The organism is Nocardia sp. NPDC058480 (assembly GCF_042720495.1).
In the GTDB taxonomy this organism is placed as follows: Bacteria; Actinomycetota; Actinomycetes; order Mycobacteriales; family Mycobacteriaceae; genus Nocardia.
This window is the reverse complement of record NZ_JBHXMN010000023.1, coordinates 1-55,738: the sequence shown is the minus strand read 5'-3', so window position 1 is coordinate 55,738 and position 55,738 is coordinate 1. Positions and strand designations below refer to the sequence as shown.

The window sequence follows — 55,738 nt, the reverse complement described above, 5'->3', positions numbered from 1 at the left end:
ACACACTTCCACCGAACCCGAGACGGGCGCAGGAGCTGCTGCCGTGGCGGTACCGGCGCCGATCGCACCGGCGGACAATACGATGGCGGCGACGGCGAGCGGACGGGAAATTCTGGAGTTCATACGGTCATCCTCATTTGTACTGTGTGAAACATCCCAGCTTCGGGACATCTCGATCAGATCACGAACACCGCACTGATCGCTATCACCGCACACAGTTTTTGACGTTCTTATTCCGTATCCGCGGAATTGTCATGGATTCCCACAAGAATTTCCACCGCGAACTACTCGCGTTTCGTGGCGCCTTCAGGTATCGCGTGGCCTTCTACCGCGGGCAGGATTCGGGATCGATTGCGGGACTTGGCGCATGAGCCATCTGCGCGGGCCGCCGCCGGGCAGGTCGATCACCGCGGTCGTGTCGAATCCGAGGCGTTCGTAGTAGGAGAGGTTGTTCGGGTTCGTTGTTTCCAGGTGCACGGGAACGGCGTCGGCGGCCGCTCGATACATTCCCGCCGCGATCAGGTCCCGGCCATGCCCGCGTCCGCGTGCCGCCGCGGAGACCCCGACCGCCAGCAGGTGCCAATGCTGTTCCTGCACGCCTGCCGCGTAGGTCGCGCGTGCGCCCGTCCGCGCGCGGGCGGCATGCGAACCGTAGGTGTGCCAGGCTTTCAGCTGTCGACCTACCGTCGCTCGGGGCAGGATGTGAAAGGTGGCCAGCCATACCGCCACGCCGACGATCGCGCCGCTGCTGTCGAGTGCGAGGTCCACTCCGTCGCTGCAATCGCGTGAATCGTCGAGCGACGCTCGAAACGACCGGGCGAGCCGGGTCCTGCGGCTGGATTCCTTGGGGTGCAGCCACAGCGTCGCCGGGTCCTCCGCCAAGGATGCCGCCAACAATTCGGCGGCGACGCCGAAGTCTTTCCTGTTGCCGGGGCGAATCCGCCGAGCATGTTCCTGTACCGCATCTCCCACGGTCGAAATGATAATGGCGGGTTGTCCGTACGGCTGCTCGAGCAGGACAGTCAGACCGGAACTGCCCGGCCGCGCAAGTAGGCGATGACGTTCTCGGCGCCTGACTCGTCCGGATCAGCGGCCGATAATCGGAACTGGGTCAGCGCATCATCGAGTCGTGGCCCCGGGCCGTGTTCGGCGAGCAGAACGATGATCGCCTCCATGGCGGCAGGTGGTGGATTCGGGTCCGCCAGCAGTTCGTTCAGGTAGGCGTCCGGTTCGAGCAGGCGCAGCGCCCGGCGCGCGTAGGCGTGGACGCGCACCGGCAGGTCGGCACGAACGGCATCGACATCGGCCTGTAGTGCGGGGCGTCCCCGATGGGCCGGATCGACCCGCAGCGACCACAGCTCGGTCAACTCCTTGCCCATCCCCCGCTCATCGATCAATGCGGGCCCGGTTGCTTGTTCGAGCGCGGCCGGTGGGAGACCTCGCCCGGTATCGCGCCAGTTGCAGAATTCCCACCAGGCCATCGGCGTCACGCGCAGTTCCAGGCCGAATCCGATCGCCTGCTGACCGTCTGTCCAGGTCCGCTGGGTGCGGGTGCGGCGGATCGATGCCGTACCGCCGGCGGTGACCTGCGTCCAGGAAGCTTCCGTTCCGTGAAAGCCATATGGCCGCAACAACTTTCCCGCCTCGCGTGTCAGGCGGCGTAGCGCAGAGTCCGGTCCGTCCATGTGAGCCAGACTAAAGGGGCGCACCGACAAGTTCGGTTCACCGATGAACAGCGCCCGCTGTGGCCGCATGTCGCGATGGGCGGGAACCACGCTCGACCGGCGGTTCGTGCGGACTAGGAATCGACGACCCGCGTGCCCGTCGTCGCGGCGAGCACCGCTGCGGTGACCTGATCGGGCGCCTCGACCATCACCAGGTGACCCGCGCCGTCGACGACGATCGCCCGCGACGGTTTCAACGTGCGGTTCAGCGCGGCACCGGCTTGCGCGCTCAACACGCGATTGCGGCTGCCCCAGACCGTGGTAATCGGGGGAAAGTCCGCGGGCGGCACGAAGTTGTCCAGCTCACCGAGGAGCGGAATCTCGCGGGAGATCGCGGCAGTGACCATCAGCCGACGGGGTTCGGTCCAGCTCTTGCGCAAATGCGCCACGATCTCCCCGGGCGCGTCCTCGGAACCGAGCTGTTCTGCCACGATCAGCCCGGCCACCGGGCCGGGAATGCGGACCCGCGCGAGCAGCGAGTCGATGTGTAGTCGCCGGCCGAGCCGGGCCGCCCATGCGGTTCGGGTCGGCCGCAAGGTGGCCGGCGTGAGCGGGCTACTGATCACCAGCGATCGCACCCGGCCGGGATGACGCTGGGTGTACAGCAGTGACAGCGCGCTGCCGAAACAGTGGCCGACCAGCGTCACATCGCGCAGATCCCGCTCCTCGAAGAACGCGGTGACCATGGCCAGATAGTTCTCGACCGTGTACCCGTCGTCGGGGGCGTCGGAGTCGCCATATCCGATGAGATCGATCGCGAAGACCCGATGGGTCTGCTGCAGTGCGTCGAATTGCGCTCGCCAGATGTGACGGTCACCGCCGAGGTTGTGCAGGAAAACGATCGGCGGCCCCGCACCCGCCTCGTCATAGGCGATCGAGGTTCCGCGAAAGTCGAAATGCCGCATCCCGGGGCTTCCTTCCAGTGGCAGCCACGTGACCACGTCGTCGTGGTCAATCCACGGTAACGCCGACACTCTCGCTCACACGGCGAAACTTCAATCCAGGCAGAACTCGTTGCCCTCGGGATCGGTCATCACGATCCATCCGGCACTCATCGGCGGCTCGGGCTCGAAGCGCTCGACCCGCTTGCCACCCAACGCGACCAGCCGCGCGCACTCCGCCTCCAACGCCGCCATCCGCCCGTCTCCCTGCAACCCGGGCGCCGCCCGGACATCGAGATGAACCCGATTCTTGGCGACCTTGCCCTCTGGCACCTGCTGGAAGAACACCCGCGGGCCATGCCCCTCCGGATCCTCGATCGCCGACTTCGTATTCCGCTCCTCCGCCGGCACACCGATCCGCGCGAGAAACTGATCCCACACAACAAGCGGGTCGACCCCGGCGGGCACCTCGACTCCTGGCGGGCCCGGATGCACATATCCCAGCGCATCACGCCAGAAGGTCGACAGCGCGGCCGGGTCGTGCGCGTCGAAGGTGATCTGAATATGGCGGCTCATCATTACTCCGTTCATGGCAACTGAACATGGCGTGGCAGACCTTTCCGTCACCGTAGGCCAGGGGTCCGACAATCTGCCGCTGTGGTTGCCGGGGCCGGTGATTCGCCCAGGCCGAATCTGGCGTGGACGGTCTTCATCCAGGCCGGGGCCCACCAGCAGTCGTCGCCGAGGAGTTTCATCGTCGCGGGGACGAGCAGCATGCGCAGGACGGTGGCGTCGATGATGAGGGCGGCGATCATGCCGTAGGCGACGTATTGCATCAGGACCAGGTCCGAGAAGGCGAAGGCGCCGGTGACCACGAGCAAGATCAGCGCCGCCGCGGTGATGATGCGGCCGGTGTGCGCGGTGCCGATCCGGACCGCCTCGGTGGTGGTCGCACCCCGGGCCCGCGCTTCGACCATGCGCGAGAGCAGGAAGACCTCGTAGTCGGTGGACAAGCCGTAGATGATCGCGATGATCATCACCAGCATGTTGGCCTGGATGGGTTGCGGGGTGAAGTTCAGCAGGCTCGCGCCGTGACCGTCGATGAAGATCCAGGTGAGGATGCCCAGCGTCGAGCCGAGGCCGAGAGCGCTCATGAGGGCGGCCTTGATCGGCAGGATCAGTGAACCGAAGGTCAGGAACATCAGCAGCGTGGTGACGAGCAGGACGAGGGCGATCATCCACGGCATGCGCTCGAGCAGCGCGTCGAGCGAGTCCTTCTGGATGGCGGGGACACCGCCGACGAGCATCCGCACGCCGTCGGGAAGTTCGATGCCGCGCAGGTAGTCGATGGTGGCATCGGCGGAATCGGAGTCCGCGAGTGTCGTTTTGGTGCGGTATACGTCCGACTGCACCGGCGACCGCGACGGCAGTTCGAACGTCGCCGCCAGTCCGGGTGCTCGGTTGGCCAGTTTCAGGGCAGCGCCGATCGCGACGCTGTCGCCGGAGACGAAGATCAGGTCGATCGGATCGGAGCGACGGCCGGGGAAGGTCGCGTCGATCTGCTCCTGCGCGACGCGAGTGCTGTTGTCCGGCGGCAGATACCGTTCACTGAAGCCGCCGAACGCGAGATTTCGAGCCGGCAGAATCAACAACACCAGGATCACGCCCAGCACGCCCGCGACCTTCACCGGATGCTTCATCACCCACTGGGTGCTGCGGCCCCAGAATCCGTTCTCCACTTCGTCCGCGGACTTCGTTCTCCTGAGCCGCCTGCTTCCCCACATATCCACGCGCGCACCGAGAATCGCGAGCATCGCGGGCAGCAACGTGATCGCAGTGAGCGCGGCCAGCGACACGGTCGCGATGGCGCCGTAGGCGATGGATTTCAGGAACCCCTGCGGGAACAGGAGCATGCCGCCCGCGCTGGCGATGATCATCGTCGCGGAGAACACCACGGTGCGTCCCGCCGTCGCCATCGTGCGCCGCACCGCCGCCGCGGTGTCGTGGCCCTCGGCGAGTTCTTCCCGGAAGCGACTCACGATGAACAGCCCGTAGTCGATGGCCAATCCGGCACCGATCATCGAAACAACCGGCGCGACAAAGGCATTCACCTCGGTGACGTAGGTGAAGGTACGCACGATCCCGCTCGCGCCCAGCATCGTCAGCCCGCCGACGATCAACGGCAGCGCAGCGGCGACCACACCGCCGAAGATGAAGAACAGCAGCAGCGCCACCACCGGGAATGCGAGAACCTCCATCCGTCGGATGTCGTCGGACAGGGTGTCGTTGAGTGTTCCCGCTACCGATTGCAGCCCGCCGACCTGCACATCGATACCGGGAATCGCGAAGGCGTCCTTCACCTTCCTGGTGTTGCGCAGCATCTCGGTGTCGTTGTCACCAACGATGGCAACGGCGGCGACAGCGCGGGTGCGGTCCGATGTGGCGAACAGCGAACCACTCGCCCGGCCCGTTTCCGTCGGCCAGTAGGCCCCGTTGACGCCGGCTATCGCGCCGGAATACGCACGCGGCAGGCTGTTGAGGTTGTCGACGATCTGGCGACTGAACTCGGGATCGTCGACAGTCTTGCCGGGCGGCGCCGTGTAGAGCACGACCACGTCGAGGTCATGGTTGCGACCGAACGCACTGTCCGCCAAGCGCCCCGCCAGCGCGGATTCCGAGCCGGGATCGTCCATGCCGCCGGAACTCAGCTCATCGTGCAGCCCGAGCCCATACCCGCCGAGCGCGAGCAGTGCGGCCACCACGACGCCGAGCACGGCGAACCGGAATCGATAGACCAGATCGCCCCAGCGCGTGAACACTAGCTCGCCGCCCGTTCGTCGACTCCGAGTGCAATGTTCAAGAGGCCGCATCCTTTCACGTGGTCCGCCTGATGTGCCTCCCACCTAAAGTACCGCCACTTCGCGAGACGGGCCCTGATCTAGGACCGCGCGCGCTGATCGACGCCGATCTCCTGCAATGCGGCGATCAGGAAGTTGTTGACCGCGTCGGTTCGTTCGAGATGGACCAGATGGCCCGCGCCCGGAAGTTCCACTACCGCGCGCAGATCCGTGACGTTCGCACGGAGCGTGGCAAGCGGGTCGCGGCCACTGAAGCCCTCCATGTCGGGGTCGTTCTCGCCGTAGAGGAAGTAGGTCGGGACCTCGATCTTCGCGTCGGCGAACGACTCGGCGAGTTCCCAGTTGCGGTCCAGGTTGCGGTACCAGTTCAGGCCACCGGTGAAGCCGGTCCGTTCGAATTCTGTCGCGATGGTGTCGAATTCATTCTCGCTGAGCCATGTCCACGGCAGTGCGGGCGCCTGCGGCAGCACATCCAGGTAACCGAGTCCTGGCGGATTCTTCCAAGTGTCGAGATAGTGGTAGTCGCCGGAGAGCGAGAAATAGACGCGGGACAGGAATTCCCTCGGTCGCGCGGCGAGTTCGACGTCGGCAACGCCGGGCTCCTGGAAGTAGGACAGGTGCAGGAAGTGGCGTTGGGCGGCCTTGGTCCAGAAGGCCGAGGGCGCGCGGGGCGGACGCGGCGAGTACGGATTGTTCAGCACCACGAGGGCTTCGACGCGTTCGGGAGCGCGCAGCGACAGCTCCCACACCAGTTGGGCACCGAAATCGAGGCCGACGAACACGGCTTTCTCGGCGCCGATGTCGTCGAGCAGGCTGAGGAGGTCACCGATCACCGCCTCGTTGGTGTAGGCGGCGACATCGGCGGGCGCCTCCGTTCGGCCGTAACCGCGGAGGTCGGGCGCGATGGCCCGGAATCCCGCCTCGGCGACGGCTTCGACCTGCCGGTGCCAGATGAACCCGGTGTGCGGAAAGCCGTGACAGAACACGACCGGGTAACCCTGCCCCTGCTCGGTGACATGCATCCTGATCCCGCCCGTGTCGAGGAATCTCTGCTCCACTACCGCCTCCAATTTCTAGAACGTGTTCTGATTTGACGGTAGTGTCCGGAGGTCATGAGCGGAACACCCAAGATTCTGACCGGGCGCGTCGCGGTCGTCACCGGGGCCAGTCGCGGCATCGGCAAAGGCATCGCCCTGGAACTGGGCGCGGCCGGAGCGACCGTGTACGTCACCGGACGCACCACCGAGCCCGGGAAGCTACCCGGCACCGTGCAAGACACCGCCGCGATGGTGACCGAACTCGGCGGGCACGGCGTCGCGGCAGTCTGCGACCACCGCGACGACGACGCGGTCGAGAAACTCTTCGCCCGGATCCGCGAGGAGCAGGGCCGCCTCGACGTGCTGGTCAACAACGTCTACAACTCCCCCGCCGCCGCCCGCTGGCTGGGCCGCAAGTTCTGGGATGTGCCACCCAAGGCTTGGGACGAGACCTTCGACATCGGCGTGCGATCACATTATGTGGCAAGCGTTTTCGCGGCCCCGCTGCTGATCGAGTCGGCAGGGCTCATCGTCAACGTCTCCTCCCCCGGCGCTCGGCGGTATATGCACAATGCCGTCTACGGCGTCGGCAAGACCGCACTGGATCGGCTCACCGCCGACCTCGCCCACGACCTGAGCGGCACCGGCGCGACCGCGGTCTCGATCTGGCCCGGGATCGTGGATACCGAACTGCTGCAACTGGTTCCCGCAGACGAACACGGCCACCGGCGGGTCACCCTGCCCGGCGAAGGCACCTTCGACCTCGATACCGCTGAGACGCCCCGCTTCCCCGGGCGCGCGGTGGTGGCCCTGGCCGCCGACCCCGGCCGGTCGACGCGCACCGGGAAGTCATGGAAAGTCGCCGACCTCGCCGAGGATTACGGGTTCACCGACGTCGATGGACGCATCCCCCGCGCGGACTGAATACACCCGCTATCGCGATGAGAGCCACAACGCCGCGCGAGTTGATCGCGACTGATGCCGGGCGAATAACCCGTGCCACGGTCAACTAAGATCAGCGACGGTAATTCTCGGCACCCGAACGAACAGGACTCCCATGGCGCGCAAAGTCGTTGTCACACTTGTCGATGATTTCGATGGCACGTCCGCTGCCGATGCGACTGTCACATTCGGAATCGATGGGGCGGCCTACGAAATCGACCTGTCCGATGCCAACGCGGCAGAACTGCGTGAGGTATTCGAGCAGTGGGTTCCGTACGCGCGTCGCACCGGCCGGGCGAAGGCGGGCGCCGCACGCCGTCTCGGCTCGGCACCGGCGGCCGAATCCACCCGCCGCAACGATCTGACCGAGATCCGGGCGTGGGCTTCGCAGAACGGGCACACAGTGTCCAGCCGCGGCAGGATCTCAGCGGATGTCATCTCGGCCTATGAACAGGCATCTGCGTAAAGCAGCAGTTCGGCAACAGCACGGCGCGCATTCCCTCCGCGCGCCGTGCTGTTTTCGTCTGGTCGGGCAGCAGAATATCGGCTTGATCGGGGGAATTCCCGCGACAACGCCGAGTTCTTCATGGCACGCAGACTGTCGAGCACCATTTTGCCCTCGCCCTAGGTGTTGAAGGTATTGAACTTGCCGTCGAAGCCGACGACGTTGATCGCGAACCCTTGCGCGAGCCAGTAGACCGCCAGCGCAGCCTCTTTCATCGTGCCCGTCTGCACGAATAGGGCGGGTTACACGACGAATCGGTCGACGTCCTTGCTCCACAACAGCAGTTGGTCGGCGACTACCCGCCGTTGACAAGGGGTCGGTCGAGCCAATAGTCTCTTCTTACGCGCAGATACATCTTCTACGCAGAATCAATCGAGAGGCTCGCGCGATGACCACCATCGACACCACCCGCCCCACCAAGTCCCGACGGCGCACCATCGTGCGGGCGCTCGGTGCCACCACGCTCGTGCTCGGCCTTGCCGGAGCGTCCGGCTACCTATGGCTGGGTTACACCTCCGACGTGCACAACACCGGCGTCGCCGAGTGCACGAGCATCGTCCCCGCCGGCGGCACCGAGGCCGATCTGCGTGCGGTGTGCGCCACGCTGAGCGCGATGACCGCCGCCTGGGACCGCAACGACGCCGATGCCTACGGTGCCACCTTTACCGAAAATGCCACCTACACCACGTTTGTCGGCACCCACTATCAGGGCCGTGCGGATCTGACCGAGGCGCACCGCGCATTGTTCAGCGGCTTCCTGAAAGGCTCCAAGCTCGCGGACTCCTTCCTCGACGTCCGCTTCTACGGTGCCGACGTCGCCATCGTCACCAGCCGCGGCGACCGGTACGACGGCGACAAGCCCGCCGAGCTGTCCAAAACCCAGACCTACACTCTGGTCCGCGAACCCGACGACCAGTGGCGGATCGCGGCCTTCCACAACACCCAGCGCCAACCGAGGATGGAGCGGATCTCTTTCCTCTTCGACCCGGCAACCAAGCCATCGGCCGAACGATGACCACGAATCACCTTGCGCGAGTGGGCAACAGGCAAGCGCAGCGCGACTCGCGCTAGAGTGCGCGGGGACGTTCGCAGGGGTGTAGCGCTTGATTCGGGGGAATATCGTGAACGAAGTCTTGGCCTTGATCGGGGTGGGTGGGCTGATCCCGACGGTGATCGCCGCGGTGTCAGCGTGGTTCTCGGCGACGTTCAGTCGCCGAATCAGCAAGCGGGCCATCGAAGGCACCATGACCGGGGACGCCGTCGCCGTTGTCTCGACACCGACCGAACCGGTGGATCCGGACACCGACCATACCCAGCCGCCGCGTCATCGAACGGAGGAATACCTTCGGCAGGTGCGCAGTGCGATGGCACAGAGCACGGCGTTCTTCTGGGCGTACATGGTCAGCGGTTGCTGCGGAGTCGTGGTGGTACTCGCCGCGGCGTCGATGGTGGCGTTCGGCAATCGGGATGCCGCCGCCGCGACCTCGATCATGGGTGCGGTGCCGGTCGGGATCACCGCGTTGTTCTACAAGCGTTCCACCGACCTCGACAAGATCGTGGGCGAGAATCTCGCACGCCTCGGCAAAGCCGACGAGATCGCGGAAGCCAACCGCGCCGCGCACGACGTGGTATCGCGGATGGGGGTGGGCGCCGATCAGGATCGGCTACTGGCCATGATCGGTGTGCGGCAGCTCTTTCCGTCTGCCACGCCCGCGGAAGTCGCTGAACTACTTCGCACCGTGCCCGTCGAATCCGGACAGTGAGCTGTCGGGCACAACCGCGAGCCTGCCCCGTTCGGCAACGGAGTTCAGCTGCCGTATTGCGCTGTCTCCGGTCGCTCGATCAAGAGCACATGCGCGACCGTGTCGGCGACCGGGCGGTGCCGAATTCCCTTGGGCACCACGAACAATTCGCCCGGGTGCAGGGTTACCGGGGCGCGGTCTTCCAGTTCGATGACGAAGGTGCCGTCCCAGCAGAGGAAGAGTTCGTCTTCGTCGTGGTGGTGCCAGGGGAATTCGCCCGCCAGCTGGGCGACGCGGACGACAGTGTCGTTGACCATTGCCAGCTCGTGTTGCTGAAAGGGGCCGGGCAGGGCGGCGATGGCCGCGGGGATCGATATGGAACCGGTGGCGCGCGAGGCTGTCATGGTGATCATCGTCGGGCCGCTCGGGGCGACGATCCAGCGCCAATCGGCCATAATTGGTTTGGTGATGGATCCAATCACTGTGACAGATCGACTCGGCCGCTGGTCGGCGGGACGTGGGCCGCTCTATGCCCTGCTCGCGGCGGGGTTGCGCGGGCTGATCGACGACGGCGAACTCCCGCCGGGCGCACCGCTGCCGCCGGACCGCAAGCTGGCCGTCGCGCTGTCGGTCGGACGCAGCACCGTCGTCGCGGCCTATGACCTGCTCCACGACGAAGGGCGAATCGTTCGACGGCAGGGCAGTGGTACACGCGTCGCGGGGACACCGCAGGTCGATCCGCCGGAAACCACCAGTGAGCCGATGTTTCTCGACCTGCTCGAACCGCGATCCGACGTGATCTCGCTGGCTTGCGCGGCGCCGGACCGGCCTCCGGTCGAATTGGCCGAGTCCTATGCCGCGATGCTGCCCGCATTGGCCGCGACAACCGACGACATCGGCTACTACCCCTCCGGCCACCCAGCGCTTCGGGAGGCCGTCGCCGAGCACTACCGAGGGCGCGGTCTGCCCACCGAGGCCGGGCAGATTCTCGTCACCACCGGTGGGCAACAAGCGCTTTCGCTCCTCGCGCGGGCTCACCTGCGGCCTGGCGATCGAGTGCTCGTGGAAGCTCCGACCTACCCCGGCGCGCTGGAAGCCTTTCGCGGGGAAGCTGCGGTCGTGTCCGGATTGCCGCCCGGGCTGGACGGTTTCGCGGAGGCGATCCGCGAGCAGCGACCGACTCTCGCCTACGTGATCCCCACCTTCCACAACCCGACAGGCTCGGTGCTGTCCACGCTCACCCGGCGCAGACTCGCGGAAACCTCGGCAGCAGCGGGGATAGCGCTCATCGACGACGAGGTACTCGCCGAAGTCGGCTTCCCCGGCCACGAAATCCCGCGACCATTGGCCGCGTTCGCGGACACCGTGATCACCATCGGCTCGCTGAGCAAAAGCGTGTGGGGCGGACTGCGAGTCGGCTGGATCCGCGCGGCACCCCCGGCCATCGCCACGCTGGCCAGACTTCGCGCGGTGCACGACCTGGGCGGCAATCTGCCCGCCCAGCTGGCCGCGGCCGAGCTACTCCCCCGCCTCGACGGCTTGCTGCGCGCACAAGCCACCGAACGCGAGCGTCGCCACGACCACCTGCGCGCCGAACTCGCCCGCCGAATCCCCGCATGGGACGTGCCGCCGGTCGAGGGCGGACAGACCCTCTGGATCCGGCTGCCACACGGCGACGGCGCCTCCTTCACCCAAGCCGCACTGCGCCATCATGTTTCGATCCTCGCGGGCGGCGGCCTGGATCCGACCGGCGGCAGCGAACGCTACGTGCGGATCCATTTCCTGCATCCGCTGGAAACCCTCACGGCCGCGGTCGACCGTCTCGCCGAAGCCTGGCGCACCTACCGCCCACCGAACAGACCCGCTGTCGCGATACCACCTTTGGCGATGTGACGTCCGCCGCCGGGTTGACCTTGACGCTGCGTCAGGGTTGCAACCTTGTCGCATGACGAACGACAACTCATCCTCGACCCGGCTCGCCCCGCCGGTCGGCGGATTCGCCGAGATCGACGGCAAGCGCATTTTCGTGCACCGGTCGGGCAGCGGCGGACCGGCCGTGGTGTTCCTACCTGGCGCGAGCGCGGTCGGACTCGACTACTTCGGTGTACAGCAGCAGGTTTCGCGGTTCGGTACCGCCGTCGTGTACGACCGCGCCGGCACCGGCTACAGCGATCCGGTGCCCTTGCCGCGCACCGCCGAGGCGGTCGCCACGGAACTGCGCGAGCTGCTGCGCGCCGAGAACATCCCCGCCCCCTATGTGCTCGCGGCCCACTCTCTCGGCTGCCTCTACGCGCATCGGTTCGCTCAGCTGTACCCGCAGGACGTGGCCGGACTGGTCTGGCTGGACGGCTTGCACCGCGATTGGGACGAGTTCATGCCGCAGGCGATGCGGCTGGCAGCGGCCGCGGCGCCCGCTCCTGATCTCGAACAGGTCGAACAGATGCGCATCGCCCTTCGTGAGCTGCGCGGCGACTTGCTCGCGGACTACCCCGAGCACCTGCGGCAGCCCTTGATCGATGCCAGGTCGAGTGCCGAATGGATCCGTGCGGGCTTCGCCGAGCGCAACGGATTGACCGACGTGGCGGCCGAACTGCGCGGTGGGCCGAACCTTCCTGATGTTCCGCTGGTGGCGCTCAGTGTGCTGGGTGCCGACCCCAGCCAGTCCGCCGCGGCGCTGACCGAGATCCACGACGGCAGGCGGCGAATGGATGCGGCCGTGGTGCACGGGGTTTCGCGTGGGCAGCAGCGCATCATCACCGACACCGTGCACCACCGACTCTGCTTCGACCGTCCCGATGCCGTGGTCGCGGCGATCCGCGATGTCGTCGACCAGGTGGCAGGCCCCTAGAATCGGCGCGGTGCTCACCATCGGCCAGCTCGCGGCGACTGCCGGCGTGACCGTGCGCACCGTGCGCCACTACCACCAGGTCGGGCTGTTGCCCGAACCCGAGCGCGACGCCTCCGGCTACCGTCGCTATCCGGCGCAGGCGGCGGTGGATCTCATCCGGATCAGGACCCTCGCCGACGCCGGTGTTCCGCTGTCCAGGATCGACGCGCTTCTCCACGCGCAACCGACCGAATTCGCCGCGGCGATCGACGATATCGACGCGCATTTGCAGCGCAAGATCGATCAGCTCGCCGAGTACCGCCACCGGATCGCCGCACTGGCGAGCGGCGAAAGCCTTTTCCTTCCCACCGAAGTGGTCGTCCTCCTTGACCGGATGCGCGGTCTCGGCGTCAGCGAACATCGGGTGCGCCTGGAGCGCGACTCCTGGATCCTGTTGCGAGCGTTGGACGCCGACGCTCTCCCGGAACGGGTCCGCGAGAAGAACGCCGAATTCGACGACTCCGAAACCACACGCCTGTACCTGGCGGTGGACGAATCAGTCGACTGGGACCCGCACGATCCCCGCCTCGACCGACTCATCGACGACCTGGACAGCTGGGAAATCCAGCACAGGCGAAGCACCACCCAGTCGACCGAACTAGTAGCCGCCCGAATCTCCGAGTCCTCCCCCGCCTGGCAGCGCATCGTCGATGCCCTAACCCACCGCGCCGAACAGCGCGCCACCGAGCAGGACGGCTGAGGTCCCTCAGGTGCGCTGCCGGGCAGTAGTGTCACTCGCGGTCTGGACGAAGGCCTGTACCCGTGCGGTGAGTCCCGTGTTGAGCCAGCCGAGGCCGAATTGCAGTGGTGGGGCGTCGGTTACGGGGATGAAGGTGACGTCGGGGCGGACGTAGAACAGCGGGGCCTGTTCAGTTGTCAGGTACACGCCCTTGCCCGCGCCGACAAGGGCGAGGATCTCCGGGAAGGTGGCGGCGGTCGGTCCCGGCTCGATGGGCCGGCCGGACGGCGTCTGTCCTGGATGGTGGAACTCGACGAAGTACGCGGGTAGTTCCGGCGGATTCTGGATCATCGCGACCTCGGCGAGGTCTTCCAGCGATAGCGAGGGCCTACGTGCGAAATCGTGGCCGGACGGGACCGCGAGCATTTTGGCCTCGGAGATCAGCGGCGGGCCGATGGTCATGTCGGGCTCGCACATCGGAAAGCAGCACAGCATGATGTCGACAGCACCGCTGCGCAACCGATTCGCGCCGTCGCTGAGCTGCAATTCCGTGATCCGCACCGCGCATTCGGGATGCCGGGCCTCGAAGACCTCGCCTACCTCCAGCAGATACCGCCCACCGGCCGACCCGAAATATCCGACCCGCAAGGTGCCATGGAGTCCGCGTCCGGCCAGTTCGGCATTGCGGACGCTGCGCCGAACCTGCTCGTAGGCGGGACGAAGTTCCTCGCACAACCGACGCCCGACCGGCGTCAGGACGACCTTGCGGCTGGTCCGCTCGAACAGCGCCACCCCGACCTGACGCTCCAGCCCCTTGATCGTCTTGCTGACATGCGCCGTGGAAACCCGCAATCGCTCGGCGGTCCGGCCGAAATGCAGTTCCTCCGACAGCGTCAGGAACGCCTCGATCTCGTTTCGCTCCACGGCCGCCTTCGATCATTGCTCACCGGTTAACGACCCTTGGGTGATTTGTCGTTGAACATCCCCGGCGAACACTTGATCATAGATCCGTCTACACAACGTTCAGAGAGGTCGGTTCGACATGGCGGTAGCGACTGTCCCGCACATCAGGCACAGGGTCGTCGAAGTGGACGGGGTACGGGTCTTCTACCGGGAGACCGGGCCGGCGGACGCACCGACACTGCTTCTCCTGCACGGCTTTCCCTCGGCATCGCATCAGTTCCGGCGGCTCATGGACGCACTCGGTGGGCGATTCCGGATGATCGCCCCTGACTACCCCGGTTTCGGGCACACCGAAGTCCCCGACGGTTTCGTCTACTCCTTCGACCGTCTCGCCGACATCGTCGATGGCTTTGTCGACGCCGTGGGTCTGCGACGATTCGTGCTGTACACCTTCGACTTCGGCGGACCGGTCGGCTTGCGCCTTGCCGCCCGTCGGCCCGCACAGCTCGCGGGTCTGATCGTGCAGAACGCGAACGCCTACGACGAAGGCCTGTCCGACATCGCGCGCGCGATGACCGCGAACAAGCCGGGACAGCCGGGCGCCGAGGACAACGTTCGGCAGATCCTCGAACTGCCCGTCACCCGCGGCCAGTACGAGGGCGGCACCACCGATGTCGAGCTCATCGCACCCGACGGCTGGACTCTGGACCAGCATTTCCTCGACCTCCCGGGCCGCAAGGACGCGCAGGTGCTCCTGGCACTCGATTACCACACCAATGTGGCGCTTTACCCGGTCTGGCAGCAGTGGCTGCGCGAGCACCGGCCGCCGACGCTGGTGCTGTGGGGTCGCAACGACGCCTTCTTCCCCGAGGCAGGTGCGCATGCCTACCTCCGCGACCTCCCCGATGCCGCGGTTCACATTTTCGACACCGGCCATTTCGCGCTCGAAGAGAACCTGCCCGAAATCGCGCCGGTCATCAGCGATTTCGTCGATCGTCTGTAGCAGGGTCCCCGCGGTGTCTAGCGCAGGACCAGGTCGCGAATGGCGGCCGTGACCGCTTCGGGATCCTCTTCGGCCATGAAGTGGCCCGCGTCGACGGTGCGGTGGTCGAGGTTCGGTGCCCAACTCGACCACAGTGCTCGCGCTTCGAATCCGAGCGCGGCGCCCCAGTCCTGCTGCATGACCGTCACAGGCATGGACAGCCGGGTGCCTGCCGCGCGGTCGGCGCCGTCGTGATCGATATCGATGGTCGCCGACGCGCGGTAGTCGGCCACGATCGACGGGACGGCTGCGCGGCAGGCGTCCAGATACGCGGCGCGCACGGGCGCGGGGATAGCGGCGGGGTCCTTCGTCCACTGGTCGAGGAAATAGGCGAAGAACGCGTCGCCGCAGGCCGCGATCATCTGTTCGGGCAGACCCGGCGGCTGCGCCATCAGGTACAGGTGGAATCCGACGGCGGCGGTCACACCGTGCAGCACGTCCCACATGTCGAGGGTGGGTAGCACGTCCAGGCATGCGAGGTGGGTGATCGCCGCGGGGTGGTCGAGTCCGGCACGGAAGGCGACCAGTGCGCCGCGGTCGTGTCCGGCGAGCGCGAAGCGTTCATGACCGAAAGCCGCTGCCACGGTGACGATATCGGCGGCCATTCGACGCTTGGAGTAGGTATCGGAACCCGCTTCGGCGGGTTTGTCGCTGTCGCCGTATCCGCGTAGATCCGGGACTATCACCGTGTGGTCGGCAGCCAGCTCGGTGGCGACGTGCCGCCACATCAAATGGGTCTGCGGGAAGCCGTGCAGCAGCACGATCGGGGTTCCCTGGCCCGCGACGGCGACATTGAGGGCGACATCGTCGTCGGCGGCGGGGACGCGGTGGTAGTCGAATCCGGGAATGGTGCGGGTCATCGCATCGGCTCTCTTCGTTCGAAGGCTGGTAAGCGGGGTGTGTGCGGATCGCGTTCGAGCGTGCGGTGTCGCGATGAGCAGGCGATGAACGCGCACTACATTGGCCTGATGCGGTTTCAGGTGCTCGGTCCCGTCACCGTGCACGACGACCTGGGTGGACCGGTCGCGCTGCGCGGCCCGCGCTACCGCGAGGTACTCGCACGGCTGATCCTCGCCCACCGGCACGTGGTCCCGGTCAGTCGGCTGGTCGACGATCTGTGGGACGAGCCGCCCGCGAACGCGGTGGGCGCGGTGCGCACGTTCGTCGCCGGACTGCGCCGCGCGCTGGAGCCCGACCGCCCACCTCGCACCCCGGCACGCCTGCTGGTCACCGAGGGGCTCGGCTACGCGCTGCGGGCCGAACCCGATGCTGTCGATGCGTGGCGCTTCGACGACGCGGTTCGTGTCGCATCGACTCTCCCCGCGGAACAAGCCTTCTCGCTGCTCACGGCGGCACTGGGCTGGTGGCAGGGACCGGCCTATACCGACTTCGCCGAGGAGGGGTGGGCTCGGGCCGAACGATCGCGGCTCACCGAGCAGCGACTGTTGGCGGTCGAACGCCGTGCCGCGGCGCAATTGGCACTGGGTGCCGCCGCGGCGGCGGTTCCCGATCTCGACGCACACGTCACCGAGCACCCATGGCGCGAAGACGCGTGGGGACTGCTGGCCACCGCCCTGTACCGCTCGGGCCGGCAAGCCGACGCACTCGCCGTCCTCGCCAGGGCACGGCGGATGTTGGCGCAGGATCTCGGAATAGACCCCGGCCCGACATTGCGCCGCCTCGAACACGACCTGTTGCGCCAGGCAGCACACCTCGACCCCGCCGCGACCGATCCCACCGTGCGGGTCTGGGAACAGGCACGTGCCGCGTACGACAACGCGGTCCCGCCACACGCCAGGACGCGGCTGGAATCGACCGCCGGACTGATGCGCGACCTCGCGGTAACAGGCGGCGGCGGGTTGGCAGCGGCCCGCGCACACCGGATTTCCGCTGTCGTCGCCGCCGACGAACTAGGCGATGCCGAATTGACCGCGCGGGTGATCGGCATCTACGACGTTCCCGCGATCTGGACCCGCTCGGACGACCCCGCGCAGGACCGACGGCTCGTGGCCATCGCCGAGAAGACACTCCTGCGACTGCCCGCCCACGACGACGCCGACCGAGCAAGGCTGCTCGCGACCATCGCCGTCGAATCGCGCGGCACCCTGCCGGTGGACAATCCGACCGAGGCCGGGCCGCGCCCGCTGCGCGCTGCCCGCGAAGCCGAGGACATCGCCCGACGGCTGCACGACCCAGCACTGCTGGCCTTCGCGCTCAACGGGGTATTCATGCAGAGCTTCCAGCGGGCCGGACTGGCGCAGCGGCGAGCAGCCGTAGGCACCGAGATCGTCGCGGTGGCGGCAAACAGCAAACTCGCCACCTACGAGGTGCTCGGCCACCTCATCCTCGTGCAAACCCGGTGCGCCTGTGCAGATTACCCAGGTGCCGACCAGCACGCCGATGCCGCCGATGCGCTCGCGCGCCGCTACGAACTGCCGCTGGTGGAGGTGTTCACCACCTGGTACCGCGCCTTACGTACCAGTGCGACACAAGATCTCGCGACCGCGGAAGCTGCCTACGAGGCAGCCGCCGCCACCCTCACCAGAGCGGGCATGCCGGGACTCGAGCAGGGAATGTTGCCGCTGGCCCAGCTGAGTCTGTATCTGCGCCATCACGACACCGGCAAGATCGCGGCGATCGCTCCCGACACGGACTGGGGACCCTACAAATCCTGGGTCGAGCCCACCCTGCTCGTCGCGCGAGGCGATCTCGACGGGGCGCGAGAGGCCTTGCACAACCTCACGTCCCCGCCGCGCGACCTGCTGTTCGAAGCGCTCTGGGCGATAGTCGCACAAGCCGCCATCGCCGTCGACGATGTCGAGACCATGCACCGAGCCAGCATTCACCTGGCCCCCGCCGCGGCCGAAACCACCGCCCAGAGTGCACTTCTCAGCGTAGGCCCGGTTCGCACCCTTCTCGACGACCTCGGCACGGCGATGTCGCACTGAAGCGCTTGCCGGCGGCATACGAAATTCGGCTCGAGCACCTCGCCCGCCCGATCTCCCCCCAACGATTCGAAGCCCGCACTGAGGGAGCGGGTCGGTGTCGACGGCGGCTAGGAGAAGACGTAGTCGGTCAATGGGAAATGGCCACTGCGCCACGCGGATTCGAGGGTTGAGTTGGGGCGTAGGGGCACATCGCCGTGTTTGTCGAAGTAGTAGCTGTTGGCGGTGGCGCAGCTTTCGTCCCAGAACACCTGGCCGCCGCGGCGGGCGAGCATCTCGCGGAAGTAGCGGTCGTTGGCTTCCTCGGTGACCTCGATGCGGTCCGCGTCGTGCGTACGGGCGTGGTGCAGACAGCGCAGGATGTGGCGGGTCTGGTTCTCGATCAGGGTGAAGTAGGACGCGCCGTTGTAGCCGTAGGGGCCGATGATGGAGAAGAAGTTCGGGAAGCCGGGAACGCTGACACCTTCGTAGGCTTGCAGCCGGTTCTCGTCCCACCACTTCTCCAGATCGCGGCCGTCGACGCCGCGCAGGTCGTAGGTCGGCATATTGCCCGATTCCATGACTTTGAAACCGGTGGCGAGGATCAGTACGTCGGCCCGGTGTTCGGTGCCTTCGGCCGTGCGGACGCCGGTGGCGGTGATCTCGCCGATCGGGTCGGTTTCCAGGGTCACGTTCGAACGGTTGAACGTCGACAGATAGTCGTTGGAGAAACTGGGTCGTTTGCACCCGAGTGCGTATTTCGGGGTCAGCGCGGCCCGGATGGCGGGGTCCTTCACCTGGCGCCGCAGATGGGCCAGGCCAGCGCGTTCGCCGATCGCGGCCGTGGGCAGGGAGCGGTGGTAGTGGGCGGCGAGCGGGAAGGTGAACTCGACGTAGGTCTGGCTCACCAGGCGGGTCAGCGTTCGCCCGCCGGGCACCTTCAGTGCCAGGCGGGCAGCGAGGGGCAGCGGCAGGTCAGGGCGGGGCAGGCACCAGATCGGCGTGCGCTGGAACACCGTGAGGTGCTCGACCCGCGAGGCGATCTCCGGGATCACCTGGACCGCGGAGGCGCCGGTGCCGATGATCGCCACGCGCTTTCCACGCAGGTCCTGGCGGTGATCCCAGCGTGAGGTGTGCATGACCGTCCCCGAGAAGGTCTCGATGCCGGGGATATCGGGGAGTTTGGGTCTGGTGAGTACGCCGGTCGCGCTGATCACGAAACGCGCGGTCAGCTCGCTGCCGTCGGCAGTGTGCAATACCCACCGATCGGCGGGCTCGTCGAAGTCCGCGCCGATCACGGTGGTACCGAAGCGGATTCGCGGTCGGAGCCCGTATTTGTCGACGCACGATTCGGCGTAGGCCTTCAGTTCGCGACCGGGCGCGTAGACCCGCGACCAGTCGGTGCGCTGCTCGAAAGAGTACTGGTAGCTGAACGACGGGATATCCACGGCGACACCGGGATAGGTGTTCCAGTGCCACGTGCCGCCGACGCCATCGGCCTCGTCGATGATCAGGTAGTCGTCGAACCCGGCCTTGCGCAGCTCGATCGCCACGCCGATCCCGGAGAACCCGGCTCCCACGATGATGATCTCGTGGTCGATTCCGGTGGTGGTCATGCGATCTCCTTCATCAGTTCCGCCGACGGATGCAAGTGGCCGGGCCGAGCGACCGTGCGCACGACATGGCCCGCGTCGTCGGCGTAGACGATGCTGTCGACTCGGTGCTCGATGCCGTCGACGGTGCGTACGCCCAGCGGCACCAGCCGCGCGATCGGCCAGGTCACCAGCGTGCAGTGCGGTTGCCGCAGGGTGCGGTAGTAGCTGTTGTGCACGGCGACGCCCGCGGTGTCGTCCGGTGTCAGGCGGTGGCGCAGCCACGAATCATTTACCTGGACACGGAGATTGACGCGGGCGACGAGACGAACCAGTCTTTGCGGAGCTCGACGTAGCGTCGTCGCGCCCGACAGCGGTACGCGCGGCAGGATCCACGCCGCCTCGGTCTGGAACACCGTCACCCGCGCGGCCTCGGCGGCGATGCCGGGCAGCAGGCGGGCGGCCGCCGCCCCGCTCCCGATGATCGCGACCCGCTGACCGGTGAATTCGTGCCGTGGCGCGAAGTCCGTGCGGTGCACCTGAGAGCCGGTGAAGGTATCGGCGAAACGCGGCGTCGTCATTTCGCCACCGGTTCATAGGTGAGCTCGTCCGACCACGACGGCCTGCGGCCAAGGACACGGATCGGGAAGCGGTCGATGCAGGCATTGGACACATCCGCCAGCAGCTGGAACGGCTGACGGCGGTGAATGGTGGCCTTCCCGTGCATCTTCACCACGTGATAGAGCGGCACCCGGCGGATGGCCGGGCTACGCTCCCCCACGTTCTCGTAGCGGCGCACCGCCTGCCACAGTTTCTCCTCGTCGAGGCCCAACGCGATGATGTTGGTCGACATCCGCGACAGCAGTGGGGCGTACAGCAGCGCACCGAGCACGAACGACGGACGCACCGCGAAACCGGCCGTCTCGATGGCGATCCGGCGCAGCGGGCCCGCGCCGAGCTGTTCGAGAACCTGGAAACCGACTGCCAGGTGCCGGGATTCGTCGCTGTTGATGTGCCGGAACACCTCGTGGCACACCGGGTCCTCGACCTCGTCGAGCAGGAATTTCACCAGCGCGCCGTCGAGTGCGGTCTCCAGCGAGGGGATGACGGTGCCGAGCACGGGCAGGGTCAACTGATCGGCGTAGCGGTCGAGCCAGCTGATGACCAGGCGAATGTTCTTGTTGGGCACCGGCATCGAGGCGCCATCGGCCAGCATGCCCCAGCGGCGCATCAGCGCGAGTTCGGCGTTGGCGTGCTTCTGTTCCTCGGCGTGGAAGTACCGGTAGATCTCACGGAGCGGGCCGGGCGGGGCCTGGTGGGTCAGCGCGGCGAAGCCGCGAGCGCCGACATGTTCGATCCACACCAGATCGGCCATGAAGGTGGCCAGCCGTGGGCGCTGTTCGTCGGTGATGGTGTCGGCACCCGGTGCGTCCCAATCGATATCGGCCAGCGCCCACTGCTTGGCGCGTACGCCGGCGAGCATATCGGGATAGGCGAACGTCATTGTTCGATCTCCTTCGGTGTGATGGATCAGCGCACGACCCGCTCCAGCAGCCCTGCCGAACGGGTGTAGGTGGTGGGCAGCCATCGTTTGGCCTGCCAGAGCATCTTGGCCTCGAGCTGCGGCACCACGTAGAGGTCGCCGCGGTCGACCGCGTCGAGGGTGGTGCGCACGATGGCGGCCGGTGCGCGGCCGGTCCAGCGCAGCAGCAGCCCGCCGAGGCGCTCGGCGGTGTCGTCCATCGGCGAATCCGCCTGCATGATATTGGTTTTCACGCCGGTCGGGCACAGCACCGTGACGCCGACACCGGTGCCTGCCAGCTCGGCCGATATCGTCTCCGACAGGGCAAGCACACCCGCCTTGCTGACGTTGTAGGCGGCCATCCGGGGTGCCGCGCCGAACGCGGCCGCCGAGGCGACATTCACCAGCGCTCCACGCCCGGCCGCGCGCAGGATCGGCGCGAAGACGTGGCAGCCGTGGATGACGCCCCAGAGATTGACGCCGAGCGTGCGCTGCCAATCATCGAGCGCGAACTCACCGACCACCGGTCCGCCCGCCCCGATACCGGCATTGTTGACGACCACGGTGGGCGGACCGCCGAACCAGTCCTGCGCGGTCGTCGCCAACCGCGTGACCTCATCGATCACGGTGACATCGCAGCGGGTGCCGATCGCCTTGCCACCCACCGCCTCGACGAGTTCGACGGTGTCGGCCGCGCGGTCGGGATCGATGTCGGAGCACACGACACGACCGCCGCGGCGACCCAGTTCGATGGCGAACGCGCGTCCGATGCCACTACCCGCGCCGGTCACCACCGCATCAGCGTTCGTGGTCCGGCGCTGACCGCCGAAGGGGAACAATCGCATGGCAACTCCCGGATCTACCCGGCGAGGCCCTAACTGGTGGCATCTGCCACCATTGGCCGCACCTGACACCAATTAGGCGCGCGGAGGAGTACTTTGTCAACCATGGATGTGCGCGCACCGGCTCGGACCTGGGGCGGGCGGACCGCCGCCGAGCGCAGAGCGCAGCGGCGGGTCGGCTTGGTCGAGGCCGCCCTCGATATCTGGCTCGACAACGGCTGGGCCGCGGTGACCATGCGCGGTGTCTGCCAGCGGGCCTCGCTCAACGATCGCTACTTCTACGAGCACTTCGCCGACCGCGACGAACTGCTCGCCGCGGTCTGGGACGAGGTGTGCACCGAGGTGTTCGCCGAGCTGGCGAGTGTTGTCGTCGAACAGGCCGATCGGACGCCACTCGAGATCGCGCGCGCGACCATCGCCCGCGTCGTCGAATTGCAGACCGATCTACGCGGGCGGGCCAGGATTCTGCTGGCCGATCACGCGGGCAGTGCCGTGCTCGAACAGCGGCGAAAAACCATGCTCACCGACGCGACCGATGGGCTCATCGCGATCGCCTGGCCCTATCTACGCCCCGATATCGACGAAACCGCCATGCGCATGAGCACACTGGCGGGCATCGGCGGGTTCATAGAACTGCTGTCCGCCTGGCGCACTGGCGTGCTCGACGTGGACGCCGAGCGGCTCGTCGAACACAGCAGTGCGATCGCGATGCAGCTCGGCACGATGTTCCTGCCCGCGGAGATCATCGGCGACTGACCGAACACCCGCGAACGAAATGCCCCGCAACAATGACCGCGCCGGCGCGCTAGCGCCGATAGAACAACGGCTGGACCACCCAGAGGCCGAGGAATAACACGGCCGCGACAATTCCCGCGATCACTCCCGCGGCGGTGCCGACGACCATATCGAAGATCAGCACCGCCATGCCCGTCAACGCGACGCCGAGCAGCGCGATTCCGACGAGTGCCAGGTGGTGGGCACCGATCACGAGCACGTCGAGTCGATGGCGGCGGAACAGCAGCCGGTGAATGGCAACCGGGGCGACCAGCAGCGCGGTGGCGGCGATGGCGGCGGAAACCACGACGAGGTAGACAACGCGCAATGGGGTGCTCAGGGTGTCGAACTTCGATTGGAACGGCAATGTCAGCAGGAAGCCGGTCAGTACCTGCACGCCGGTCTGCAGGACGCGCAATTCCTGCAGAAGCGAGGACCAGTTCCGATCCAGACGCTGGGTGGTGTTCTCGCCGCGCACTCGCTCATTCCACGCGGCGTCGTGCCCGTCCATCGCCGCTCCTCGCCACCGCGGACAACTTTCCGATTTCCTGCCATCTTACTGCGGATATGCCAGGATTCGGCCGATCGGGGAATGTACCCCACCCCCTGCGTGGAATACATTCCCCGAGCAACACGCTCCGATCGGCCCCGTTCAGCTATCGCCGATGCAGCGACCAGACGGTGACCGCGCCCCAGAGCATCAGGCTCGCAGCGGCGGCCATATAGAGGAGATAAGCCAGCACGACCAGAACGGACCCGTAATTGCCCACCCAGTCACCGAGGCGCAGCAGACCGGCGACGCCGAGGCCGAGCAGGATCAGGCCGAGCACCAGCCCCGGCGTCGCCAGCGGCGCGAGCGGCGATTCGGTGGCCGAGGTCGCGGTGACGCGGCGACTTCGCTCGGTAACTGTCAGGTTGCTGTTCGATTCGAAGTACATGCTGCTCATAACAACGAGGTCCCTTCCTGACAACCGCCCCGGCACGGCCGATAAGTGATCCGTACCGGATCTTTCGATGACCGTCGCGCCACGGCGGACACGTGGGGCGTCGTGACCGCGAGTCGGCGTCGACCCGGTTGATGATCACGAACGGTTAACGTTCAGCAATTACGAGCTTGCCAGCCGGGCCAGCGATAGAAAAGATGGTGTGATCTGCATCACATAGAACGCCTGTGCGACACAAATACATAACGCGCGTTACATTCTCGCGGAACACGGGTTGGAACTGGCAAAACCCCCGCACAACTGGACGTTTGCTCAGGAAACTGCCATGCGTGTCATTTATCGAACCGTTACGGCCCTGACGTGGGAAAACGCGCCCTGCTGCACACCGCGATCCAGTTGGTACCTCCGCGAGCCTTCGACACGGCTCCGTGACGGAATCCGCTCAGCGAACCCCGCTCACGCCCGAAACCTCGACGCCCGAACCGCTTCGGTGCCGACGACGCGCGGAAACCGTGCCGTGACACGGGAGTTCTCCGGTAGGACCGGATCGTCACGCAGGAAACTTTCCGGCCGCGACATCCTGTGCGTTCGATGCGGGGATCGCGTCGCGTTCGGCTACTGTCCTTCTAGTTTTCGATGCTGCTGGATCGTTCGTGTCGCTTCGCCGAAGTCGCGTGCCGCGTGAGATCCACGCCTCGTGCTTTCGGCGACCCTCTCAGACGAAGGACGCCGGTTACCATGCCCGCACCCGTTATCCTCCACGGCCGCATCGCACGGCTGGAACCTCTTGCACCCCATCACGTTCCCGGCCTGGTCGCCGCGGCCGCCGCGCTCGACGGACCGGCCGGATTCACGATCGTCCCGCACGGCGAACAAGAGGCGCGCACCTATGTCTTCCAGGCCGAGGCGGCGCAGCTGGCAGGCACGGCGCTGGCCTTCGCGATCGTCACCGTCGCCGACGAGGGTGTGGTCGGGGCGACCCGATTCACCCGGCTCGACTACTGGCAGGGGCCGCTGACCTGGCCGTTGTCCGCCGAACCGGTCACCGCGTTGCCCGGCGGGGCGATCCCCGACGCCGTGGAGATCGGCAACACCTGGCTCACCCCCGCGGCGCGGGGCGGTCAGGTGAATCTCGACGCCAAGCTGTTGCTGCTCTCGCACGCCTTCGAGAGCTGGGGTGTGCGGCGGGTGACCTTGCGCGCCGATGCCCGCAATCTGCGCTCCCGGGCGGCGATCGAACGCCTCGGCGCGGTGAGTGACGGTGTGCGGCGGGCACATTCGCGTGGGCTCGACGGCGCGGTGCGCGATACCGCGTTCTATTCGATCCTGCACGACGAATGGCCGGGGGTGCGCGCGCGGATCATCGAACAGCTGGCCGCGCGCGCGTTGCGGCGGGCGCCGTTGATCCCGGCGACCGTGGAACCGTTGCATGCCCTGGCCGCGCCGATCGGCTGACCCCGCGCACCTGATCCGGCCGATCGGCGCGTCAGCGGCTCGGCACAGATTCGACCCGGTCGCTGATCAGCTCGGCCAGCTCGGCCGGGCGCTCCTCGGGTAGCCAGTGGGAGGCGCCATCGATCACGGCAAGGCGGTAGTCGCCGACGACGTGGCGCTCGGTCAACTCGGCGCCACGTCGCGACAGCGCCGTGTCACCGGTGCTCCACACATGGGTCACCGGCACAGCGACCGGTCCCGAAACCATGCCCGGCGCCACCGACAGCACGGCGCGATACCAGTTCATGGCACCGGTGAGCGCACCGCCGTCGACGATCTCGCTGTGCACCCGGGCGATAGCGTCCTGAGTCATGCCGGACTTGGCCAGCAGCCCGTCGAGCAAGGCGGGGCGGGTGCGCAGGACACGTTCCGGCACCATCGGGATCTGGAACAGCGCCATGTAGTAGGAGAGGGCGAGTTGGTTGCTGGTGAACAGCGAACGCAAGTAAGCGCCAGGATGCGGCACCGACACGGTGACCAGCGTGCGGACCAGCTCGGGCCGGGTCGAGGCCATCGACCACGCGACCATCGCGCCCCAGTCGTGCCCGACGAGATGGACGGGCCCCCGGCCGATGGCGTCTACCAGGGCGACCACGTCGCCGACCAGCTCCGACACCCGGTATGCGCGCCTGCCGCGCGGTCGCGCGCCTGGCGAGTACCCCCGCTGATCGGGCGCGACGGTGCGGTAACCGCGGGCGTTGAGCAGGGCAGTGAGTGCAGTCAGTGAGGTGGCGGTCTGCGGGAAACCGTGCAACGCGACGATGACCGGGCCATCTATCGGGCCGGAATCGACCACGTCGAACTCGAGCCCGCCCCGGGTGAACGAGGTCAACCTTGTACTCAACGAACCCTCCGATGGACTCGACTGATCTGTAAATTACGCGGGATTCCGACGTAGCGTCAACGTCGCGGTCACCGGCCGGTACCGCCGTGCACCACGGCGACCTCGGCCCCACCGAGGTCGAAGGCCCGGTGCAAAATGCGCACGGCTTCGTCGAGGTCGGTGTCACGGACCAGCACCGAGATGCGGATCTCGGAGGTAGCGATCAGGTCGAGATTGATGTCCGCCGCGGCCAGCGCCTCACAGAAGGTGGCGGTGACGCCCGGATTGTTGCGCATGCCCGCGCCGATCAGCGATACCTTGCCGACGCGGTCGTCGTAGCGGACGTCGGCGAAGCCGATCTCGGCGCGGCGGTCGCGCAGCAGGGCGACAGCACGCGCGCCGTCGGCGGCGGGCAGGGTGAAGGTGATGTCGGTGCGGCCGGTGCCGGTGTTCTGCACGACCATGTCGATGCCGATCTCGGCGTCGGCGACCGCGCGGAACACCTCGGCCGCGTAGCCGGGTTCGTCGGGCAGGCCGACAACGGTCACCTTGGCCTCGTTGCGGTCGTGCGCGACACCGGTGAGCACCGCCTGGTCGGCGGGGATGTCGGCCATCGAGCCGAAGACGGTGGTGCCGATCGTGTCGGTGTAGGACGAGCGCACGTGCACGGGCACCTGGTAGCGGCGCGCGTATTCGACGCAACGCAGCATGAGAACCTTCGAGCCGCAGGCCGCCATTTCCAGCATTTCCTCGTAGGAGATCTGGTCCAGTTTCTGGGCGTCGGGCACGATGCGCGGGTCGGCGGTGAAGACACCGTCGACGTCGGTGTAGATCTCGCAGACGTCGGCACGCAGTGCCGCGGCCAGCGCGACGGCAGTCGTGTCGGAGCCCCCACGGCCGAGGGTGGTGACATCGTGATTGTCCTGGCTCACGCCCTGGAACCCGGCGACCAACACCACTTCACCGTCGTCGAGGGCGCGGCGCACCCGGCCCGGGTCGACTTCGATGATCTTGGCTCGGCCGTGGGCGCCGGTGGTGATCACACCGGCTTGGGAGCCGGTCAACGACCTGGCATCGGCTCCGAGTGAATGAATTGCCATGGCCACCAAGGCATTCGAGATTCGCTCCCCCGCGGTGAGCAGCATATCCAGCTCGCGCGGTTCCGGTGCCGAGGCGATCTGGGCCGCCAATTCGAGGAGCTCATCGGTGGTGTCACCCATCGCCGAGCAGACCACCACCACGTCGTGGCCCTGCTTCTTCGTCTCCACGATCCGCTCGGCGACCCGCCGGATCCGCTCCGCGGTGGCTACCGACGAACCACCGAATTTCTGCACAACCAGGGCCATCTGCGACGTCCTCTCCCCTGCTCGCCCGCATGCGATCCGCGGGTGACCCCTCCGAGTATCCAGGCAATCCGGGCACGGCCGTACCAATTCGGCAACGAAAACGACTGCCGCCGAATCGTTTCGGACGCGATACTGGCGGTCAGGGGGTGGCGCGCGAAGCGTCGGCTCTCGGTTCGGCAGTCTCGGCGTTAGGCGAAATCCGATGATCGATCAGCACTTCCATTCCGCTCGTTCCGCGTTGAAGGTCGCCGTCCTCGGCACCGGCGCGCTTGCCACGGAGGTGTCGCGAATCATTCGTGACACCGTCGATGATCTGAGCGAACGCGCCGGGACGCGGTTGGTACTCGGTGCGGTGTCGGGTGCCGATCTGCTCGTCGACACGACCGACACCGCCGCATCGTCGACGACGGTGCTCGCCGCGCTGCGTGCGGGCGGGTCGGTGCTCACCGCGAATACGGCACTGATCGCCGAGTACGGACATCGATTGGCCGCGGCCGCCGAGGAATACGGGGCGGACCTGTGCTTCGAGGCGGCGGTCGCGGGCGGGGTGCCGGTGGTGCGCCCGCTGACCCAATCACTGTCAGGCGATCGGGTGCGACAGGTGCTCGGGGTCTTCCCCATCGACGGGGCGAATCCGGTTGCGCAAGCGGCGATCCTGGCAACACTGGCCTTTCACACCAGAGTGGAAGTCGCCGATGTGCACTTCGAGGAGTTCGGTGCGGCCGACCCACACGACCTTGCCGCCGCTGAAGCCTTGTCACTGCGGCTACGGCCACTCACCGTCTGCACCAGGGTCAGCGAGCAGCCCGGCCCCGAACACGGTGGTAAGGAACAGATTTCGGTGCGGGTGCACCCTGCGCTGCTTCCTGCCACCCACCCACTCGCCCAGGTGGACGCACCCGCGGTGACCGTCGAGGCCGACAGCGCCGGGCAGCTGATGTTCTCCGGCCGCGATACCCCGAGAGCCACCGCGTCCGCGCTGCTCGGCGATCTGGTCACCGCCGCACGCAACCGCGTCAACGGCGGCCGCGCACCCCGCGCCTCCTACTACGCCGAACTTCCCGTCGCGCCCCTCGGCGACACCCCTACCCGCTACTACCTCAACCTCCACGTCACCGACCACGCCGGCGCCTTGGCCCAGGTCGCATCGATCTTCGCCGACCACGGTGTGAGCATCGAGCGGGTCCGTCAAGAGCACCACAACGACGCCGCCCACCTGATCGTGCTCACCCACCGCGCCAGGGAATTCGCCCTCACCGACACGGTCGACGCGCTCACCGACGCATCCTGCGTGCGCGCGGTGCGCACGCGATGGCGAGTGGAGGGCGCCGACGACTAGTCGGGGACCCCCACCAGCGGAGTGCGAATCATCCCTGGGCGGTGGGGACGACGATGAGTTCAGCCACGTTCACCCGCCGTGGGGCCGAGATGGCGAAGGCGATCGCGTCGGCGATGTCCTCGGGGACAAGGATTTCCAGTCCGTTCCGCCATTCGTCGAGCTCAGCGCGCCGGTTGTCGTCGCGCATCCCCGCGCCGAGTTCGGTGCCGACGAAGCCGGGTTCGATGTTCTTGACCCGAACTCCGCGTGGGCCGAACTCGGTTCGCAACGTGCGGGTCAGGTGCGCTACCGCCGCCTTGGTGGCGCAGTAGACACCGTAGTTGGGGAACGCGACGTGGCCGCCGATGGAACCGACGAGCACCAGGTCAGCGCGGCGACCGGCATCTGCGGCGGCGAGCAGGTCATCGATGAAAGCTCTTCCGGTGTAGAGCAATCCGTTGACATTCGTTCCCACCATCTGGTCCCATTCGTCGATTTCGGCGTGCTCGAACGGCGCGCCGAGCATGACGCCGGCGTTCGCGACCACCAGGTCGACCGGACCGAACGCGGAACGCACTTCGGCCGCGGCGTCCAGCACCGACTGCCGAACACTGACATCGGCGGTCACCGCGAGGGTGTTCGCGCCGATATCGTGGGCGAGTTCTGCCAGCCGATCCTTGCGCCGCCCGAGCAGCGCGACCTTCATGCCCTCAGCCGACAGTCGCCGTGCGGTGGCGGCGCCGATGCCACTGGATGCTCCGGTGACGACGGCGACCCGGTTTTCGATGTTGTCGTTGTTTGTCATGGCCACAACGTTCGTCTCGGCCGTCGTCGCGTGCCAGGTCGGAAACCTCCTGGTAGTGGGAGGGCCACCCAGGAGCCGCGGGGTGCGCATAGCCTCGAAGACATGGATTCCGACAATCGTCTCGGTACGTTCCTCCGGGCCCGACGCCAGCAGGTCAGCCCCGAAGAGTTCGGGATGGCAGGCGGCGGTCAGCGCCGGGTGGCCGGGCTGCGCCGCGAAGAAGTGGCCATGCTCGCCGGGATGAGCGCCGATTACTACATCCGGCTCGAACAAGGCCGTGATAAGCATCCGTCCGATCAGATCGTGGCGGCGTTGGCTCGGGTGTTCTCGCTCGATGACGACGGCACCGCACATCTGCGGGCGTTGGCGCGCCCGGCGCCGCGGCGCACACGCGCGCCGCGACGACCGGAACGGGTAACGCCGAGCCTGCTACGCCTGATGCGCACCTGGTCGGACACTCCGGCGCTGGTCTACGGCCGGTATATGGATGTCCTGGCCGCGACTCCGCTGGCCATCGCGCTGAATTCCTGTTCGGCGCCGGGAGTCAACCAGGTCAGAATGGTGTTCCTGGATCCCGAGGCGCGCAACGTTTTTCCGGAATGGCCTGCGATCGCCGCGGAGACCGTGGCCGCTTTGCGAGTCAGCGCAGGCACCGATCTCGACGACCCGCGCCTGATCGAACTGGTCGGCGAGCTGTCATTGAAGAGCGAGGACTTCCGCCGTCTCTGGGCCAAGCACGAAGTCCGCGCGAAAACCGCCGGGGATAAGCGCTTCCTCCATCCGCTGGTGGGCGAGATCGCCGTGTCCTACGAGACGTTCACCGTAAACGGCGCACCGGGGCAGACGCTCGTCGTCTATCACGCCGAGCCTGCCTCCGATGCCGAGCAGTCACTGGCTCTGCTCGGCAGCATGCCCGCCGTCGATGCACCCATGAGCTCATCGACCCCTCGGCGATGAGCACCTCGACTACAGGCTGAACGCGACCGCGCGCAGGATCAGGACGGCGATGAACACCGCGGTGAAGGCCAGGTCGAGGGAGAAGTCGCCGATGCGGATCGGCTTGAGCACCTTGCGTACCGGGGCGATCACCGGTTCGGTCGCGGCGTGGGTCACCTCCCGTGCCTTGCGCGCCCACTGCGGACCGTTGCCGAGCGCGTCGATCCAGTCCACCACCAACCGGGCGATCAGCAGCAGCAAGAACACGGTCAACGCGTAGCCGACCAGGGTTCCGATAAGACTCATGACGCACTCCCTCGCGGAGGCCACAGAGGACCTCTTACCGCTATCAACGTGCCCGACATTGCCAAGGTGTCCACCACCCGGTAGTTCTCAGTCGATTATCAGGCCTGCGGCCGAATTTCGACGTGATCGCGGGCGCGGCGTGGTGGCACCTGAACGGCAATGGCGAGTCGAGGCGAGCGTTGCCTATTCGCCGTGCCGGGCGTTCGTCGGCTCGTAGCGGCGGGTGAAGTCGAGAATGCGGGCAGTCACCAGCTTCGGGAACTGGTAGAAGACGCCGTGTCCTGCCTTGGGAACGATCGCGACTTCGCAGGTGCGCAGATTATCGCGCAGGCGTTGTTCGGCGAGCTGCGGATCGACCACCAACGACTCCGACCCGATCATCGCAAGAGTCGGTGATGTGATCGTGGCCAGCCGCTCGTCGGTGAACATCTTCGGGTAGCCGATCGTGGGGACATACCCGAGAGCCGACTTCACACCGGCGAATTCCGCGTCGTTCAGGGCGACGCCAGGGTTGAGCCGTGCGTTCATCGTGCGGAGGTTCTTATCGGTGGGCCGGGCGCCGACCCGGATCATCATCCACAGCAGGCTCCACTTGATCTTCGTCAATGTGCCGCTCGGTTCGACCACAGTCAGGCTCGCCAGCCGGGCCTGCTGGGTGGTACCGATGACCAGCGCCTGCCACGCGCCCTGCGAGTAGCCGACCAAGTGGACACGCTCGACGTCGAGGCCGTCGAGGACCTCACCGAACCAGGTACCGAACCCCGTTTCGTCGATCGGCGCGGTCTGCACGCTCAGACCAGGCGCGCCGATCATTTCCGGCATCAAGACCACGTGATCGCGAGCGAAATCCTCGATGACGTGATTCCAGGCCAGGCTGTTGCCGCCGAGCGAGTGCATCAGCACAATCGGCACACCCTCTCCCGCGCCGGCCCTACGGACGCGAGTGGTCCCGAAAGAGGTAGGAATGTCGACCGTGGTCGACGGAATGGGTGACTGCTTTTCCAGTTCCCGATAGGTCCGCAGGTATTCCTCGCGTGCCTTGTCGTTCTTGAACCGCCCGATCTTGGCCATGACCACCCCTGTTTCTCGTTGGTGATATAACCGTACCACATAGGTGGTATGGGCGTACCATGAAACCTTCCCGAGCAGTCGGAGCAGAAGGAGCCACGGTGCCACGCTTGGCCGATCACGAAGAGCGCCGCAGGTCCATCACGGGTGCGACCCGCCGGGTCATCGCCAGAGGCGGGCTCGACGCCGCAACGTTTCAGTCCGTCGCGGCGGAGGCCGGAGTCTCGGTGCGGTCGGTGCAGTATTACTTCGGCACCAAGCGGGAGTTCCTGCTCGCCACCCACCGCGCGGTCGTCGAAGATTCCGGCGCCCGTTTGGCACAAGGGTTTGCGAGCCTCGGACAGGACGCCGGTCCGCGCGATATCGTGCGCACGATCCTGATCGCGCTACTCCCCCTCGACGAGCCGAGTCGGCAGAACGCCGTCATCCTCGGCATCTTCCACGCGGCGGCGCTCACCGGCACCGACATCGAATCCGCGGATACCACAGGAGCACCCGACTACATTGTCGATGCGGTCGCCGGACAGCTGCGGCAGTCGCGCGGGCCCGATGCCGACGAGAAAACGATCATCGCCGACGCGGAAGTGATCCTGCTCGCGCTCGGCGGACTGGCGCAGGGAATGCTGACCAACGACGGCTATGCCGCGCGCGCGACGCAATTGGTCGACCATCTGCTCGACCGCGTCCTCGAGGCCTGAACAACGAAGAGCCCCGGCGATATTCGCCGGGGCCCACTCGTCTGACACTCGAATTACTTCTTGCGTTCCTTCTTCTCGCGCACGCGCACCGAAATGCGCACCGGCGAACCGTCGAAGCCGAACTCCTCACGCAGGCGGCGCTCCAGGAAGCGGCGGTAGCCTGCCTCGAGGAACCCGGTGGTGAACAGCACGAACGTCGGCGGACGGGTGCCCGCCTGGGTGGCGAACATGACGCGGGGCTGACGGCCGCCACGCATCGGCGGCGGAGTGGCCGCGATGACTTCCTTCAGCCAGGTGTTGAGGCGGCCGGTGGAGATGCGCTTGTCCCAGGACTCGAGCGCGGTTTCCATCTGCGGCACCAGCTTCGCCACGGCGCGGCCGGTGTGGGCGGAGATGTTGACCCGCTGCGCCCACGGCACCCGCACCAGATCGCGATCGATCTCTTTCTCGAGCATGTAGCGGCGGTCCTCGTCGACCAGGTCCCACTTGTTGAACGCCAGCACCAGCGCGCGACCGGATTCAGCGACCAGGCTGATCACGCGCAGGTCCTGCTCGGTGATCGGCACCGAGGCGTCGACGAGCATGATCGCGACCTCGGAGGCCTCCAGCGCCGACTTCGTCCGCAGCGACGCGTAGAACTCGGTGCCGGTGGCATTGGAGACCTTGCGGCGCAGACCGGCAGTGTCGACGAACTTCCAGGTCTTGCCGCCCAGCTCGACCAGCGAGTCGACCGGGTCGACGGTGGTGCCCGCGACATCGTGGACCACCGAACGCTCGTCGCCCGCCAGCTTGTTGAGCAGGCTGGACTTGCCGACGTTCGGCTTGCCGACCAGCGCCACGCGACGCGGACCCGCGACAGCGGTGCCTTCACGCGGGGTCTCCGGCAGCGCGCTGAGCACGTCGTCGAGCAGGTCACCGGTGCCACGGCCGTGCGCGGCCGAGACCATGCGCGGCTCGCCGAGCCCGAGCGACCACAGCGAGGCAGCCTCGAGTTCGACCTTCTGATCGTCGACCTTGTTGGCCACCAGGATCACCGGGATCTTGGAGCGGCGCAGCTTGCGCACCGCGGCCTCGTCGGTGGTGGTCGCGCCGACCGTGGCGTCGACGACGAGCAGGATCGCGTCAGCGGTCGCCATCGCCACCTCTGCCTGGCGCGCGACATGGGCTTGCAGGCCCTTGGCGTCGGGCTCCCAACCGCCGGTGTCCTGCACCATGAAGCGGCGCCCGGCCCAGTTGGCCTCGTACGAAATGCGGTCACGGGTCACCCCGGGAACGTCTTCGACCACCGCTTCGCGTCGGCCGAGGATGCGGTTGACCAGGGTCGACTTACCCACATTGGGGCGCCCGACCACGGCCAGCGTCGGCATCGCGATGTGCTGTTCGCCGTCACCGTCCCCATCGATATCGAGGACTTCCCATTCGGACTCGTCGGTCCAGGTTCCGTCGCCTACGAGAATCTCTTCGATCATCGCGGACCTCCTGTCGTGGCCGAAAGCTGCTGAGCCACCACGCGATACAGCTCCTCGATGGTCTGCGCCATCGTCAGATCACTGGTGTCGACGAGCACCGCGTCGGCGGCGGGGCGCAACGGCGACACTGTGCGGGTGGAGTCGAGGGTGTCGCGGCGCTGCACGTCGGCCAGCACGGCCGCGTAATCGTCGCCGCGGCCCTCGCGGATGTTCTGAGCATTGCGCCGCTCGGCGCGTGCCTCCGCGGAGGCGGTGAGATAGATCTTGGCGTCGGCGCCGGTGAGCACGACGGTGCCGATATCGCGGCCTTCGACCACGATGCGTCCCGACATCGCCGCGATCTCACGCTGCAGGGCGACGAGCTGCTCGCGCACCTGCGCCACCGCGGAAACCGCCGAGACGGCCTTGGTGACGGCGTCGCCGCGGATCTCGTCCGAGACGTCTTCCCCGTCGAGTTCGACGACCTCATGGCTGGGATCGGTGCCGATGGAAAGCGGCAGTGCCGCAACGGTTTCCGCGATCGCGACCGCATCGGTCAGCTCCACACCCGAGCGCAGCACGCGCAGCGTCGCGACCCGGTACATGGCACCGGTGTCGAGGTAGCGGGCGCCGAGGCGCGCCGCGAGACGACGCGACACGCTGGACTTGCCGGTGCCGGAGGGTCCGTCCATCGCGACGACGAGCGTCGCGTCACCGGTCATCCGGTCGCCGGCGAACTCCAAGGGAAAGTCCACACCGTTCACAGCTGTACCGCCTCGTAGAGTTTGCCGATCTCGTCGCGGCCGAGCACCCGCAGCGTGCCGGGACGCTGGTCACCCAGAGCCACCGGGCCGAGGTGGGTACGCACCAGCCGGATCACCGGGTGGCCGACCTCGTCGAGGAGCCTACGCACGATGTGCTTGCGGCCCTCGTGCAACACGAGCTTCACCAGCGACCGGCCCTGGTAGGCCTCGAGCACCATGAACTTGTCGACCTTGGCCGGCCCGTCCTCGAGCTCGACGCCTTCGCGCAGGCGCTTACCGACCAAGCGGTAGTTCACCTCACCGTCGACGGTGGCCAGGTAGGTCTTGGGCACCTCGAACGAGGGGTGCATCAGTCGATGCGCCATCTCGCCGTCATTGGTGACAAGTAGCAGGCCCTCGGTGTCGGCATCGAGACGCCCGACGTGGAACAGGCGCTGACCGGCGGCGATCCGCTCGGCGATGATATCGCCGACGCAGGGGCGCCCCAGATCGTCGGACATGGTGGACTGCCAGCCCTTGGGCTTGTTCAGCACCAGGTGCACCAGTTCGTCGCGCACGACCACGCGGGTGCCGTCGACGCGCACCACCGCGTTCTCGGCGTCGATGCGCAGACCCTGCTCACGCACGATCTTGCCGTCGACCTCGACGCGACCGGCGGCGATCATCTCCTCGGCGGCCCGGCGCGAAGCCACGCCCGCCTTGGCGAGGACCTTCTGCAGGCGTTCGCCTTCGCCCCATGGGAGCTTCTTGGGGCCCTCGGTGACGTCGGAGTGCTGGTGCCGCGCGGGCTTGGCGTTGTTCAGGATCGTCGGAGCGACGACCTTCTTCTGCGGCTTCGCGGTCTTCTTGCGAGCCGCGAAGGCCTGGGCGCCGGCCGGAGCGCCGCTGCGCTGACCAGCCGTGCCACCACGCTGTCCGCGATCGGCGTCACCACGTGGGTAGCCGCCACCGCTGGCGGCACCGGGGCTGCGGCGGTCGTCACGCTGGTAGCCACCGGCAGACGGGCCACGACGGTCGCCACCGGCAGGGGCGCCGCGACGATCATCACGCTGGTAACCGGAGGAGGCTCCGCGACGGTCACCACCGGTCGGGGCGCCACGTCGGTCATCACGCTGGTAGCCACCGGTAGACGCGCCGCGACGATCGTCACGCTGGTAGCCACCGCCGGTGGAACCACGACGACCACCGGACTCGGCGTCACGCTGGAAGCTACCGGCGGACCGGGCAGCTGTCTGATTACCGCGCTGGAAGCCACCCGCGCCGGTGCCGCGGCGGCCGGGTGCCGCTGCGCGGGAGCCACCCTGCCCGGTGCGCGCACCCTCGCCACGGTTACCCGCGGTTCGATTCGCGCCACTTCGGGGCTGGTCGCTGCGATTTCTTCGATCCGGTGTGCCATCTCGGCGAGCGGAATTATTCATCTGTCCTGTCAATCGTCAGTGCCGAGATCCATGTCGGACTCGGCGGGTTTCTTCAGCCTGGTGAACCGCGGATCGGTTTCCAGGCTCTCGCTGATCTCGTCGATCAGATCGACGCCGGGAAGCAGCGGCGCCAGCAGTGGCAGGTCGCCGAGTGAGGCGAGCCCGATCCGTTCGAGGAACAACTCGGTGGTGCGGTACAACGTGCCGTTGGTTTCGGGGTCCTGACCCGCTTCCGCGATCAAGCCTCTGGCCAGCAGCGTGCGCATCACTCCGTCGACGTTCACTCCTCGGACCGCGCTGACCCGCATGCGGGTCACCGGCTGGCGGTAGGCGACTACCGCCAAGGTTTCCAAGGCGGCCCGGGTCAGTTTCGTCCGGGCCCCGTCGAGCAGTACCCGCTCGACATAGGGCGCGTACTCCTGTCGAGTATAGAAGCGCCATCCGTCACCGACGAAACGCAGGTCGATGCCGCTACCCCGCGCGGACAGCTCAGCCGCCATCGCGCGCAGCACCGGCTCGACGCGCTCTGTGGTGTCGTCCAGGGCCGCTGCCAGCTGTTCTGTCGGCGCCGGGGCGTCGACAACGAGCAACATCGCCTCGAGCGCCGAGCGCAATTCGAGGTCGTCTAGCGGCTCAGAGGTGAATTCCGCCACTGCCTCTGTCATGCTGCGCCTTCCTGGCTGATCGAGGGCCCTCCGTGGTCACGCTCCGCTACCGCCTCCGGGCCTGACCCGATCATCCGTAGTCCTCCTCGAAAGTCAATGCCGCCGCCTCAGCGTCCGGGTCGAGCTCCCCTAGCCAACTGACCGCGAGAGGCCCGAGCGGATCGGGTTGGTCGAAAGCGATGGTTTTGCCCCGATACAACTCCAGCAACGCCAGAAACCTCGCCACGATTTCCACCGGGACTGTGCAGTCGACCACCAATTCGGCGAACGTCGTCCACCCGCCGGGCCCGCGTTCCTTCAACATCGCCAGCACCAGCTCGGCCTGTTCGGCGACCGAGATGGTGTGCATGTGCAGATGCCCGAGCCCGACTTCGGCGATCGGGCGTGGTCGAAACGCCGCCGCCGCGATCTCGGCGAACGCGGCGATATCCACCCCGAGGGTGACCTCGGGCAGCAGCCCCTCGAACTGTTCCTCGAGCGCCACCGAGCGCGGATACCGACGCAGCGCCGCGGCTTCCAGCTCGGCGAGCAGCTCGGCCACCTGCTTGAACGCGCGGTATTGCAGCAACCGCGCGAACAGCAGGTCACGAGCGTCGAGGAGTTCGAGGTCGTCGGCGTCGGTCATCTCGCCCGACGGCAGCAGCCGTGCGGCCTTGAGGTCGAGCAAAGTGGCGGCCACGACGAGGAATTCGGTGGTCTGATCGAGAATCTTGTCCGCGCGCAGCTTGGTGTTCTCGGCCAGCTCGGCGGTCAATGCCTTGGTGTAGGCGATGAATTCGTCGGTGACCTGATGCAGCGCGATCTCGGTGACATCGAGTTTGCGCGAGCTGATCAACGTCAGCAGCAGATCGAACGGCCCCTCGAAATTGGTGAGCCGCAAGTGAAAACCGGGTTTCTCCGCGGCCGGCACCGCGTCTTCGGGTACTGCTTGCACCGCAGGTGTAGCTCCGATCACCGGCCAGACCGGTGGATGACTTCACGTGCCATCGCTCGATACGACTCGGCGCCGCCCGATTTCGGCGACCAGGTGGTGATCGGCTCACCGGCCACGCTCGCGTCGGGGAAGCGCACGGTGCGCGAGATGGCGGTGTCGTAGACCAGATCACCGAACACCTCGACCACGCGTGACATCACCTGACGCGAATGCAGCAGGCGCGCATCGAACATGGTGACCACGATGCCGTAGAGGCTCAGCCGTGGGTTGAGCCGGTCGCGCACCTTCTCGACGGTGTCGTTGAGCAGGGCGAGGCCGCGCAGCGAGAAGTACTCACATTCCATCGGAATGATCACGCCGTCGGAGCAGGCCAGCGCGTTGACCGTGAGCAGGCCGAGCGAGGGCTGGCAGTCGATGAGAATGTAGTCGTAGCGATCTCGCACATCGTGGAGGGCGCGGCCGAGCGACTGTTCGCGGCCGACCTCGTTGACCAGCTGGATCTCGGCGGCCGACAGGTCGATGTTGCTGGGTAACAGGTCCATGCCGTCGACCTTGGTGGTCTGGAGCACGTCGTCGACCTTGGCTTTACCGCCGATCAGCAGGTCGTGCACGGTGAGTTCGAGATCGTGGTGTGCGACACCGAGCCCGGCCGAGAGCGCACCCTGCGGGTCGAGGTCGACGAGCAGCACCCGGCGACCGTATTCGGCCAGTGCCGCACCGAGGTTGATGGTCGAGGTGGTTTTTCCGACCCCGCCCTTCTGGTTGCACATCGCCACGACGAGTGCGTCGCCATGTCGCTGGACCTGGGGTGGATCGGGTACCAGTCGCAGCGGGCGGCCTGTCGGGCCCATCTCGACGGCCTCGGCGACCTGGTCCGGTCCACCGTCCCACGGTGTTTCCGCTGTCGTCACGATCCGCTGCTCCTTATACGTTTTCCTTGCCGGTAACCCCTGTCGAGGGTAGCGAGGCCGATCCGGGACCGGCTCGCTTTCGTACGTCCAACTCTGGGTAGACGCTACCGCTCGGACCGGTGAGGTACGGCATGGCAACGCCGGGCGTGTTCGCACGATACCTGCTCAGCGCGTACCGGTGGGTACGGTTCACGTGGCACGCGGATGGGCGGTGGCCCATACTTCGCGCAGGGTGCTCACCGTGACGAGGGTGTAGATCTGGGTCGTGGTCACCGAAGCGTGGCCGAGCAGTTCCTGCACCACCCGCACGTCGGCGCCGCCGTCGAGCAGGTGGGTGGCGAAGGAGTGCCGCAGGGTGTGCGGTGAGACCGTCGCCCCGATCCCGGCACGTTCGGCGGCGGTCTGCAACACCTGCCATGCGCTCTGCCGGGACAGTCTGCCACCGCGAGCATTGAGGAAAAGCGCTCCGCCGGAACGTTTTCCGCTCGCGGCGAGGGTGGGACGGCCGCGCACCAGATACGCGTCGACGGCGGCGAGGGCCGGGCGGCCGATCGGGACGAGGCGCTGTTTTCCGCCCTTACCGTGCAGCACCACACAGCGTTGCTCGGCGTCGATATCGTCGACGTCGAGCCCGACCATTTCCGAGATCCGCGCGCCCGTGGAGTAGAGCAGTTCCAGCAGACCTCGGTCGCGCAGTCCGCGCGGTCCCCCGTCGGAGCCATCCGGTTCGCCGCCCACCGACTCGAGAAGTCGCAGAACCTGGTCGTAGGGCAGCGCTTTGGGCAACCGCCGACCCGGCGCGGGTGGTTTCACCGCGTGCGCCACATCGGTGTCGGTGATGCCTTCGGCGGCGGCGAACCGGTGCAGTCCGCGGACCGCGATCAACGCCCGCGCCACCGAACCGGCGGCCAGCGCGGGGTGATCGGTGCCGCCGGAACGCAACGCCATGGTGAATTCGGCGACGTCGCCTTGGGCCACCGCGCCCAAGCTCTCGACGCCGCGACCGGCGAGGAAATTCCGGTAGCGGGCCAGATCACGACGGTAGGCACCGAGGGTATTACGCGCGGCTCCGCGCTCGACCGCCAAATGGTCGAAGTAGGCGTCTATCTCCCGCTCGAGCACGCCACTGCCCCGTCTACTCCCCGCCGACCACCGCGGCGGGACCCGCCACCGAAGCGCGGGCCGCCGCGGTGCTCACGCGTGGTTACCGCGAGCCGGTGCGGACCGCGCATCGGCCGCCTTGCGCCGCAGGAACGTCGTCGGCTGACCGGGCCACGGCGCGTCGGCGGCGCGCATCGGCACCCCGCCCGCCCGCGCCGCGGCATAAGCGAGCACGCCGGCGACCGCGGTCGCGTTCACGATCTCCCCCGCGAGCGCGGCTCGCACCGCCTCGTCGAGCGGCATCCGCACCAGTTCCAGGTCCGCTTCCTCGTGCTCGGGATCGGGCCGGTCGGTGGCACTGAGACCGGTCGCGAAGAACACCCGAAGCGCCTCGTCGGTGAAGCCCGGCGACAAGGCCACATCCACCAGCACCGACCACTGCGCGGCGGCGAGGCCCGTCTCCTCGGCCAGCTCACGCTTGGCCGCGGTGAGCGGGTCCTCACCCTCGATATCGAGCAGCCCGGCAGGCAGTTCCAGCAGCCGGGTACCGATCGGATGCCGATACTGCCGGATCAGCACCACATTGCCGTCGTCGTCGAGCGCGAGCACCGCGACAGCACCGTGATGCTCGATGACCTCACGCTCGGCGACGCGCCCGTCCGGCATCCTGACCTGATCCTGGCGCAAGGCCAGGATCGCGCCGCTGTAGAGCACCCGGCTCGACACCGTCTCGAAGTCGTGACTACCGGGCTCGCTCATGCGTTCCTATCGCCGATTTTCCTAGGCTTCCGCGGCCTGCTCCGCGAGCTCTTCCTCCGGGAAGTCTACGGGAAGGCGTTCGGCCAGTTTGTATTTCAACGCGGCGTTGATCAGCGCCGCGAACAGCGGATGCGGCCGGGTCGGACGGCTCTTGAGCTCCGGATGCGCCTGGGTGGCGACGAAGAACGGATGCACCGAAGCCGGGTATTCGACGAACTCCACCAGGTGCCCGTCGGGCGAGGTGCCGGAGAAGACCAGCCCGCTCTTGGCGATGGCGGCGCGGTAGGAGTTGTTCACCTCGAACCGGTGCCGGTGCCGCTCGGACACGTTCTCGGTCCCGTACGCCTGCGCGACGACCGAGCCCTTCTTCAAGGTCGCGGGATAGGCACCCAGGCGCATGGTGCCACCCAGATCGGCTTCACCAGCGACGACGTCTTCCTGATCGGCCATGGTCGAGATCACCGGATTCTTGGTGTCGGGCTCGAATTCCGCGGAGTTCGCGTCGGCGATACCGACCGAACGCGCCGCCTCGATGACCACACACTGCAGACCGAGGCACAGGCCGAGCAGCGGGATACCACGGTGGCGGGCGTAGCCGATCGCGCCGAGCTTGCCCTCGATACCGCGAATACCGAATCCACCGGGGATCAGCACGGCGTCGACATCACGCAGCGCCGCGATGGCACCGGCTTCGGTTTCGCACTCGTCCGAGGGCACCCAGCGGATGTTCACCTTGGCACGATGCGCGAAACCACCCGCACGCAGCGCCTCGGTCACCGACAGGTAGGCATCGGGCAGATCGACGTACTTGCCGACCAGCGCCACCTCGACGGTCTCGCGCGGAGAATGCACGCGATCGAGCAGATCACCCCACACCGCCCAATCCACATCGCGGAACGGCAGCCCGAGCTTGCGCACCACATAGGCATCGAGGCCCTCGCTGTGCAGCACCTTCGGGATGTCGTAGATCGACGGCGCGTCCGGCGTGGAAATGCACGCCTCCACATCGACGTCACACATCAACGCGATCTTGTTCTTGAGACCCTGCGGCACCTCACGGTCACAACGCAGGATCAGCGCGTCGGGCTGGATACCGATATTGCGCAGCGCGGCCACCGAATGCTGGGTCGGCTTGGTCTTGAGCTCACCCGAGGGCGCCAGATACGGCACCAGCGACACATGCAGGAAGAACACATTGTCGCGACCCACATCGTGACGGATCTGGCGGGCCGCCTCGAGGAACGGCTGCGACTCGATGTCACCGACGGTGCCACCGATCTCGGTGATCACCACATCCGGCACATGCCCCTCGAGATCAGGACCCTGCATCGCCAGGATGCGATTCTTGATCTCATCGGTGATATGCGGAATGACCTGCACCGTATCGCCCAGATACTCGCCGCGACGCTCCTTGGCGATCACCGTCGAATAGATCTGGCCCGTGGTCACGTTCGCGTCCATCGTGAGATCGCGATCGAGGAAACGTTCGTAGTGACCCACGTCCAGGTCGGTCTCGGCGCCGTCTTCGGTGACGAACACCTCGCCGTGCTGGAACGGGTTCATGGTGCCCGGATCGACATTGAGATACGGGTCGAGCTTCTGCATCGTCACCCGCATGCCGCGCGCGGTCAGGAGCTGACCGAGGCTGGAGGCGGTGAGACCCTTACCCAATGAGGAGGCGACGCCACCGCTCACGAAGATGTGCTTGGTGGCATTCTTAGCCTGATTCCGTTGATGACCCACGGACCACCACTGTACCGCTAGTCCGCCTCTCCGCGTATTTTGCCGGTCGTTTGCGGGCCCGCGTGTTGGTTTGCCGGGCCTGCGGAGAGGGGTTCGAGACTTCTGGACGTGCCCGGTGAGTTACCCATGTTCTTGCGAGATCAGGAGTTCTGTCCTGAGTGCGAGTCGCGGGAGCTCGCGTCGGGAAGGTGGTGAGGTTCTCAATCAGCGGGGCATGGCTACCAGAGTGAGGGAGGTCGCTGATGTGCCTGTTCCGTAGCGGCCTGCGCCGCCGGTGAGTTGTTCTGTCAGGGCGAGTGTTGTTGTTACTCGGCCTATTTCGCGGTCTACGTTGTCGACTGTCGTGACTGTTGTTGACAGGGGGGCCTGGGCTCTTACGGTGGCTATGGCGGCGTTGTTCTCGGCGGCGCCTGCGCGGCCTGCTAGGACTGTTCCCGCGGCTCTTGCTCGGAGGGCGCCGGTGAAGCGGGCGATAGTCGCGCCCTGGCCGGTGTCGGGTTCGACACCGTTGCCGGTGATGACCACGGCTAGTTGCGCGGGTCTCGTCGGGGGGTCGGTGTAGGTGAGGAAGTCGCCGCCTCGGAGGGTTTCGAGGATGAGGGACAGTTCCTGGGGGGTGCTGCGGGGGTGGTTGGTTGTGGGGTCTTGGAGCAGGGCAAGGCCGAGGAGGTCGCCTGCGAGGCTGCCCTGGTCTACGGCGCCGGTGTTCAGTTGAGCGCCCGCGGGGACGATGTTGGTCAGGGTGGAGCGCATGCGGTCGCCCTCCCCCGCGTCGACGAAAGACTCGGTGAGGGCGATACGGCCGGTCACTGTGGCGCCTGCTGTCCGCAGGGACTCGCTCACGCCGTCGATATCGGCGGGGTCGGCGTCGGGGGTGGTGAGGACGACGACCGTGCGGTCGGCCAGGGTGCCGTTCAGGATTCGGGCTGCCGAGCCCGCGATGAACTGGTCGGCGGCGTCGAGACGGGCGGCGAGTTGGGCGTTCTGGGTGGTCAGCGCGTCTACCTGGGTGTTCAGGTCGGTTTTGTCCGACCGCAGGCCCGCGAGCATGTCGCCGGCGAGGGTGTGTGAACCGAGCACCACCCCGACCGCGAGCGCGAGGAAGATCGCCGCGATCGAGATGGCGTGCTGACGCAGCGAGATCACAGCAGACCACGCACCCACAGGACGAAGCTGTTCCAGTACTCGATCGCCCAGTCCAGTACCTCGGAGCCGTTGCGCGAGGCCAAGATCACCACCACGATCGCCACGAGCGCGGCCAGCACCACCAGCGCCAACGCGGCACCGGCGGAACGGTGGCGGTACAGGGTCGACACCGCGTTCGCGTCCACCAGTTTCGCGCCGACCTTCAACCGGGTCAGGAAGGTGGCCGGGTTGCTGTCACGACGACCACGGTCGAAGAAATCCTCGAGCGACGCGGGGGCGCCCGCCAGCACGATGAGTGACGCGCCGTGATGATCGGCGAGCATCAGTGCCAGGTCGGTCGGCGAACCCGAGGACGGGAACGTGGTGGCACCGATGCCGAGATCCTGGATCCGCTCCAGCCCCTTCGCGTGCCCGTCGGTGTCGGCGGGCAGGATCATCTCGGCGCCGGATTTCAATGTCTCCGTGCTGATTTCGTCGGGATCGCCGACGATCAGGTCGGGCGTGTATTTGAGCTTGCGCAACGTGTCGGCGCCGCTGCCGACACCGATCAGGATCGGCGCGTACTCCTTGATGAACGGCTTGAGACGCTGCAACTCCGCGAGATGGCCGGAGCCGTCGGCGATCACGACCACATGCCGGTTACGCATGTTCAGCTCGATATCGGGCACCCCGACACCGTCGATCAGCAGTGCGCTCTCGGTGCGCACGAATTCGGTGGTGTTGCCCGCGAACGCGTCGAGGTGGTCGGCAAGACCGTTGCGCGCCTCGATCATCCGGTCGGCGATGGCCGACTCGTCGAACTCGATGCCCTCGACCAGAACCTCGGGTTCCTTCTTGGTCAGCTTGTCGGCGTAGACGATGCCGGCGTCGATGCGAACCTTGGCGCCGTCCTTGATCCTGCCGAACGCGTCGGAGGACACCGTGTCCATCAGCACGATCCCGTTGGCCACCAACACTTCCGGTCCCAGATTGGGATACCGCCCGGAAATCGACGGGGAGGTGTTGATCACCGCGAGCACCCCCGCCTCGACCAGCCGGTCGGCGGTGTGGCGGTCCAGGTCGGTCTGGTCGAGGACGACCACATCCCCCGGCCCGACCCGCCTCAGCAATCGCCCGGTATCGCGATCCACCCGGGCGATCCCGGCGACACCGGGCAACGTTTCCGTGTTCCGTGACAACAACGCCGGCATCTTCATGGGGCCGATGATGAAGCGAAACCCTCAACCTTTGGTGGAGGCGCGCCGAACCACCGCTCGCATTCGTCACTGTGACCGATCGACGCCACCGCTACCGAGTTCACGGGCCTGAGACCACGGTCGCCGATCCTGGTCGGCTTTCGGCGTCCACAGCTCGATCAACGCCCCGATCACGACGCTCGCCCGGAGCGGAGCGGTTGAGCGCTACCGGCCATTGAGCACAATCTGCACCAGGAGTTCGAGCTGGTCTGTGATGCGATCAAGGGGTTGGGTGCTGCGTTGCGCGCGACACATCGCCACGCTTCCTTCGACGGCGGCGATGATCAAGGTGGCGGTGCGTTCCGCGTCGGGCCGCTCGGCACCGTGTGCGCACAACGACATCGCGAGCAGTTCGGCCCACTTCACGAAGGCCGCCGCTGCCGCTTCGCGAGGAGCCCCCTCGGCATCCGGCGAGTCTTCGATGGAGACTGCGAGGACGGGACAGCCCGCATGGAAGTCAGTGTCCACCACGATCTTCCGCCACATGCGAAGAAAGGCGTTCAGCCCGTCGACGGGACCATTGCCGAGCTCACGCTCCAGCACCGACGCGGTTAGGTCGCCCGCGTAGGTGACCGCCTCGGTGGCCAGTTGCGTTTTGCCGCCGGGGAAGTAGTGATAGGTCGACCCCAACGGCGCGCCCGCGTGTTTCGCTAGATCGCGCACGCTCGTAGCACCGAGGCCGCGGCGACGGATCAGGTCGGCGGCACCCACCACCAGCTTCTGGCGCGAATCCGGAGAATCCGCTGGTTTGCTCGGCACGCTCACCTCCCTGGCTATAACAACCGTCATATAGTAGCGTTCCATAATTATAACGAGCGTCATAAGATGTCCGACCCCGCCCGAAGGAGCGCATCATGCCGATGATTCATCTGACCAGCCCCGCCGGGGCGCTGGCCGCCGAGGCGCGCGCCGAGTTGATGAAGTCGCTGCCCGCGGCGCTGCTGAAATGGGAAGGCGCGCCCGACAACGCGTTCTTCCGCGCACAGGCTTGGTGCCGCATCGAGGAGGTCGCCGACGGCGGCTTCGCGGCACTCGAAGACGAGCTCGCCCGGTTCCTGGTGAAAGTGACAGTTCCGGCGGGTGGACTCTCGGAGCGCCGCAAAGCCGGACTCGTCAAGGAGGTCACCGACCTGATCCTCGCCGCGGCAGGCCTCACCGAAGCTGATGCCCTGCGCGTGTGGGTGCTCGTCCACGACCAGCCCGAGGGCACCTGGGGCGCGGCGGGCACCATAGTGAAGTTCCAGGAACTCGCCGCACTCGCGCAGGGGCGGCGCGCGGATGCGTGAGCTGCAGTTCATCCGCACCGGACACCTGGAGTGGCGGGAACGCCCGACCCCGGTGCTCCAGGATTCGCGCGACGCGCTGGTGCGTCCATTTGTCGCTGGGCGCTGCGACGGCGACACGATGCCGATCCACCGCCACGTCTCGCGGGCAATGCAACTCGGCCTGCGAACCGGACTGATCGATCCGGCGGTCGCGAGTGTTTGCGGGCCGGTCCCGTTCCAGGGGCCGTTCGCGATCGGGCATGAGTGCGTCGCCGAGGTGATCGAGGTCGGCGCCGACATCACCACGCTGCGCCGTGGTGATGTGGTCGTGGTCCCGTGGTCGGTGTCGTGCGGCGACTGCCGCGAATGCCTCAGGGGGCTCACCGCGAAGTGCACCACCACCCGCACCTCGACGCTGGCGGCCTTCGGGTTCGGACCGGCGAGCGGTTCCTGGGGCGGCATGGTCGCCGACCTGCTGCGCATCCCTTTCGCGGACCACATGCTCGTGCCGGTTCCCGCCGGCGTCGACCCCGTCCGGGTAGCGGCAGCTAGCGATAACCTCGCCGACGCCTGGCGTTGCGTCGTCCCGCCGCTGCGGCACCGCCCGGGAGGCAAGGTCCTCGTCCTCGGCGGTGCCGCACAGAGCATCGGACTGTATGCGGCAGGTCTCGCGGTCCGGCACGGAGCGGAGGTCGTCGACTATGTCGACCACCGGCCCGAACGACTCGCAATCGCCGAAAAGCTCGGCGCCCGAGCATCTGCTGCGGCTTCGAAGCGCCGTCTGCGGCACTCCGATATCCCGCGCGGCGACTACGACATCGCCGTGGAGGGCACATCGACGGCCACCGGTGTCGATCTCGCCCTGCGCTCGCTTGCTCCGGGCGGGTTCTGCCAGCCCGTCGGCTATTACCTACCGCCGGGCACCAAGGTTCCACTCATGCACATGTACGCCAACGACGCCACCTTGAAGATCGGCGTCTCCAACGTACGACCGGTCCTGCCCGAACTCCTAGATTTCCTTGCGCGACAAGACTTCCCAGCCGAGCTGGTTACCACTCTCACCGCCGACTGGGAGGACGCACCCCAGGCCTACACGGCCCACACCACCAAACTGGTCCTGCGCCGTGACCGTGTCCACACCGCCGAAACGAATCAGGGATAGGACGCACCGCACCACGGCGGCCAGATCGGAACGGTCGCGACAACTACCCGTATGCTCCGGGTCACAGATATTTCGGACAGGAGACACATACATGGCACGCAGCACCGTCGAGACGGTTTTCGACGCACCTCGCGACATCGTCTACCGCCTCTTTACCGAGCGTGAGAGCGTCAGCCCGTACCTGCCGGTCCAGGTCAAGCTCGTCAAAGCGGGCGATCCGGCCACCGGCGTCGGTGCCCAGCACGTGCTCGGCTTCGGCAAGGCAGGCGTCACCGAGGAGATCACCGCGCTGGTCCCCGGCGAGCGAATGGAATACAAGATCGTCAAGGGTGCGCCGGTCAAGCGCCATGTCGGCATCATCACCTTCGCCGATACCAGTGAGGGCGGCACCCGCGTGGTGTACACGATGGAGTCCGAGCCGTCGCTGCCCGTGCCCGCGCCGGTGCTCGAGTTCGGCCTGCGTCAGCTGACCAACCAGCTCATCGGCGGCGTGCGCAAAGCCCTGCGGTAATCCTGGAGCGCTGGCGCGCTCGAGTTCGCGACCCCGCCGGTCCCGCAGTTGCGGCGCATGCGCTTCGAGCCCGCAACTGCGAGACGGCCGCGAACCGCCGCTGCGTCGCGGGCCCTCCTCGAGGTCGGGTCGTGCCGGGCGGGGAATGCCGTCATGACGGACTCGGAGCTGCGGGGATCGCTGGTTCAGGCAGGTAGCCGTTCAGCTCGCGCGGTTTCGAGTAGTTCTTCCGCGTGCGCACGGCCGGTCTCGGTGTCGTCGAGACCCGCGAGCATGCGTGCCAGTTCCACTACTCGTTCGTCGTCGGTCAGCGTGCGAACACCGCTGTCCACCTTGCCTTTTCCGTCGTCGGACTTGTTCACCACCAGGTGGGTGTCGGCGAAGGCCGCTACCTGTGGAAGGTGGGTCACGACGATGACCTGGTGGGTGCGGGCCAGGCGCGCCAATCGTTTGCCGATCTCCACCGCGGCCCGGCCACCGACACCGGCGTCGACCTCGTCGAACACCATGGTCGCGCCGTGATCGGACCCGGCGAGCACCACCTCGAGTGCGAGCATCACCCGCGAGAGTTCACCGCCGGAAGCGCTCTTGCTCAACGGCAGCGACTGCGCGCCGGAATGCGCGGAGAGCCGGAATTCCACTTCATCGCAGCCGTTGGACCCGGCATGTAGCTGCACCCCGCCGATCTCGAGCGGCGCCGAATCCTGGGCACTGGCCGGTAGCGGACGGACTTGGACTTCCAAGCGCGCCTTGCCCATCGCCAGGCCACCGAGCTCGGTACTCACCGCGCTCGCCAGCTTGCCCGCCGACTTGGCGCGCGCGGCACTGAGTTTGCGTGCCGCTTCCCGCACCTTGCCCGCGGCGGTCTCGACCTCGTCGGCCAGCTTGGCCAGCGCGTCCTCGGACACATCGAGCGAATCCAGGCGCGAGCGCGACTCGTCGGCCCACGCGATCACGCCGTCGATATCGGACGCGTATTTACGAGTCAGGGATTTGAGCTCGGCCTGACGGTTGAGCATCGAGTCCAGCGCACTGGGATCGGACGGCAATTCCGACAGATAGCTGCTGAGTTCGGTGGCCACGTCGACCACCACCGCGATCGCCTCGCCCAGACGTGGAGCCAGCGCGGCCAGCGCTGGGTCGTCGGCGGAATCCAGGCGGGCGCGGGCACCACCGAGCAGATCGAGCACGCCACCGCCGTCGGCCGGTGCGTCGGTCGGACCAGACAGTGACTCGTGCGCGGCGACGCCGGCCTCGCGCAACGAATCGAGATCGCTGAGCCTGCGGATCTCGGCGACCAGGCGGGTGTCCTCACCGGGTTCGGGCGCGATGCCGTCGATTTCGGTGAGCGAATACTTGAGTCGATCGGCCTCTAGCGCCAATTCCCTACTGTGCGCGGTGCGTTCGAGTAGTTCGGTGCGCGCGTCCAGCCAGGACCGACGGTGCACTTGATACTTGCGCAGCAGTCCCGCGACGCCGTCGCCGGCGAATTGGTCGAGTGCCGACAGTTGCTGTTCTGGCCGCTGCAACCGCAACTGGTCGTTTTGTCCGTGCACGGTCAGCAGCCGGGAGGTGAACTCGCCGAGCACCGCGGCGGGCACCCCGCGCCCACCCAGGTGTGCGCGCGAGCGTCCGTCGCTGTTGACGGTGCGGACCGCGATCACGCTGCCGTCCTCGTCGGCTTCGGCGCCCGCCGATTCCAGCACTTCCCCGACCGCCGCGCGCGCTGCCTCGTTCACGTCGTCGACGACGAAACGGCCCTCCACCACGGCTTTCGCCGCGCCGAGGCGTACTCGACCCGCGTCAGCGCGAGCACCACTGAGCAGGTGCAGGCTGGTGACAACCATGGTCTTGCCCGCACCGGTCTCGCCGGTGAGCACGGTCAGACCGGCATGGAACTGTGCGGTGGCCGTCGAGATGACACCGAGTCCGTCAATCCTGATCTCTGTCAGCATCAGTGCTCTTCCGTTCGCTGTCTGCCCCGCCAGCCGGTGACCGGCAGCCGGAACTTGCGCACCATCCGGTCGGCGAAGGGCGCCGAATCGAGCCGCACCCAACGTACCGGCCGTTCGCCGCGCACCACTTCGGCGCGGCCGCCACGCGGTAACGCGAGAGTGCGCCTGCCGTCGAGGAACACGATCGCATCGTGCCCGGTCGCCACGGTTTCCACCGCGATGAGCGATTCCGGGCTGGTCACCAGTGGCCGCGCGAACAATGCGTGGGCGTTGCTCGGGATCACCAACATCGCCTCGAGTTCGGGCCACACCACCGGCCCGCCCGCCGAGAACGCGTAGGCGGTCGACCCGGTGGGGGTGGAAATGAGGATGCCGTCGCAGCCGAACGCCGAGACGGGCCGCCCGTCCACTTCGAGCACCACTTCCAGCACACCCATCCGCTGCGCGTTCTCGAGGCTGGCCTCGTTGAGCGCCCAGCCACGTTCGACGATCGTGTCGTCGACGCGCACGGTGACGTCGATGGTCATCCGGTCTTCCACCTGGTAGTCGCGATCGACCACCTGCGAGAGTGCCTCGTCGAGGTTCTCGGCCTCGGCTTCGGTGAGAAAGCCGATGCGGCCCAGGTTGATTCCGAGCACCGGCACGCCCGCGGGCCTGCCGAGTTCGGCCGCGCGCAGGAAGGTGCCGTCACCGCCGAGGGCGAGCACCATCTCACAGCCCTGCGCCGCGGACGGGCTGTGCGGCACCACGCGTACCGGGTACCCGGCTTCGTCGGAGAACCGGGTGCTGTCGGCCTCGTCGGCCAGCACCCGCAGGCAGATGCCCGCTTCGGCGAAGATCTTCGCCACCCGGTGCGCGGTCTCGATGATTTCCGCGCGGCCGGGATGGGCGACGAGCAGGATCTCCCTGCCGCCGGCGTGCGTACTCACTGCGGACCCTCCTCGACAGCGTGCGCGACCAGCGCCCGCACCTGTTCGGCGTCGTAGTCGAACGGGCCGACCTTGCGCAGCCACAGGAAGTACTCGACATTGCCCGACGGACCCGGCAGCGGACTGGCGACCACACCAAGGGTGCGCAGTCCGAGCGCGGCCGCGGCGTTGGCCACCTCGCACACCACTTCGGTTCGCAACGCCGGGTCACGCACCACCCCGCCCGAGCCGACGCGGTCTTTGCCGACCTCGAACTGTGGTTTCACCATCGGCAGCAGATCAGCACCGTCGGCCGCGCAGGCAGCCAAGGCAGGCAGCACGAGCCCGAGCGAAATGAACGACAGGTCGCCGACGACGATTTCGACTGTGCCGCTGATGGATTCGGGGGTGATGTTGCGCACGTTGGTGCGGTCGAACACCCGGACCCGGTCGTCGTTCTGCAGTCGCCAGATCAGTTGGCCGTAGCCGACGTCGACCGCGACCACTTCGCGCGCGCCCTTGTTGAGCAGCACATCGGTGAACCCGCCGGTCGACGCGCCCGCGTCCAGACACCGCTTACCCGCGATGCTGAGCCCCTCGGGTTCGAACGCCTCGAGTGCGCCGAGCAGTTTGTGCGCACCACGCGAGGCCCACGACACCTCGTCGGGTTCTTCCCGCACGATCAGCGGGGTTCCCGTCTCCACGGCCGTCGCGGGTTTCACGGCGACAGTTCCGGCAATCAGGACGCGGCCCGCGCTGATCAGTTCGACCGCGTGTTCTCGCGATCGCGCCAATCCGCGGCGAACCAGTTCAGCGTCCACGCGCGCTCGCCTGGCCACCTCAGATCTTGTCCACTGTCGCCAGCGCGTCCACCAGGACGTCGTGCGCCTGCTCGAGGATGCGCGCACGGCGGGTGATGTCGGCACCGGTCTCGGTGTTCTCCGCCGGGCTCACGGCGGGACGCGGGCCGAGCTCGGCGAGCAGTGCATCGACGTCGGCCTTGATCCTGCTCGGATCGGCCGGTTCCTGAGGTGCCGGGACGCCGGGCAGGTGAGCGCCCGGCACGGGAATCCCGGGCCGGGGTGGCTGTGGCGCGCCGTTCGGCGGTGAACTCGCAGTACTCATCGTGACGTCAACGCTATCGGATTTCCGAATCGGCCGCGCGCACCCGTACCGCCCGGCCGGGATACTGTCGCAACAGTTCCGCGATGTCCGCAGGAGCGGCGGGCTCGGCCACGACGGCGTCGTTGAGGGCGTCGAGGGTGGCGGCGATGAAGGTAGGGATCCGGGCTGCGGGTGCGCCGATCACCTCGTCGAGCGTGCTGACTCCGGTCAGCACCAGCAGCGAGTCGAGGCCGAGGCCGTTGGCGCCCTCGATATCGGTGTCGAGACGGTCGCCGACAACCAGGGCGCGCCGGGTGCCCGCTCGCTCGATAGCGTCTTCCATCAGCGGCGCGTAGGGCTTGCCCGCGACGAGGGGTTCACGATCGGAGGCGGTGGCAAGGGCAGCGACCATCGAGCCGTTGCCAGGGGCGAGGCCACGCTCGTTGGGCAGGGTGCGGTCGGTATTGGCGGCGATCCACAGCGCGTCGGCGCGTAAGGCGTAGGCGGCTTCGGCGAGGTCGGGCCACGCGGTTGTCGGCGAGTGGCCTTGCACGACCGCGGCCGGTGGGGTGTCGCCGAACCGGCGGATGGGGTCGAGGCCGACGGCCTTCACCTCCGCGGCCAGATCGTCGGTTCCGACGACGAGCACCCTGTCACCGGGGCTCAGCCGTTCGGACAGCATGCGGGCGGCGGCTTGCGCACTGGTCACCACGTCAGCTGCGGTGGCCGGGTAGCCGAGCTCGTCCAGGTGGTGCGCCACGGCACCGGGGCCGCGCGCGGCGTTGTTGGTGACGTAGACCAAACGTTGGGCCGAAGCACCGTCCGGTACAAGCGCTGTGGGAGCGCCTTCGATGACCTCGGGTCCGCGGTACAGCGTTCCGTCCAGGTCGAGCAGCAAAGCGTCATATTGATCGCGCAGCCGGTTCATCCACCCTCACTCCGTCGTCACTGCCGGGTCGAACACATCCGCGACCCTAAGCGTAGGCACCGACAGCTTCGGTTCTCCTCGGCTGTCGAATAGCGCTCGCACCCTTCATGATCGAGCATGTGGCACGTGTTCGGGCGCAGTGTGCCTGGTTCCACGTCGAAGTCCCGCGCGTCGCGGACGGGATCATCGACCGATGTTGATGGCACTCAGCGGTTCCCGCGTGGCCATACCGGACCACTGTTCGGCGCAGAGCCGAGGGCGTCGGATGGTCCATGGGACCGCCCGCTTACTCACACCTGCTTGTTCGACAGGGCCCGCCCGAACACGCTCCAGCATGAAGAAGGCCGCAGGCCGGGAACCTCATGAAGGTCCCCTGCCTGCGGCCGTGTGCTGTCTACTGCGCGTCGCCGGTGAGTTCGGTTGCCCGTTCCTCGGCATCGGTTTCGTCGTCGAGATCGGCGGCCGCGGCATTGAGGAACCACTGCAGACCGTCATCGGTCCGACCTGCCGCCACCAATGCATCGGCGTAGGCGTAGAACAGCCGCGCGGCGGCGGAACCGGTGCGCGACGGATCCAGATCGGAAGCCTGCAGCGTCACCACGGCCTGGTCGAACTGACCCAGATCCATTCTGGCGCCTGCGACCACCATGCGCAGCTCGGCGGCTTCGTCACCGGTGAGCGTCTGCGCTTCCTCGCTGCGACCGAGCTCGATGGCCCGTTCCGGCCTGCCGAGACCGCGCTCGCAGTCCGCCATCACCGCGAGCAGCCCGGCACCGCCCGACATGCGCCGTGCGGTCCGCAGCTCCGACAGTGCCTCGGCCCACTCCTCGGCGTGGTAGGCCACCACACCGGCGGTCTCACGAACCACCGCGATGCGGCCCGCACGCTGCCGCGCGGCCCGAGCGTGTGCCAGGGCCAGGCGCGGGTCGTCTTCGAGCAGCTCGACGGCCATCACCATGTGCCGGGCCACCGAATCGGCGTTGTTCTTGTCCAGGCTCAGCAGGTCGCGGCGCACGGCCGGATCCAGATCGGAAGCCTGCACGTCCTCGGGCAGATCGGGCTCCTCGGGACGAGCCGCACGGCGATCATCCGGGCGGCCACCCGCAGCACGAGCACCTTCACCGCCACGTCGGCGATCATCGCCGCCGAAGTCACCGGACCGCCCCGCACCACCGGAGGCCGCGCCGCTACGCGGGCGGTCGTCACGGTCCGAACGAACACCGCGATCAGCGAATCCACGCCGCTCGCCGCGATCGGAGTCGGCGCGGGCACGATCGTCACGATCCGACCCGCTGGAACGGTCGTCTCGATCGGCTCCCCGCGAGCGGTCGTCGCGGTCCGACTCGGTACGGACACGGTCGTCACGATCGACGCTATGCGGGCTTTCGTCACGGTCCGAGGCGCGCTCACCGTCGACCGCGGTACGCGACTGGTCGTCAAGATCCGAGGCGCCACGCGAACTGTCGTCGCGATCTGCGTCATGCAAGCTTTCGTCGCGATCTGCGGTACGAGACCGGTCGTCGAGATACGAGTCACCGCGCGTGCGGCCGTTATCCGACTCGTCACGGGGAAGATCGTCGCGATCCGTGCCACGGTGACGGTCGTCCGCGCCACCATCGGCGGTCGCACCTTCAGCGGTCGTGTTGTCGACGTCGGCTACCCGAGCCGCACTCGGCTCCGGGCGCTCGGTCGCTGCGTCCTCGGACTGCTCAGTGGACCCTGCCGACTTGTCGCTCGCTGCTTCGGAGGTGTTGTCCGATGCGCCGGCCGAGACCGTGCTGTCGCGGGGTTCGATGGTCGACTCTTCGATATCGGAAGCAGCCGCTGCCGAGACGACGCCGAGCACATCACTTTCGCGCTCAGTGCGCTTCTCACGGTAGGTGCCGTTGAGCGGCTTGCCGTCCTCGCCGACAAACCGTCCCTGACCGCCACCAGCGCGGGTATCTCGCTTGAAGCCGCCGCGACCACGATCGTCGTCCCGTCGGGGCCCGCGATCGTCGTCGCGACGCGGGTAGCCGCCCTTGTTGCTGTCGTCACGACGCGGGTAACCACCCTTGTCGTCGCGCTTGGGGTAACCGCCACGATCCGAAACACCGCGCGAGCGATCGTCGCTGTCACTGCGACGGAAGCCACCACGGTCACTGCCGCGATCGGAGCTGCCGCGCGAACGGTCGCCGCCTTCGCCGCGACGGAACCCCCCGCCCGAACCGCCACGGGGACGATCGTCATTGTTGCCGCGGTATCCACCACGATCACCGCCGCGATCGAATCCACCGGCAGAACGGTCGCCGCCTTCATGACGCTTGAATCCACCACGATCGCCGGAGCCGCCACGACCGGCGTCATCGCGGCGCTGGTAACCGCCACGTTCGCCGCTGTCGCTGCGCTGGTAACCGCCACGTTCGCCGCTGTCGCTGCGCTGGTAACCGCCACGATCGCCACTGTCGCCGCGCTTGAATCCACCGCGATCGTCGTCACGCTTGGGGTAGCCGCCGCGACCAGCGTCGTCGCGCTTGGGGTAGCCACCCTTGTTGCTGTCGTCGCGACGCTGGTAGCCACCGCGATCGGAGGAGCCGCCACGATCCGAACCACCGCGCGGACGGTCGTCGTTGTTGCCGCGGTATCCACCACGATCATTGGAGCTGCTACGACCGGCGTCATCGCGGCGCGGATAGCCGCCACGGTCGCCACTGTCATTGCGCTTGAATCCACCCCGATCGGAGCTGCCACGATCGGAACCACCACGACCGGCGCTGCTTCCTCGGCCGGCGTCGTCACGACGGAATCCGCCGCCTTCGCCACGGCCAGAGCCGCGATTGTCACCGTGTCCGCCGCGGGGGCGATCGGTCGGTTCGCCTCGCCGGCCGAAACCGGGGGCGTCTCCGTCCCGGCGGAAAGGCTTCCGTCCGTCGTTGTGTTCCGACACGGCGATCCCTCTCTAGGTTCCCCGGCCTCCGGGGAGTGTTGACATGGCCCCGCCACTAAGAATTCAACCACGGACGAAGGACGGGGCATCGTCCGCCTGGCGTACCGAACTCGTATCGAGTCCACAAACGCCGATAGGGGACCCAAATAAGGGTCCCCTATCGCGAAGGATGTTCCGGCAGTGTCCTACTCTCCCACACCCTGTCGAGTGCAGTACCATCGGCGCAGGTGGCCTTAGCTTCCGGGTTCGGAATGGGACCGGGC

The 55,738-nt window shown here is 67.1% G+C and carries 56 protein-coding genes and 1 rRNA gene; 18 read left to right on the top strand and 39 right to left on the bottom strand.

Features of this window, described 5'->3' with window-relative positions; translation table 11 throughout:
- Positions 1 to 306: 306 nt before the first annotated feature.
- The 6 genes from ACFWO8_RS31630 to ACFWO8_RS31605 form a co-directional block, all read right to left on the bottom strand.
- Positions 307 to 972: a GNAT family N-acetyltransferase gene (locus ACFWO8_RS31630; protein WP_378972911.1), complete on the bottom strand. Its 666-nt coding sequence runs from the start codon at positions 970 to 972 to the stop codon at positions 307 to 309.
- Between the two features lie 50 nt (positions 973 to 1,022).
- Positions 1,023 to 1,685 carry a hypothetical protein gene (locus ACFWO8_RS31625; protein WP_378972906.1) on the bottom strand — a complete coding sequence of 221 codons (663 nt, stop codon included), beginning with the start codon at positions 1,683 to 1,685 and terminating at the stop codon, positions 1,023 to 1,025.
- A 113-nt stretch (positions 1,686 to 1,798) separates the two neighbouring features.
- The gene (locus tag ACFWO8_RS31620) at positions 1,799 to 2,629 is read right to left on the bottom strand and encodes an alpha/beta fold hydrolase (RefSeq protein ID WP_378972902.1); all 831 of its coding nucleotides are present in this window, start codon (positions 2,627 to 2,629) and stop codon (positions 1,799 to 1,801) included.
- A 90-nt stretch (positions 2,630 to 2,719) separates the two neighbouring features.
- On the bottom strand, positions 2,720 to 3,181 hold the full coding sequence (locus tag ACFWO8_RS31615) for a VOC family protein (RefSeq protein ID WP_378972896.1): 462 nt from the start codon (positions 3,179 to 3,181) through the stop codon (positions 2,720 to 2,722).
- Between the two features lie 47 nt (positions 3,182 to 3,228).
- Entirely contained in the window at positions 3,229 to 5,424 is a 2,196-nt protein-coding gene (locus ACFWO8_RS31610) for an MMPL family transporter (protein ID WP_378972891.1), read from the bottom strand.
- A gap of 119 nt (positions 5,425 to 5,543) precedes the next feature.
- Positions 5,544 to 6,485, bottom strand: coding sequence for an alpha/beta fold hydrolase (locus ACFWO8_RS31605; protein ID WP_378973048.1), 942 nt, complete (start codon positions 6,483 to 6,485; stop codon positions 5,544 to 5,546).
- A 90-nt stretch (positions 6,486 to 6,575) separates the two neighbouring features.
- On the opposite strand from ACFWO8_RS31605, the gene ACFWO8_RS31600 reads away from it, so the two are divergent.
- The 4 genes from ACFWO8_RS31600 (at position 6,576) to ACFWO8_RS31585 (ending at position 9,710) form a co-directional block, all read left to right on the top strand.
- Positions 6,576 to 7,424: an SDR family NAD(P)-dependent oxidoreductase gene (locus ACFWO8_RS31600; RefSeq protein ID WP_378972887.1), complete on the top strand. Its 849-nt coding sequence runs from the start codon at positions 6,576 to 6,578 to the stop codon at positions 7,422 to 7,424.
- A gap of 133 nt (positions 7,425 to 7,557) precedes the next feature.
- On the top strand, positions 7,558 to 7,908 hold the full coding sequence (locus tag ACFWO8_RS31595; RefSeq protein ID WP_378972880.1) for an Lsr2 family protein: 351 nt from the start codon (positions 7,558 to 7,560) through the stop codon (positions 7,906 to 7,908).
- Positions 7,909 to 8,335: 427 nt separating this feature from the next.
- Positions 8,336 to 8,962, top strand: coding sequence for an SgcJ/EcaC family oxidoreductase (locus tag ACFWO8_RS31590; RefSeq protein ID WP_378972877.1), 627 nt, complete (start codon positions 8,336 to 8,338; stop codon positions 8,960 to 8,962).
- Positions 8,963 to 9,068: 106 nt separating this feature from the next.
- On the top strand, positions 9,069 to 9,710 hold the full coding sequence (locus ACFWO8_RS31585; RefSeq protein WP_378972873.1) for a hypothetical protein: 642 nt from the start codon (positions 9,069 to 9,071) through the stop codon (positions 9,708 to 9,710).
- 44 nt (positions 9,711 to 9,754) lie between these two features.
- Here the strand turns inward: ACFWO8_RS31585 and ACFWO8_RS31580 are convergent, their stop codons facing one another.
- Positions 9,755 to 10,093 (bottom strand): cupin domain-containing protein, encoded by a 339-nt coding sequence (locus ACFWO8_RS31580; RefSeq protein ID WP_378972869.1) that lies wholly within the window; start codon positions 10,091 to 10,093, stop codon positions 9,755 to 9,757.
- A 79-nt stretch (positions 10,094 to 10,172) separates the two neighbouring features.
- Here ACFWO8_RS31580 and ACFWO8_RS31575 point away from each other — a divergent pair, with 79 nt between their 5' ends.
- From ACFWO8_RS31575 to ACFWO8_RS31565, 3 genes are read left to right on the top strand one after another with little or no spacing between them, the layout of a single operon-like run.
- Complete coding sequence (locus ACFWO8_RS31575) at positions 10,173 to 11,582, top strand: PLP-dependent aminotransferase family protein (RefSeq protein ID WP_378972867.1); 1,410 nt, start codon at positions 10,173 to 10,175, stop codon at positions 11,580 to 11,582.
- Positions 11,583 to 11,634: 52 nt separating this feature from the next.
- Positions 11,635 to 12,537, top strand: a complete 903-nt coding sequence (locus ACFWO8_RS31570) for an alpha/beta fold hydrolase (protein WP_378972862.1) — start codon at positions 11,635 to 11,637, stop codon at positions 12,535 to 12,537.
- A gap of 10 nt (positions 12,538 to 12,547) precedes the next feature.
- Entirely contained in the window at positions 12,548 to 13,276 is a 729-nt protein-coding gene (locus tag ACFWO8_RS31565; RefSeq protein WP_378972859.1) for a MerR family transcriptional regulator, read from the top strand.
- A 6-nt stretch (positions 13,277 to 13,282) separates the two neighbouring features.
- On the opposite strand, the gene ACFWO8_RS31560 is transcribed toward ACFWO8_RS31565, so the two are convergent.
- Positions 13,283 to 14,179 (bottom strand): LysR family transcriptional regulator, encoded by an 897-nt coding sequence (locus ACFWO8_RS31560; RefSeq protein WP_378972857.1) that lies wholly within the window; start codon positions 14,177 to 14,179, stop codon positions 13,283 to 13,285.
- Positions 14,180 to 14,297: 118 nt separating this feature from the next.
- On the opposite strand from ACFWO8_RS31560, the gene ACFWO8_RS31555 reads away from it, so the two are divergent.
- A complete protein-coding gene (locus ACFWO8_RS31555) occupies positions 14,298 to 15,161 on the top strand; it encodes an alpha/beta fold hydrolase (RefSeq protein WP_378972853.1) in 864 nt (287 codons plus the stop codon).
- 17 nt (positions 15,162 to 15,178) lie between these two features.
- On the opposite strand, the gene ACFWO8_RS31550 is transcribed toward ACFWO8_RS31555, so the two are convergent.
- Entirely contained in the window at positions 15,179 to 16,060 is an 882-nt protein-coding gene (locus tag ACFWO8_RS31550; protein WP_378972845.1) for an alpha/beta fold hydrolase, read from the bottom strand.
- Positions 16,061 to 16,168: 108 nt separating this feature from the next.
- On the opposite strand from ACFWO8_RS31550, the gene ACFWO8_RS31545 reads away from it, so the two are divergent.
- On the top strand, positions 16,169 to 18,148 hold the full coding sequence (locus ACFWO8_RS31545) for a BTAD domain-containing putative transcriptional regulator (RefSeq protein WP_378972842.1): 1,980 nt from the start codon (positions 16,169 to 16,171) through the stop codon (positions 18,146 to 18,148).
- Positions 18,149 to 18,255: 107 nt separating this feature from the next.
- Here ACFWO8_RS31545 and ACFWO8_RS31540 read toward each other — a convergent pair whose 3' ends face one another.
- The 4 genes from ACFWO8_RS31540 to ACFWO8_RS31525 are packed head-to-tail and all read right to left on the bottom strand — an operon-like array spanning position 18,256 to position 22,083.
- A complete protein-coding gene (locus ACFWO8_RS31540) occupies positions 18,256 to 19,740 on the bottom strand; it encodes a flavin-containing monooxygenase (protein WP_378972836.1) in 1,485 nt (494 codons plus the stop codon).
- Positions 19,737 to 20,297: an NAD(P)/FAD-dependent oxidoreductase gene (locus ACFWO8_RS31535; RefSeq protein WP_378972831.1), complete on the bottom strand. Its 561-nt coding sequence runs from the start codon at positions 20,295 to 20,297 to the stop codon at positions 19,737 to 19,739. Before ACFWO8_RS31535 ends, ACFWO8_RS31540 begins: the two co-directional genes overlap by 4 nt.
- Positions 20,294 to 21,220, bottom strand: coding sequence for a ferritin-like domain-containing protein (locus ACFWO8_RS31530; protein ID WP_378972827.1), 927 nt, complete (start codon positions 21,218 to 21,220; stop codon positions 20,294 to 20,296). The genes ACFWO8_RS31535 and ACFWO8_RS31530 overlap by 4 nt, the downstream gene beginning before the upstream one ends.
- 26 nt (positions 21,221 to 21,246) lie before the next feature.
- A complete protein-coding gene (locus ACFWO8_RS31525; RefSeq protein ID WP_378972824.1) occupies positions 21,247 to 22,083 on the bottom strand; it encodes an SDR family NAD(P)-dependent oxidoreductase in 837 nt (278 codons plus the stop codon).
- Positions 22,084 to 22,191: 108 nt separating this feature from the next.
- Between ACFWO8_RS31525 and ACFWO8_RS31520 the strand changes: the two genes are divergently transcribed.
- Positions 22,192 to 22,836 (top strand): TetR/AcrR family transcriptional regulator, encoded by a 645-nt coding sequence (locus tag ACFWO8_RS31520; protein WP_378973038.1) that lies wholly within the window; start codon positions 22,192 to 22,194, stop codon positions 22,834 to 22,836.
- A 49-nt stretch (positions 22,837 to 22,885) separates the two neighbouring features.
- Here the strand turns inward: ACFWO8_RS31520 and ACFWO8_RS31515 are convergent, their stop codons facing one another.
- Both ACFWO8_RS31515 and ACFWO8_RS31510 read right to left on the bottom strand, forming a co-directional pair.
- Positions 22,886 to 23,365, bottom strand: coding sequence for a DUF6328 family protein (locus tag ACFWO8_RS31515; protein WP_378972815.1), 480 nt, complete (start codon positions 23,363 to 23,365; stop codon positions 22,886 to 22,888).
- 145 nt (positions 23,366 to 23,510) lie between these two features.
- The gene (locus tag ACFWO8_RS31510; protein ID WP_378972810.1) at positions 23,511 to 23,801 is read right to left on the bottom strand and encodes a hypothetical protein; all 291 of its coding nucleotides are present in this window, start codon (positions 23,799 to 23,801) and stop codon (positions 23,511 to 23,513) included.
- 735 nt (positions 23,802 to 24,536) lie between these two features.
- Here ACFWO8_RS31510 and ACFWO8_RS31505 point away from each other — a divergent pair.
- Positions 24,537 to 25,253, top strand: coding sequence for a GNAT family N-acetyltransferase (locus tag ACFWO8_RS31505; RefSeq protein WP_378972806.1), 717 nt, complete (start codon positions 24,537 to 24,539; stop codon positions 25,251 to 25,253).
- Between the two features lie 31 nt (positions 25,254 to 25,284).
- On the opposite strand, the gene ACFWO8_RS31500 is transcribed toward ACFWO8_RS31505, so the two are convergent.
- Positions 25,285 to 26,136 (bottom strand): alpha/beta fold hydrolase, encoded by an 852-nt coding sequence (locus tag ACFWO8_RS31500; RefSeq protein ID WP_378972795.1) that lies wholly within the window; start codon positions 26,134 to 26,136, stop codon positions 25,285 to 25,287.
- Positions 26,137 to 26,204: 68 nt separating this feature from the next.
- Positions 26,205 to 27,461: an aspartate kinase gene (locus ACFWO8_RS31495; protein ID WP_378972790.1), complete on the bottom strand. Its 1,257-nt coding sequence runs from the start codon at positions 27,459 to 27,461 to the stop codon at positions 26,205 to 26,207.
- A 202-nt stretch (positions 27,462 to 27,663) separates the two neighbouring features.
- On the opposite strand from ACFWO8_RS31495, the gene ACFWO8_RS31490 reads away from it, so the two are divergent.
- Positions 27,664 to 28,800 (top strand): ACT domain-containing protein, encoded by a 1,137-nt coding sequence (locus ACFWO8_RS31490; RefSeq protein ID WP_378972783.1) that lies wholly within the window; start codon positions 27,664 to 27,666, stop codon positions 28,798 to 28,800.
- Between the two features lie 28 nt (positions 28,801 to 28,828).
- Here ACFWO8_RS31490 and ACFWO8_RS31485 read toward each other — a convergent pair whose 3' ends face one another.
- Positions 28,829 to 29,584, bottom strand: a complete 756-nt coding sequence (locus tag ACFWO8_RS31485; RefSeq protein ID WP_378972776.1) for an SDR family oxidoreductase — start codon at positions 29,582 to 29,584, stop codon at positions 28,829 to 28,831.
- 102 nt (positions 29,585 to 29,686) lie between these two features.
- Here ACFWO8_RS31485 and ACFWO8_RS31480 point away from each other — a divergent pair, with 102 nt between their 5' ends.
- Entirely contained in the window at positions 29,687 to 30,541 is an 855-nt protein-coding gene (locus ACFWO8_RS31480; RefSeq protein ID WP_378972772.1) for a helix-turn-helix transcriptional regulator, read from the top strand.
- A 9-nt stretch (positions 30,542 to 30,550) separates the two neighbouring features.
- Here the strand turns inward: ACFWO8_RS31480 and ACFWO8_RS31475 are convergent, their stop codons facing one another.
- Both ACFWO8_RS31475 and ACFWO8_RS31470 read right to left on the bottom strand, forming a co-directional pair.
- Positions 30,551 to 30,826 (bottom strand): YggT family protein, encoded by a 276-nt coding sequence (locus ACFWO8_RS31475; protein ID WP_378972769.1) that lies wholly within the window; start codon positions 30,824 to 30,826, stop codon positions 30,551 to 30,553.
- Between the two features lie 183 nt (positions 30,827 to 31,009).
- Entirely contained in the window at positions 31,010 to 31,897 is an 888-nt protein-coding gene (locus tag ACFWO8_RS31470) for an alpha/beta fold hydrolase (RefSeq protein ID WP_378972762.1), read from the bottom strand.
- 98 nt (positions 31,898 to 31,995) lie between these two features.
- Between ACFWO8_RS31470 and ACFWO8_RS31465 the strand changes: the two genes are divergently transcribed.
- The gene (locus ACFWO8_RS31465) at positions 31,996 to 32,592 is read left to right on the top strand and encodes a TetR/AcrR family transcriptional regulator (RefSeq protein WP_378972755.1); all 597 of its coding nucleotides are present in this window, start codon (positions 31,996 to 31,998) and stop codon (positions 32,590 to 32,592) included.
- 53 nt (positions 32,593 to 32,645) lie between these two features.
- On the opposite strand, the gene der is transcribed toward ACFWO8_RS31465, so the two are convergent.
- From der to ACFWO8_RS31405, 12 genes are all read right to left on the bottom strand, one after another.
- On the bottom strand, positions 32,646 to 34,061 hold the full coding sequence (der, locus tag ACFWO8_RS31460; RefSeq protein WP_378972749.1) for a ribosome biogenesis GTPase Der: 1,416 nt from the start codon (positions 34,059 to 34,061) through the stop codon (positions 32,646 to 32,648).
- Positions 34,058 to 34,762 carry a (d)CMP kinase gene (cmk, locus tag ACFWO8_RS31455; protein WP_378973035.1) on the bottom strand — a complete coding sequence of 235 codons (705 nt, stop codon included), beginning with the start codon at positions 34,760 to 34,762 and terminating at the stop codon, positions 34,058 to 34,060. The genes der and cmk overlap by 4 nt, the downstream gene beginning before the upstream one ends.
- 38 nt (positions 34,763 to 34,800) lie before the next feature.
- The gene (locus tag ACFWO8_RS31450) at positions 34,801 to 36,222 is read right to left on the bottom strand and encodes a pseudouridine synthase (protein ID WP_378972741.1); all 1,422 of its coding nucleotides are present in this window, start codon (positions 36,220 to 36,222) and stop codon (positions 34,801 to 34,803) included.
- An 8-nt stretch (positions 36,223 to 36,230) separates the two neighbouring features.
- A complete protein-coding gene (gene scpB / locus ACFWO8_RS31445; protein ID WP_378972736.1) occupies positions 36,231 to 36,887 on the bottom strand; it encodes an SMC-Scp complex subunit ScpB in 657 nt (218 codons plus the stop codon).
- A 70-nt stretch (positions 36,888 to 36,957) separates the two neighbouring features.
- A complete protein-coding gene (locus tag ACFWO8_RS31440) occupies positions 36,958 to 37,842 on the bottom strand; it encodes a segregation and condensation protein A (RefSeq protein WP_378972724.1) in 885 nt (294 codons plus the stop codon).
- Complete coding sequence (locus ACFWO8_RS31435; protein WP_378917330.1) at positions 37,839 to 38,672, bottom strand: ParA family protein; 834 nt, start codon at positions 38,670 to 38,672, stop codon at positions 37,839 to 37,841. Before ACFWO8_RS31435 ends, ACFWO8_RS31440 begins: the two co-directional genes overlap by 4 nt.
- Positions 38,673 to 38,921: 249 nt before the next feature.
- The gene (gene xerD, locus ACFWO8_RS31430; RefSeq protein ID WP_378972715.1) at positions 38,922 to 39,854 is read right to left on the bottom strand and encodes a site-specific tyrosine recombinase XerD; all 933 of its coding nucleotides are present in this window, start codon (positions 39,852 to 39,854) and stop codon (positions 38,922 to 38,924) included.
- A gap of 72 nt (positions 39,855 to 39,926) precedes the next feature.
- Entirely contained in the window at positions 39,927 to 40,592 is a 666-nt protein-coding gene (locus ACFWO8_RS31425) for an NUDIX domain-containing protein (RefSeq protein WP_378972710.1), read from the bottom strand.
- A 21-nt stretch (positions 40,593 to 40,613) separates the two neighbouring features.
- Positions 40,614 to 42,335 (bottom strand): CTP synthase, encoded by a 1,722-nt coding sequence (locus ACFWO8_RS31420; RefSeq protein ID WP_378972706.1) that lies wholly within the window; start codon positions 42,333 to 42,335, stop codon positions 40,614 to 40,616.
- 204 nt (positions 42,336 to 42,539) lie between these two features.
- Positions 42,540 to 43,481, bottom strand: coding sequence for a copper transporter (locus ACFWO8_RS31415; protein ID WP_378973022.1), 942 nt, complete (start codon positions 43,479 to 43,481; stop codon positions 42,540 to 42,542).
- Positions 43,478 to 44,677, bottom strand: a complete 1,200-nt coding sequence (steA, locus tag ACFWO8_RS31410; protein ID WP_378972703.1) for a putative cytokinetic ring protein SteA — start codon at positions 44,675 to 44,677, stop codon at positions 43,478 to 43,480. Before steA ends, ACFWO8_RS31415 begins: the two co-directional genes overlap by 4 nt.
- Before the next feature lie 204 nt (positions 44,678 to 44,881).
- A complete protein-coding gene (locus tag ACFWO8_RS31405; RefSeq protein WP_378972685.1) occupies positions 44,882 to 45,475 on the bottom strand; it encodes a TetR/AcrR family transcriptional regulator in 594 nt (197 codons plus the stop codon).
- 95 nt (positions 45,476 to 45,570) lie between these two features.
- Here ACFWO8_RS31405 and ACFWO8_RS31400 point away from each other — a divergent pair, with 95 nt between their 5' ends.
- From ACFWO8_RS31400 to ACFWO8_RS31390, 3 genes are all read left to right on the top strand, one after another.
- A complete protein-coding gene (locus tag ACFWO8_RS31400) occupies positions 45,571 to 46,002 on the top strand; it encodes a 4-oxalocrotonate tautomerase family protein (RefSeq protein WP_378972680.1) in 432 nt (143 codons plus the stop codon).
- Positions 45,995 to 47,143, top strand: coding sequence for a zinc-binding dehydrogenase (locus ACFWO8_RS31395; RefSeq protein WP_378972675.1), 1,149 nt, complete (start codon positions 45,995 to 45,997; stop codon positions 47,141 to 47,143). Before ACFWO8_RS31400 ends, ACFWO8_RS31395 begins: the two co-directional genes overlap by 8 nt.
- A 91-nt stretch (positions 47,144 to 47,234) precedes the next feature.
- Positions 47,235 to 47,654, top strand: a complete 420-nt coding sequence (locus ACFWO8_RS31390) for an SRPBCC family protein (protein WP_378972671.1) — start codon at positions 47,235 to 47,237, stop codon at positions 47,652 to 47,654.
- Positions 47,655 to 47,839: 185 nt separating this feature from the next.
- Here the strand turns inward: ACFWO8_RS31390 and recN are convergent, their stop codons facing one another.
- From recN to ACFWO8_RS31360, 6 genes are all read right to left on the bottom strand, one after another.
- The gene (gene recN / locus ACFWO8_RS31385) at positions 47,840 to 49,609 is read right to left on the bottom strand and encodes a DNA repair protein RecN (protein WP_378972666.1); all 1,770 of its coding nucleotides are present in this window, start codon (positions 49,607 to 49,609) and stop codon (positions 47,840 to 47,842) included.
- Complete coding sequence (locus tag ACFWO8_RS31380; RefSeq protein WP_378972661.1) at positions 49,609 to 50,538, bottom strand: NAD kinase; 930 nt, start codon at positions 50,536 to 50,538, stop codon at positions 49,609 to 49,611. Before ACFWO8_RS31380 ends, recN begins: the two co-directional genes overlap by 1 nt.
- The gene (locus tag ACFWO8_RS31375; protein ID WP_378972657.1) at positions 50,535 to 51,356 is read right to left on the bottom strand and encodes a TlyA family RNA methyltransferase; all 822 of its coding nucleotides are present in this window, start codon (positions 51,354 to 51,356) and stop codon (positions 50,535 to 50,537) included. Before ACFWO8_RS31375 ends, ACFWO8_RS31380 begins: the two co-directional genes overlap by 4 nt.
- Position 51,357: 1 nt before the next feature.
- On the bottom strand, positions 51,358 to 51,642 hold the full coding sequence (locus ACFWO8_RS31370; RefSeq protein WP_378972647.1) for a hypothetical protein: 285 nt from the start codon (positions 51,640 to 51,642) through the stop codon (positions 51,358 to 51,360).
- Positions 51,643 to 51,655: 13 nt separating this feature from the next.
- Positions 51,656 to 52,549, bottom strand: a complete 894-nt coding sequence (locus ACFWO8_RS31365; RefSeq protein WP_378972641.1) for an HAD-IIA family hydrolase — start codon at positions 52,547 to 52,549, stop codon at positions 51,656 to 51,658.
- 394 nt (positions 52,550 to 52,943) lie between these two features.
- Positions 52,944 to 54,035 (bottom strand): hypothetical protein, encoded by a 1,092-nt coding sequence (locus ACFWO8_RS31360; RefSeq protein WP_378973013.1) that lies wholly within the window; start codon positions 54,033 to 54,035, stop codon positions 52,944 to 52,946.
- Between ACFWO8_RS31360 and ACFWO8_RS31355 the strand changes: the two genes are divergently transcribed.
- Positions 53,925 to 55,517: a hypothetical protein gene (locus tag ACFWO8_RS31355; protein WP_378973053.1), complete on the top strand. Its 1,593-nt coding sequence runs from the start codon at positions 53,925 to 53,927 to the stop codon at positions 55,515 to 55,517. The genes ACFWO8_RS31360 and ACFWO8_RS31355 overlap by 111 nt on opposite strands.
- A gap of 130 nt (positions 55,518 to 55,647) precedes the next feature.
- Here the strand turns inward: ACFWO8_RS31355 and rrf are convergent.
- Positions 55,648 to 55,738: ribosomal RNA gene (rrf, locus tag ACFWO8_RS31350) — 5S ribosomal RNA — on the bottom strand; the annotation flags it as partial.

What these genes read in the sequence shown, in the direction of transcription:
- ACFWO8_RS31515 (WP_378972815.1), bottom strand. Translation starts at nt 23,365, where the DNA reads ATGGACGGGCACGACGCCGCGTGGAATGAGCGAGTGCGCGGCGAGAAC.
- ACFWO8_RS31425 (WP_378972710.1), bottom strand. Translation starts at nt 40,592, where the DNA reads ATGAGCGAGCCCGGTAGTCACGACTTCGAGACGGTGTCGAGCCGGGTG.
- ACFWO8_RS31540 (WP_378972836.1), bottom strand. Translation starts at nt 19,740, where the DNA reads ATGACCACCACCGGAATCGACCACGAGATCATCATCGTGGGAGCCGGG.
- cmk (WP_378973035.1), bottom strand. Translation starts at nt 34,762, where the DNA reads ATGACCGGTGACGCGACGCTCGTCGTCGCGATGGACGGACCCTCCGGC.
- ACFWO8_RS31400 (WP_378972680.1), top strand. Translation starts at nt 45,571, where the DNA reads ATGCCGATGATTCATCTGACCAGCCCCGCCGGGGCGCTGGCCGCCGAG.
- ACFWO8_RS31470 (WP_378972762.1), bottom strand. Translation starts at nt 31,897, where the DNA reads ATGGCCAAGATCGGGCGGTTCAAGAACGACAAGGCACGCGAGGAATAC.
- ACFWO8_RS31595 (WP_378972880.1), top strand. Translation starts at nt 7,558, where the DNA reads ATGGCGCGCAAAGTCGTTGTCACACTTGTCGATGATTTCGATGGCACG.
- ACFWO8_RS31530 (WP_378972827.1), bottom strand. Translation starts at nt 21,220, where the DNA reads ATGACGTTCGCCTATCCCGATATGCTCGCCGGCGTACGCGCCAAGCAG.
- ACFWO8_RS31355 (WP_378973053.1), top strand. Translation starts at nt 53,925, where the DNA reads ATGCGGGCTTTCGTCACGGTCCGAGGCGCGCTCACCGTCGACCGCGGT.
- ACFWO8_RS31435 (WP_378917330.1), bottom strand. Translation starts at nt 38,672, where the DNA reads ATGGGCCCGACAGGCCGCCCGCTGCGACTGGTACCCGATCCACCCCAG.
- ACFWO8_RS31390 (WP_378972671.1), top strand. Translation starts at nt 47,235, where the DNA reads ATGGCACGCAGCACCGTCGAGACGGTTTTCGACGCACCTCGCGACATC.
- ACFWO8_RS31535 (WP_378972831.1), bottom strand. Translation starts at nt 20,297, where the DNA reads ATGACGACGCCGCGTTTCGCCGATACCTTCACCGGCTCTCAGGTGCAC.
- steA (WP_378972703.1), bottom strand. Translation starts at nt 44,677, where the DNA reads ATGAAGATGCCGGCGTTGTTGTCACGGAACACGGAAACGTTGCCCGGT.
- ACFWO8_RS31395 (WP_378972675.1), top strand. Translation starts at nt 45,995, where the DNA reads ATGCGTGAGCTGCAGTTCATCCGCACCGGACACCTGGAGTGGCGGGAA.
- ACFWO8_RS31555 (WP_378972853.1), top strand. Translation starts at nt 14,298, where the DNA reads ATGGCGGTAGCGACTGTCCCGCACATCAGGCACAGGGTCGTCGAAGTG.
- ACFWO8_RS31605 (WP_378973048.1), bottom strand. Translation starts at nt 6,485, where the DNA reads ATGCATGTCACCGAGCAGGGGCAGGGTTACCCGGTCGTGTTCTGTCAC.
- ACFWO8_RS31480 (WP_378972772.1), top strand. Translation starts at nt 29,687, where the DNA reads ATGGATTCCGACAATCGTCTCGGTACGTTCCTCCGGGCCCGACGCCAG.
- ACFWO8_RS31485 (WP_378972776.1), bottom strand. Translation starts at nt 29,584, where the DNA reads ATGACAAACAACGACAACATCGAAAACCGGGTCGCCGTCGTCACCGGA.
- der (WP_378972749.1), bottom strand. Translation starts at nt 34,061, where the DNA reads ATGATCGAAGAGATTCTCGTAGGCGACGGAACCTGGACCGACGAGTCC.
- ACFWO8_RS31590 (WP_378972877.1), top strand. Translation starts at nt 8,336, where the DNA reads ATGACCACCATCGACACCACCCGCCCCACCAAGTCCCGACGGCGCACC.
- ACFWO8_RS31495 (WP_378972790.1), bottom strand. Translation starts at nt 27,461, where the DNA reads ATGGCCCTGGTTGTGCAGAAATTCGGTGGTTCGTCGGTAGCCACCGCG.
- ACFWO8_RS31550 (WP_378972845.1), bottom strand. Translation starts at nt 16,060, where the DNA reads ATGACCCGCACCATTCCCGGATTCGACTACCACCGCGTCCCCGCCGCC.
- ACFWO8_RS31600 (WP_378972887.1), top strand. Translation starts at nt 6,576, where the DNA reads ATGAGCGGAACACCCAAGATTCTGACCGGGCGCGTCGCGGTCGTCACC.
- ACFWO8_RS31475 (WP_378972769.1), bottom strand. Translation starts at nt 30,826, where the DNA reads ATGAGTCTTATCGGAACCCTGGTCGGCTACGCGTTGACCGTGTTCTTG.
- ACFWO8_RS31545 (WP_378972842.1), top strand. Translation starts at nt 16,169, where the DNA reads ATGCGGTTTCAGGTGCTCGGTCCCGTCACCGTGCACGACGACCTGGGT.
- ACFWO8_RS31525 (WP_378972824.1), bottom strand. Translation starts at nt 22,083, where the DNA reads ATGCGATTGTTCCCCTTCGGCGGTCAGCGCCGGACCACGAACGCTGAT.
- recN (WP_378972666.1), bottom strand. Translation starts at nt 49,609, where the DNA reads ATGCTGACAGAGATCAGGATTGACGGACTCGGTGTCATCTCGACGGCC.
- ACFWO8_RS31490 (WP_378972783.1), top strand. Translation starts at nt 27,664, where the DNA reads ATGATCGATCAGCACTTCCATTCCGCTCGTTCCGCGTTGAAGGTCGCC.
- ACFWO8_RS31510 (WP_378972810.1), bottom strand. Translation starts at nt 23,801, where the DNA reads ATGAGCAGCATGTACTTCGAATCGAACAGCAACCTGACAGTTACCGAG.
- scpB (WP_378972736.1), bottom strand. Translation starts at nt 36,887, where the DNA reads ATGACAGAGGCAGTGGCGGAATTCACCTCTGAGCCGCTAGACGACCTC.
- ACFWO8_RS31615 (WP_378972896.1), bottom strand. Translation starts at nt 3,181, where the DNA reads ATGAGCCGCCATATTCAGATCACCTTCGACGCGCACGACCCGGCCGCG.
- ACFWO8_RS31450 (WP_378972741.1), bottom strand. Translation starts at nt 36,222, where the DNA reads ATGAATAATTCCGCTCGCCGAGATGGCACACCGGATCGAAGAAATCGC.
- ACFWO8_RS31370 (WP_378972647.1), bottom strand. Translation starts at nt 51,642, where the DNA reads ATGAGTACTGCGAGTTCACCGCCGAACGGCGCGCCACAGCCACCCCGG.
- ACFWO8_RS31365 (WP_378972641.1), bottom strand. Translation starts at nt 52,549, where the DNA reads ATGAACCGGCTGCGCGATCAATATGACGCTTTGCTGCTCGACCTGGAC.
- ACFWO8_RS31580 (WP_378972869.1), bottom strand. Translation starts at nt 10,093, where the DNA reads ATGACAGCCTCGCGCGCCACCGGTTCCATATCGATCCCCGCGGCCATC.
- ACFWO8_RS31625 (WP_378972906.1), bottom strand. Translation starts at nt 1,685, where the DNA reads ATGGACGGACCGGACTCTGCGCTACGCCGCCTGACACGCGAGGCGGGA.
- ACFWO8_RS31570 (WP_378972862.1), top strand. Translation starts at nt 11,635, where the DNA reads ATGACGAACGACAACTCATCCTCGACCCGGCTCGCCCCGCCGGTCGGC.
- ACFWO8_RS31505 (WP_378972806.1), top strand. Translation starts at nt 24,537, where the DNA reads ATGCCCGCACCCGTTATCCTCCACGGCCGCATCGCACGGCTGGAACCT.
- ACFWO8_RS31620 (WP_378972902.1), bottom strand. Translation starts at nt 2,629, where the DNA reads ATGCGGCATTTCGACTTTCGCGGAACCTCGATCGCCTATGACGAGGCG.